Genomic DNA, 57,125 nt, shown 5'->3' with positions numbered 1-57,125 from the left:
GCCTCCCGCACTGTCGTTCTCATGCCGTCCAGGCTAGGCACGCCTGGTGCGGCTGCGCGGGAGAGCAGGCTCCAGACAGATGGTGTAGCCCGCTACACCACGGGTTCGGGAGACCACTCACTCGTGGCGGCGAGCTTCCGACGGGATCGTTGAATCCGGAAGCTCGCTCGGCCCAGCAGTCCGCCGTCACCCCGGCGCAGAACGACCCGGCCGCACAGGAACCGGCCCGCGTCTGACCGCCCCCGCGCGCCCGAGGGCCACCCATGCTCGGCACGGGCGGCCCTCGCCCCGTACCCCCGACAGGAACCGGTGATGATCGCCAACTGGCAGCGACACATACGAAGCAGTCCCCGCGCCCAGGACACGGCATCGGCCCTGCTGCTGTTCGCCGTCTCCTTCCCCGGCAGCCTGTACGTCGCCGCCGGCTCCCCCGGCCCGGCCGCCCCGTGGTGGACCGCCGCGCTCCTGTCCTGTGTCTCCTGCACCGCCCTGCTCTTCCACCGCGACCACCCGCGCACCGCGCTGGCCCTGACCACCGCCGCCGCCGTGACCTCGGCCGCGCAGGGCCGGCTGCTCACGGTGCTGTCGCTGGGCCCGCTCATGGTGGCGCTCTACTCGTTCGCCCTCCGCACCGAGCACAACACCCTGCGCAGGAGCTACGCCTTGGGTGTCGCCGCGCTCCTGATGACCACGGAGCTCATCGCCGGGCCCGCCGACCGCCCGATGGACCTCAAGACGGTCGGCCCCGCCGCCTGGGTGCTGATACCGACGGCTCTGGGCAGCGCGGTCCGGCTCCGGCGCGCCTACCTCGACGCCGTCCGGGCTCGCGCCGAGCACGCAGAGCGCACCCGCGAGGAGGAAGCCCGGCGCCGGGTCGCCGAGGAGCGGCTGCGCATCGCCCGCGAGCTGCACGACGTCACCGCCCAGCACCTCGCCCTGGCCAACGCCCAGGCCGGCACCCTCGCCCACCTTCTGCGCGGCCAGCCCGACCAGGTCCACAAGATCCTCGCCGGCCTCGCCACCACCACCTCCGCGGCGCTGCGCGAGCTCAAGGCCACCGTCGGCCTGCTGCGACACGAAGGCACTGAAGGGACTGAAGGCACCGTGGATACCCAGGGCACCGAGGGCGCATCCTCGCCGACCGCTCCGGGACTCGCCCGCCTGGCCGGCCTGACCGCCTCCTTCCGGTCCGCCGGTCTCGACGTCACCGTCAGCACCGAGGGGGAACCCCGGCAGCTCACCCCGGCGGCGGATCTCACCGCGTTCCGGATCGTGCAGGAAGCGCTCACCAACGTCACCAAACACGCAGCCGCCAAAACCGCCCGGGTCCGGCTCACCTACTCCCACGACCGGTTGACCCTCACGGTCGCCGACGACGGAGGCACCGTCCGATCGGCCCCGCCCACACCGCCGCTCCCGGGCGGGGGCTTCGGTCTCCTCGGCATGCGCGAACGCGCCCAGTCCGTGGGCGGCCGCCTCCGGGCCGGGCCCAGGCCCGGAGGCGGCTTCGAGGTCAGGGCCGAACTCCCGCTCGGCGAGACCGCCTTGGCGATCCACGAGACCGCCTTGGCGATCCAGGAGACTGCCTTGGCGATCCGCCCCTGCCCGGGCGCCAAGCCGCCGTCACCCGGGCGCTAAACCGCCATCAGCGGCGCGTCCTTCTTCCACTTGAGGATCTTGTCGAAGCTGACCACCGCGCCGCCCCGCCCCGGCTCGTTGCCGATCTGGACGTGATCGGCGAGTTCCCGGATCAGGCAGAGCCCCCGGCCGTGCTCCGCGTCGCCGCGGACCGGGCGGAGCGCGGGACGCGCACGGCCCGGGGCGAAGCCCGGGCCGGAGTCGGAGACTTCGATGCGGCACTTCTCGCCGTCGAGGTAGGCGGTGACCCGATAGGCCTCGGACGCGGTACCGGGAGCGGCGTCGCCGCCGTGCTCCACGGCGTTGGCGCAGGCCTCGGTGAGGGCCACGGAGAGGTCGTACGAGACGTCCGGATCGACGCCCGCCGTCTCCATCGTGCCGAGCAGCAGACGTCTGGCGAGCGGAACGCTCGCAGCCTCACGCCGCAAATGGAGTGACCACCAGATGCTCATGCTCCAGCCTCCCGGCCGCGGCTCGACATACCGTTACGTATTGCCGCAAGCACCTGTGCGCAATCGCCTGCATGACGTGATGCCGCCCATATGGCGGATGCGCACGCGACAACGATCGGTGTATGTGCGGGTGGTTCGGCCCAGATCGTGATCTTCCGGACCACGGCTTGCGGACCGTCATCTTGCGGACCTGCCGTAGGAAGCGGGTGGGCCGAGTGCGATGATGAGCCCGCCATGACTGCCCCCCACCAGCGCAGGGCGCGCTCCGGACACGAGCTCCGGATTCTGCGGGCCGCGGTGTTCGCCGCGGTCTGTGTCGTGCTGGCCGCGGCCGGTCATGGGCTCGCCTCCTGCGCCACCGTCCCGCTGTGGACGCTCGGCGCCGGATTCCTCGCGGTCTTCGCCGTCGCCGCCGCACTGGCGGGACGGGAGCGTTCACTGCCGGGCATCGCGGCGCTGCTCGCGGGCGGTCAGACCGCCCTGCACACGCTCTTCGGGCTCGCCGGGACCGCTACGGCGGGCTCGGGCTCCATGTCGATGGCCGACACCTCACTCGTGGAACGCGCCGCGCGCCTCGTGTGCGGCACGACAGCGGCGGCGATCAGCCCCGCTCAGGCCATGAAGATCCTCGCCGACGCACGGCTCGACACGGGCACGACCCCGTCCATGTCCATGCCCATGCCCCACTCCTCGGACGCGATGTCGGCCGCCACGGGATCCTCGATGTCCGTGTGGCCGTCCCTGCCGATGCTGCTCGGCCACGTCCTCGCGGCCGTCGCCGCAGGCTGGGTGCTCCGCCACGGTGATCTGGCGCTGCTGCGGCTGATGCGGCTGTCCGCGCACGGAGTCGCGGAAGGGGCGCTCGTACGGTCCCTGCGCGGGGCGCTCGCGCTCGTACGCGCCCTGCGGGCCGGACTTCCGGGCACGCCCGACGCGACACCGCGCGCCCGGCGCACCGCGCTTCTGACGCCGCCCAAGCTCCGTACCGCCGAGCTCCAGCACAGCGTCGTCCGCCGCGGACCGCCCCGCTCCACCGCTCTCGTCCTCGCCGCCTGACACGACGCGCCGCTCCGCCGGACCGATCCGAAGGATCCGTCCGGACCGATCCGAAGGATCCGAAGGGGATGCCGTCGTGCGGCACGCGCGCGTGCACGCGAAAACACCCCCAGGGGCCCGTCGCACCTTTCGCACGCGCACCCCCTTCTCTTCTCATCGGACTGAAAGTGGAGTGCTCTCTTCCATGAAGGCTTCCCGTATCGCCGCCGCCGGTGCCGTCGCCGCCTCGGCCGTCCTCGCCGTCTCCGCCCCCGCCTTCGCGCACGTCAGCGTGCAGCCGGAGGGCGAGGCCGCCAAGGGCGGTTACGCCGTCGTTGACTTCAAGGTCCCCAACGAGCGTGACAACGCCTCGACCAGCAAGGTCGAGGTGAACTTCCCGACCGACCACCCGCTCGCCTCCGTCATGCCGCAGCCCCTCGACGGCTGGTCCGTGAAGGTCACCAAGAGCAAGCTGGCCAAGCCGCTCACGATGCACGGCGAGAAGATCTCCGAGGCCGTCAGCAAGGTCACCTGGACCGCCACCGGCAAGGGCATCGAGCCGGGCTTCTTCCAGAAGTTCCCGCTCTCCGTCGGCGCGCTCCCCGAGGACACCGACGAGCTCGTCTTCAAGGCGATCCAGACGTACGACAACAAGGAGGTCGTGCGCTGGATCGAGCCGCAGCAGGAGGGCCAGGAGGAGCCCGAGAACCCGGCTCCGGTGCTCACGCTCTCCGACGCGTCCGCGGACGGCCACCACGGGTCCTCCGGCACCGCCAAGGACGCCTCCGACACCTCCACGGCGGCCCCCGCCGCGTCCACCTCCGCCTCCTCCGCGGACAGCAGTGACACCACCGCGCGGGTCCTCGGTGTCGTCGGCATCGTCGTCGGCGCGGCGGGCGTGGCGTACGGCGTTCTGGCCGGCCGTCGGCGCACCAAGGCCTGAGGCCCACCGCACCCCTCCTTTGTGCGCCGGTAGGTCGTACGCCCTCGTCAAAGAGGTCGTACGACCCCGGTGCACACCGGAGCCCTCACATCTGGGACATTTTTCTATGCGCAAGAAGACGTATGCCGCGGCCGCCCTGTTCGCCGCCGCCGCACTGACCCTTTCCGCCTGCGGCAGCGGCGACGACAGCAACAAGCCGATCGCCGACGTGTCCGCCGAGGCCGGCACGGGCAAGGCCGCCACGGTCCTCGACAAGGCGTTCGAGAAGCCCGACCTCGTCCTCACCGACACGAACGGCAAGAAGTACGACTTCCGGGCCGAGACCAAGGGCGTCCCGACGCTGATCTACTTCGGCTACACCCACTGCCCCGACGTCTGCCCGACGACGATGAGCAACCTCGCCGTCGCCAAGAAGCAGTTGCCCAAGACCGAACAGGACAAGCTCAGGGTCGTGTTCGTCACCACCGACCCGGCCCGCGACACCCCCGCAACGCTCGGCAAGTGGCTCAAGGGAATCGACCCCACCTTCGTCGGCCTCACCGGCGACTTCCCCACCATCCAGGCGGGCGCCCGCACCCTGGGCATCTCCATCGAGCCGACGGCTAAGGACAAGAACGGCAAGCTCGTCTCCGTGCACGGCACCCAGGTCATCGCGTTCTCGCCGAAGACCGACGGGGGCTATGTGATCTACGGCGAGGACGCCACCGTCGACGACTACACCAAGGACCTCCCCAAGCTCATCAAGGGAGAGAATCCGTGAGCCGACCCGGAGCCCCTTCGAGGCGTCTCGCGGGATGCGTGGCGCTGACGGCCACGGCGCTGGCGCTGGCGGGCTGCGGCTCCGACGACTCCTCCTCGAACAACGCGGGCAAGCCCGAACTGAAGATCACCGGCGCCTACATGCCCGCCCCGGTCATGGACACCATGGCGGCCGGCTTCTTCACCGTCACCAACTCCGGCGGCGCCGACACCCTGACCTCCGTCACCAGCGACCTCGCCCCCGACGTCACGCTGCACTCCACCAAGGGCGGCGCGATGGAGGAGCAGAAGTCGTTCGCCGTGCCCGCCGACGGGTCACTCGACTTCGCGAGCGGCGGCAACCACCTCATGTTCGAAAAGCTCACCCACAAGCCTCTGGAGGGCGAGAAGGTGTCGGTGACGCTGCACTTCGCCAAGGCGGGCACGGTGAAGGTCTCCATGCCGGTGAAGTCCGCGACGTACAACCCCAAGACCGGGCACTGAGGGAGGGATCACCGTGACACAGGCCATCGCTCCCCGTGCGGCTGCCACCACCACTGGAGGGGTCGCTTTTCGGGTACGGACACTGCTGTTGCTGCTCCTCGCCGTGATCGGCGCGGTCCTGGCCGGCGCGGCGCCCGCCTCCGCGCACGCCGCGCTGACCGGCAGCGACCCCCAGCAGGGAGCGGTGGTCAGCCGGGCACCCACCCAGGTCTCGCTGACGTTCTCCGAGAAGGTCGCGATGTCCGACGGCTCGGTGCGCGTGCTCGACCCCAAGGGCAAGCGCGTCGACACCGGCAAGGCGACCGACCTGGGCGGCACCACCTACGGCGTGAAGCTCCACTCGGGGCTGCCCGACGGCACGTTCACCGTCACCTACCAGGTGGTGTCGGCGGACAGCCATCCCGTCTCGGGTGCCTTCACCTTCTCCGTCGGCGCGCCCTCGCAGACCTCCGTCGCGCTCTCCGACCCGGCCGTGGGCGGCGGAGTCGTCGGCGCGCTCTATGGGTTCGGGCGTTATGTGTCGTACGCCGGATTCATCCTTCTGGTGGGTGGCGCGGCCTTCGTACTGGCCTGCTGGCAGCGCGGCGCCGGGGTCCGTCCCGTGCAACGGCTCGTGGTCTCCGGGTGGCTCGCGCTGACCGGCGCCACCCTCGCGCTGCTGCTCCTGCGCGGTTCCTACGTCGGCTCCGGCAAGGTCGGCGACATCTTCGACCTGACGCTGCTCGGGCAGGTGCTGCAGACCAAGGCGGGCGCGGCACTGGTCTCGCGGCTGCTGCTGCTCGCCGCGGGTGCGCTGTTCATCGCGGTGCTCTTCGGGGCGTACGCGCGGCGGGACGAGGCCGACGCGACCGACGAGGGCGACGCGTCCGGCAGGAGAGACGCGACCGGCAAGGACGACGGGTCCGACAAGGGCGGTGTCGATGCCGATGCCGAGAAGAGGGACCTCACCTTCGGGCTCGCGATCGGCGGCGCCGTCGTCGCGGCGGGCCTGGCGGCGAGCTGGGCGATGGCCGAGCACGCCTCCACCGGTATCCAGGCGGGCCTCGCGATGCCCGTCGACGTGCTGCATCTGCTGGCGGTCGCCGTCTGGCTGGGCGGCCTCTCGACGCTGCTCGTGGCGCTGTTCCGGGCGCCCGCCGAGACACCGATCGACGCGGTGGCCGTACGACGCTTCTCGCGCCTCGCGTTCGGCAGCGTGACCGTGCTGGCCGCGACCGGGATTTACCAGTCCTGGCGCCAGGTCGGCTCCTGGTCGGCGCTGACCGGAACGTGGTACGGACAGCTGCTGCTCATCAAGATCGGCCTGGTGGCCGTCCTCGTCGGCATCGCGTGGATCTCGCGGCGGTGGACGGCGCAGCTGTCCGAGGCGCCACAGGCGAAGGCCATGGCGACGGCCGGGGCCACAGTCGGGACCACAGCCGGGGCGACGGCTCTCGCCGAACTTCGGACGAAGCAGCCGACGAAGGTGCCCGCGAATTCCAGGGACTCCAGCTCTGGGGGCTCGAACTCTGAGGGCTCGAACTCTGAGGGCTCGAAATCCGGGGACTCCCGGCGCGCCGCTCAACTCGCCCGGCAGCAGACCGCCGTGGCCACCGCGCGTCAAAAGCGCCTCCGCGACGCCGACCCGGCCCGGGCCGGCTTGCGCCGCTCGGTGCTCGCCGAGGCCGGCGTCGCCGTCGTCCTGCTGGCCGTGACGACCGTGCTGACGTCCACCGAGCCGGGGCGCACGGAGGAGGCGGCCCAGCAGGCCACCTCGTCCTCCTCGCAGCGGTCCGGGCCGCTCTCCCTGAAGCTCCCGTTCGACACGGGCGGCCAGGACGGGAAGGGCACCGCGGAGGTCACCCTCGACCCGGCCCGCGTCGGTGGCAACGAGATGCACGTCTTCGTGGAGCGACCGAACGGCAAGGCCTTCGACGTCCCCGAGGTGAAGGTCGCCTTCACCCTGGCGGCCAAGAAGATCGGCCCGCTGCCCGTGACCCCCGACCGCATCGCCACCGGCCACTGGTCGGCGATCGGGGTGCAGATCCCCATGGCGGGCGACTGGGAGATCGCGGTGACCGTGCGCACCTCCGACATCGACCAGACGACCGTCACCAAGAACGCGAAGATCGGCTGAACCTCACCATGGCTGACCAGCCCACTCCGGAAGCCACCACGGAAAAGAACCCTCCAGGAGAGGCCGTTTCCCAGAAGCCCTCTTCTGGCGGGGTCTTTTCCCGGCGCCGACTGCTCGGCACCGCCGGTGCCACCGGTCTCGCCCTGGGCGCGGCCGGAGGTGCCGCCGGGTACGCGGCAGCGCCCGCCGCCGACAAGGCCGCGCCCCTGACCTCGCTCGGCACGGACACGGTGATGTTTCACGGGAAACATCAGCCCGGCATCACCACCGCGCTCCAGGCCCGTGGCCACCTCGTCGCATTCGACCTGGCCGCGGGCGCGGGCCGCAAGGAGGCCGCCGCACTGCTGCGCCGCTGGTCGACGACGGCTCAGCGGCTGATGGCGGGCGAGGCCGCCGCGCAGGACGACACGGACGTCGCCCGTGACGCCGGACCGTCGTCCCTGACGGTCACCTTCGGCTTCGGAAACAGCTTCTTCGCCCGGACGGGTCTGGAGAAGCAGCGCCCGGTCGCCCTCGACCCCCTGCCCGACTTCTCCTCCGACCACCTCGACAAGGCGCGCAGCAACGGCGACCTGTGGGTGCAGATCGGCGCCGACGACGCCCTGGTCGCCTTCCATGCCCTGCGCACGCTCCAGAAGGACGCGGGCAGCGCGGCCCGGGTGCGCTGGCAGATGAACGGCTTCAACCGCTCGCCCGGCGCCACGACCCAGCCGATGACGGCCCGCAACCTGATGGGCCAGATCGACGGCACCCGCAATCCGAAGCCGTCCGAGTCCGACTTCGACCGGCGTATCTTCGTGCCGGCCGCCGGCGACCCGGCCTGGATGGCGAACGGCTCCTACGCCGTCGTACGCCGCATCCGGATGCTCCTGGACGACTGGGAGAAGCTGTCGGTCAAGGCCCAGGAGGACGTCGTAGGGCGGAAGAAATCCACCGGGGCGCCGCTGACCGGTGGCACCGAGACGACCGCGATGAACCTCGACAAGACCGACGCCGACGGCAACCTGGTCGTCCCCCTCAACGCGCACGCCCGGATCACCCGGCCCGACCAGAACGGCGGCGCCGCGATGCTGCGCCGCCCGTTCTCCTTCCACGACGGCTTCGACACGGACGGGGTGCCGGACGCGGGCCTGCTCTTCGTCTGCTGGCAGGCGGATCCGCTGCGCGGCTTCGTTCCGGTGCAGCGCAAGCTCGACCGCGGCGACGCCCTGTCGACCTTCATCCGCCACGAGGCGAGCGGGCTGTTCGCGGTGCCGGGCGGAGCGGCGGAGGGGGAGTACGTGGGGCAGCGGCTGCTGGAAGGGTGATCCGTGCGGGACACGGCCCATTAGGGTGACGGGTATGTCGGCGACGCGCTACACCTATCTCGGCCCCGAGGGAACGTTCACCGAGGCCGCCCTCCGCACCCTCCCGGAAGCCGCGACACGGGAGCTGGTCCCCATGGTGTCCGTGCCGGCCGCGCTCGACGCGGTACGCGCGAGCGAGGCCGCGGGCGCGCTCGTCCCGATCGAGAACTCGGTCGAGGGCGGTGTCACCGCCACCCTCGACGAGCTCGCCAAGGGCGAGCCACTGATGATCTACCGCGAAGTCGTCCTGCCGATCGCCTTCGCCCTGCTGGTCAGGCCCGGTACGGCCCTGAAGGACATCAAGACGGTCACCGGCCACCCGGTCGCCCAGCCGCAGGTACGCAACTGGCTCGGCGCCCACCTGCCGAACACCGTGTGGGAGTCGGCGGCCTCGAACGCGGACGGTGCCCGGCTGGTCCAGGAGGGCCGGTACGACGCGGCCTTCGCGGGCGAGTTCGCGGCGGCGACCTACGGGCTCGAGCCGCTGGTCACCGAGATCCACGACGCGGCGAACGCCGAGACCCGCTTTGTGCTGGTCGGCCGTCCGGCCCGGCCCGCGGCCCCGACCGGCGCCGACAAGACGTCCGTGGTCATCTGGCTCGGCGACGACCACCCGGGTGCGCTGCTCGAACTGCTCCAGGAGTTCGCCGTGCGCGGCGTCAACCTGATGCGGATCGAATCACGGCCGACCGGCCAGGGCATCGGCAACTACTGCTTCTCCGTGGACGCCGAGGGCCACATCACCGACCGCCGTGTGGGCGAGGCGCTGATGGGCCTCAAGCGCATCAGCCCCCAGGTGCGCTTCCTGGGGTCCTATCCGCGGGCCGGGGTCGCCCTGGAGGACGTACGGCCGCTGCGGCCCGGGACGTCGGACAGTGCGTTCTCGGCGGCGTCGGACTGGCTGGCGCACTGCCAGGACGGACGGTTCTAGGCCGGTTCCAGGTCAGAGCCAGCTCCAGGCCGGATCCAGGGCCAGAACCAGAGCCGGCTTCAGGCCGGATCCAGGCCGGATCAGGCCCGTTCGGGTTCCCGCGTCGGCGGCTCGTCGGCGCGGCCTCTCCCACTGCCCTTCTCCGCATTTCATCAGTCCTACCTGCCGATTTTCGTCATCCACAGACGTTATCCACAGGTGTGCTTCTCGACCTGGGGACAAGTCGACAACGAAGCACTACATCGTCGACAAATCGGCCTACAGGGCCCAAGTTCGTCCACAGCCCGGCACGTCACCCCTCGTCCACTCTTTTCCCTTGATCAATCCTTTGGAGCTAAGTATTTCCACTCGAACGTGGGTGTACGGATGGTTTGACCCGGGAATTCTTCGTCCCACATGCGGCTTTCGGAACGATCACCTCCGGAGTCCACAGATCTTCCGCACAGCCTGTGGATAACTCTGCGGGGGTGTGGATCCCTGTGGACAACCCCTTCTCAAGTACCGCTCTCCACAAGGGAATCCAGTCAACCCCCTGATTACCGTCTGCCCCGTTTCAGGGAGTACCGTCCCTTTTATTGACGCGGACCGGCACTCATGAGTGATCATTGGCGATCAAGGAATGCCGATACGGCATTTCACTCATAACGTCACAGAAGTGACGGAGCGGAATATCGAGTCGATGGCCGGAAGCGCGCACCGGTAGCCTTGAGGGGTGATTGACCTTCGCCTGCTCCGTGAGGACCCCGACCGTGTTCGCGCCTCCCAGCGCGCCCGTGGAGAGGACGTCGCCCTCGTCGACTCCCTCCTCTCCGCCGACGAGCGGCGCAGGTCGTCCGGCGTCCGCTTCGACGAGCTCCGATCCGAGCAGAAGTCGCTCGGAAAGCTGATCCCCAAGGCATCCGGCGACGAGAAGGCCGAGCTGCTGAAGAAGGCCGGGGAGCTCGCCGCCGCCGTCAAGACCGCCGACGCCGAACAGCACGAGGCGGACGAGGAGACCAAGCGTCTGCTCCTCCAGCTCGGCAACCTGGTCCACCCGGACGTCCCTGTCGGCGGCGAGGAGGACTTCGTCGTCCTGGAGACGCACGGCACGATCCGTGACTTCGGTGCCGAGGGCTTCGAGCCCAAGGACCACCTGGAGCTCGGCGAGGCGCTCGGCGCCATCGACGTCGAGCGGGGCGCCAAGGTCTCCGGCTCGCGCTTCTACTACCTGACGGGTGTCGGCGCGCTCCTGGAGCTCGCCCTCGTCAACGCGGCGATCGCGCAGGCCACCGAGGCCGGTTTCACCCCGATGCTGACCCCGGCCCTGGTCCGCCCGCGCGCCATGGAGGGCACCGGCTTCCTCGGCCAGGCCTCGGAGAACGTGTACCACTTGGAGAAGGACGACTACTACCTGGTCGGCACCTCCGAGGTCCCGCTCGCGGCGTACCACATGGACGAGATCCTCGACGCCGACCAGCTCCCGATGCGCTACGCCGGTTTCTCTCCGTGCTTCCGCCGCGAGGCCGGCACCTACGGCAAGGACACCCGCGGCATCTTCCGTGTGCACCAGTTCGACAAGGTCGAGATGTTCTCGTACGTCGACCCCGCGGACGCGGAGAACGAGCACAAGCGGCTCCTGGACTGGGAGAAGCAGTGGCTGACCGGCCTCGAGCTGCCCTTCCAGGTCATCGACGTGGCCTCGGGCGACCTCGGTGCCTCCGCGTCCCGCAAGTTCGACTGCGAGGCGTGGATCCCGACCCAGGGCAAGTACCGCGAGCTGACCTCGGCCTCGAACTGTGACGGCTTCCAGGCGCGCCGCCTGTCCGTGCGCATGCGTGATGGCAAGAAGGTCCAGCCGCTCGCCACACTGAACGGCACGCTGTGCGCCGTCCCGCGCACGATCGTGGCGATCCTGGAGAACCACCAGCTGGCCGACGGCTCCGTGCGGGTGCCCGAGGTGCTGCGTCCGTACCTGGGCGGCCGTGAGGTTCTGGAGCCGATCTCCAAGTGACCGCCGCCGCCGGGTCGACCGGGCCGACCGGATCCACTGGTCCGGTCGGGTCCACGGGTCCGACCGGATCGTTCCCCTACAAGCTCGTCGCGACCGATCTCGACGGCACGCTGCTGCGTTCCGACGAGACGGTCTCGGAGCGCACACGTGAGGCCCTCGCCGCGGTGACCGCGGCGGGCGCCGCGCACATCGTCGTCACCGGGCGGGCGGTTCCCTGGACCCGGCACATCCTCGACGACCTCGGCTACGAGGGTCTCGCGGTGTGCGGCCAGGGCGCGCAGGTGTACGACGCGGGGGAGCACCGGCTGCTCACCTCGGTGACGCTGGACCGGCAGCTGGCGGGGCTCGCGCTCGCCAAGATCGAGGCGGAGGTCGGCCCGCTGCTGCTGGCCGCGAGCCGCGACGGGCTCGACGGCGAGGTGCTGGTCGGCCCCGGCTACCGCAGGCAGGACGGCTCGCTCCCGGTCGTCCCGATCAGGGACGCGACGGACCTGTGGTCGGCCCCTCTGAACAAGGTGTACGTGCAGCACCCCACGCTCTCCGACGACGAACTGGCCGCGGTGTCTGCCAAGGTCGCGGGCGGTCTGGTCGGCGTCACCATGGCGGGCGCGGGGATAGTGGAACTCCTCCCCCTCGGCCTCTCCAAGGCCACGGGGCTGTCCCTCGCCGCCCGCCGCCTCGGTGTGAAGGCCGCGGACACGATCGCCTTCGGTGACATGCCCAACGACATCCCGATGTTCGCCTGGGCGGCCCACGGCGTGGCGATGGCGAACGCCCACGACGAGCTCAAGGCTGTCGCGGACGAGGTGACGTCCTCGAACGAGGAGGACGGCATCGCGGTGGTGCTGGAGCGGTTGCTGCGTTAACGCTGGAGCGGTTGCCGGGTTGGTGGGTGAGGGCACAGCCTGTGGGCGCCGGATGCCCTGTCAGGCCCTGCCCCTGCCGAGTCCCTGTGACAACGTCTCGCGGAGGATGCGCGGATCGAACGCGCGCGGGGTTGACCCCGACCACGGCTTAGCAAGCCGGTGCCTTGCCTCTCGGCCAATCCTCCGGGTGGGCGGCCCGCGCGGCGTACGCGCGCTCGAAGCGGCCGCCCCGGGCAGCCCCCCGTGCGGGCGGGCTCCACGGAGGGGTAACTACTCCTGAGCCTGCCGCGGGCTGCCCTGTAGGGAGCTCGACGGACTGCTACTCATGGGCATCGTCGCGCTCCTCTCCCAGAACGTGGCGCCGACTCGATGCGGCGACGTGGACATAACTACTGTGCCCGTACGCCGACTTGGGCGCCACTGAATAAAGCCGCCCCTCAAAGGGGGGCATCGACGGCCCAAAGGGGGTTACCGGCGGCGCCACCTGCGCCGACGTGCCTTGCTGAAGAACCACCCCGCGGGCGGCTCGTCGGAGCGCCAGGGCTGCGGATCGGGTCCCCCCTCGCGCCAGCGGGCGGCGAGCATACGGGCGCGGGCGGACGGTTCAGTCGTCTCCGCCGACCGTATGAAGCTCTCGTCCAGTACGAGGCCGTCCCAGACGTCCTCGGTCTCCCTCTGTCCCTCACCTTGCGGTTCCGCCATCCCCGTTCCTCCTAGCCGCGCGTCCCCTCCGCCCAGTGTGCCGGGACAGAGGTGAAGCCACTGTCAAGAAAAAAAGGGGGTGCCACGCGCGCGTACCTGGCGACAACCGGCACACACGCGTGGAACCCCCGGCTCACTCCTCGCCGGCCAGCGTCAGCGACCGCAGCCGCTGCCCGGCGTACCAGGTGGCGAGCACGGTGACCACGACCAGGAGCACCGTCGCGGTGGGCAGGCCCACGTCCGAGGTGACGAGGTCGCCGCCGGTGACCTTGTGGCCCACGGCGAGCGCCCACTGCTGGACGCTGAGCGTGCGCGCGCCGGACACCAGCGACCCGAACAGGGCCTCCCAGACCAGCGCGTAGACGAGCCCGAACACCACCGCGTGCCGGGTGACCGTCCCGAGCAACAGGAACAGCGCGGCGTACGCGATCGAGGCGACCAGCGCCGCCACGGTGTAGGCGACGGCGACCTGCTGGCCGTTGCCGTTCAGGATCATGCCCGCGATGAACGTCGGCAGGGCGGAGAACGCCATGGTGACGGCGATCGCGACGATCAGCTTGGTGAAGATGATCGTCGGCCGCTTCACGGGCTTGGCCAGCAGATACACCACCGAGCCGTCGTCGATCTCGGGGCCGATCGCACCGGTGCCGGCGATGACGCCGATGATCGGCACCATCGTGGCGAGCGCGAAGCCGCCGAGCAGGTCCGATGCCACCTGGTCGTCGGCTCCGGCGAAGCTGCGTACGGCCGCGGAGATCACGATGAGCAGGACGGGCAGCGCGCAGAGGATGAGGGCCCGGCGGCGGCCGAGCAGGGCTCGATAGGTGAGCCGGGCGACTGTGGGGTCGTACATCTTGGCCTCCTACGCCGCGACGAGATACGAGAAGACGGACTCGAGGGACTCGTCGGACGGCGAGACCGTGAGCAGCCGGATGCCGTGCTCGCGCGCGACGCGCGGCAGCAGCGCCGTGAACCGGCCGAAGTCGACCGCCTGGATGCGCAACGCGCCCTCGGCCAGGTCCACTTCGATGCCGGAGGTCGACGGATCGGCGATCAGCGCGGCCGCCAGTACCCGGTCGTCGCTGGAGCGCACCAGGTAGCGGTGCGGGCGGTCGGTCATCAGGCGGCGGATACGGCGGAAGTCGCCGCTGGCCGCGTGCCGTCCGGCGACGATCACCTCGATGTGGGCGGCGAGCTGTTCGACCTCTTCGAGGATGTGGGACGAGAACAGCACCGTGCGGCCCTCGTCGCCCATGCGGCGCAGCAGGTCCATGAGTTGCATGCGCTGGCGCGGGTCCATGCCGTTGAAGGGCTCGTCGAGCAGCAGCAGGGACGGGTCGTGGACGAGCGCGGAGGCCATCTTCACGCGCTGCCGCATGCCCTTGGAGTACGTCGAGATCTTGCGGTCCTGCGCGTACTCCATCTCGACCGTGGCGAGCGCCCGCTGGGCGGCCTTCGCTCCGAGGCCGTGCAACTCGGCGTTGGCGACGACGAATTCCTGGCCCGTGAGGAAGTCGTACATCGCCTCGCGCTCCGGGACGATGCCGATGTGCTTGTAGATCTGTTCGTTGCGCCAGACCTGCCGGCCGTCGAGGGTGACGGTGCCGGTGGAGGGGGCGAGGAAGCCGCCCATCATGTTGATGAGGGTGGACTTCCCGGCGCCGTTCGGGCCGAGCAGGCCGGTGACGCCGGGGCCGATCGTCATCGTGATGTCGTTGACCGCCACCACGTTGCCGAACCAGCGCGAGACATGGTCGATGTTGAGCGTGGTCACAGCCCGACCTTTCGGTAGCGGCGCATCAGGAGGCCGTAGGAGCCCGCGATGAGCCCCAGGACGACGACGAGGTAGACGACTCCCTGCCCGGACGAGGGGCCCTCACCGCCGGGGAAGGCGGAGGTGGCGCCGAGGAAGGCCGTCTGCACCCCGTCGATGAGCGTGATGGGAGAGAAGAGGCCGAGCCAGGGCACGGCCGAGGAGCTGGACTGTTCGAAGGCGATGGCCTGGACGGTCGACACGGCTCCGTAGGAGATGGTCAGCGCCGCGATGACGGCCGCGATGCCGAAGCCGCGGCGCGGGGTGACCGACGAGATGACCAGGCCGATCCCGGCGAAGAGAAGCGACAGCAGCGCCACGGAGACCAGCCCCTGTCCGAAGCCCTTCGTCTGGTCGGCGAAGTCGAGCTTCGCCAGAAGCGCCCCTACGTAGAGCACGATCAGCGGCGCGGCCGTCAGGACGAACAGCGCCGAGGCCAGCGCCGCGTACTTGGCGCGTACGTAGTCGACGGTCTCGATGGGGCGTGAGAAGTACAGCGGCACGGTCTTGAAGCGCAGGTCGCGCGAGACGGACTGCGGTCCCTGGGAGGCGACGTACAGGCCGATCACGGCCTGCATGATGACCGCGTAGCGCGTGTAGTCGACCGGCAGGGCCTTCGCCTTGGTGGCGACCGCGACGGCCACCATGATGAGTGCGGGGACGCACATCACCACGAAGAGCAGCATCGGCAGCACCTTGGACTTGACCGAGCGGCCCAGGCCGTAGGAGCCGCGCAGGGACTGCGAGTACAGCGAGCGGCGGGCGTAGGCGCGGCCCAGGCGCGGGCCGTCGTAGTGGCGGTAGCCGATGTCGTGGATCCGGGTCTGCTCACCGCGGGGGGTGAGGGACTGCTCAACTGCCATGGCCCACTGCCTCCTTCCGTACGCCCTGCACGTCCGTCCCGTCCGTCTGTTCCTCGCGGAAGACCTCCGCGATGTGGTGCCGGCGCTGTTCCATCCGGATCAGGCCGAGGCCGAGGTCGGCGACGACGTCGCGGACGAGGTCGTAGGTCTCCTCGCCCTCGGCGGTCAGCAGCAGGATGTGACCGGCGCCCGGCAGCCCGCTGCCGTCGTGGGTCTCTACCCCGCGCGCGTGGAGCGCCTCGCGGACCGCGCTGGTGCCGTCCGGGTGCTCGTCGGTGTCGGTGACCTCGATGGCGAGGGTCGTCGTGGTCTGGGTGAAGTCCGTGGTGGAGCTGGACCGCAGCAGCTTGCCGCCGTCGACGACCACGACGTGGTCGCAGGTGCGCTCCAGCTCGCCCAGCAGGTGCGAGGTGACCAGGACCGAGATCCCGAACTCGGTGTGGATACGGCGGATCAGGCCGAGCATCTCGTCGCGGCCGACCGGGTCGAGGCCGTTGGTCGGCTCGTCGAGGAAGACCAGCTGGGGGTCGTGGACGAGGGCCTGCGCGAGCTTGACGCGCTGCTTCATGCCCGTCGAGTAGCCACCGATGGGGCGGTAGCGCTCCTCGTACAGTCCGACGTGGCGCAGGGTGTCCGCGGTGCGCTCGCGGGCCGCGGCCGGCGGGAGCCCGGACATGCGCGCCATGTGGACGACGAACTCGGTGGCCGAGACGTCGGGGGGCAGGCAGTCGTGCTCGGGCATGTACCCGACCCGCTCGCGGATGGCGCCGCCTTGGGTGGCGACATCGAGTCCGAGCACTTCGGCGCGGCCCTCGGTGGCGGGGGAGAGACCCAGCAGGATCTTGATCAGTGTGGACTTGCCGGCTCCGTTGGCTCCGACGAGTCCGGTCACACCGGGTCCGACGTCCACGGAGAGCCGGTCAAGAGCGGTCACCCGTGGGTACCGCTTGCTCAGGCTTTCGGTCGCGATCACAGTCACGTTGTCGAAGGTAGTGGCGTACGCCACAGCGGTCGTCAACCCACGGAGCTGGATCCGCGTCAGACTCCAGTCGTACGGGCCCGTAGGGGTCCCCCTGAAGTCGAACAACCGGCGGGGGTTTATCCACATCGGACCGGTTGTCCACAGGTGCCGCGCAGGTCTATTGACGCAGCCTCTAACAACTGTCACATTCGCCAGTGTCACGTTACGGACACGTACCGTGCGGCGCTGGACGAAGGAGAAGTGACTCTCGTGACTCTCGAAGGCGCGCGCGAGCGCCGGGTGCGGACGGGTGGGGTCGAGCTGTGCGTCGCCGAACTGGGTGATCGGGCGAGGCCCACGGTGGTGCTCGTGCACGGCTATCCGGACTCCAAGGAGGTGTGGTCCGAGGTCGCGGCACGCCTGGCGGAGCGTTTCCACGTGGTGCTGTACGACGTCCGTGGCCACGGCGCATCGACGGCCCCGCGGCCACTGCGGGGCGGGTTCACCCTGGAGAAGCTGACGGACGACTTCCTGGCCGTCGTCGACGCGGTGAGCCCCGACCGCCCCGTGCACCTCGTGGGGCACGACTGGGGTTCGGTGCAGTCCTGGGAGTTCGTCACGGTCGCGCGCACCCAGGGCCGGATCGCCTCCTTCACCTCCATGTCCGGGCCGTCCCTCGACCACTTCGGTCACTGGATCAAGCGGCGTGTGCGGCGGCCCACCCCGCGCAGGGTCGGTCAGCTCCTCGGCCAGGGCGCCAAGTCCTGGTACGTGTACCTGCTGCACACGCCCGTGCTGCCGGAGCTCGCCTGGCGGGGCCCCCTCGGCAGGCAGTGGCCGAAGATCCTGCGGCGGGTCGAGAAGGTGCCCGCGGGCGACTATCCGACCCCCTCGCTGCCGACGGACGCGGCGCACGGCGCATGGCTGTACCGCGACAACGTACGGGCCCGGCTGAGCAGGCCACGCCCGGACGCCTACGCGCACGCGCCCGTGCAGCTCATCACGCCCCTGGGGGACGGTTTCCTCTCCGAGCGGCTCTACGACGACCTGGAGGAGTGGGCCCCGCAGCTGGTGCGGCGCACCCTCCCGGACAAGCACTGGATCCCGCGTACGCGGCCCGACCAACTGGCGTCCTGGATCACGGACTTCGTGCACGCCAACGAGGACGGCGTGCCGGTGCGGGACACCATCGCCTCGGGCAGGTACGCCGACCGGTTCGGCGGGCAGCTCGTGCTGGTCACCGGGGCGGGCAGCGGCATCGGGCGGGCCACCGCGCTGGCGTTCGCCGAGGCCGGCGCGCGCGTGGTGGCCGTCGACCGGGACGCGGAGGGCGCGGCGCGCACGGCGGAGATGTCCCGGCTGATCGGTTCCCCCGAAGCGTGGGCCGAGACGGTCGACGTCTCCGACGAGCAGGCCATGGAGAAGCTCGCCGAAAGGGTCGCCGGCGAGTACGGCGTGGTGGACGTGCTGGTGAACAACGCCGGGATCGGACTGTCCGGATCCTTCTTCGACACGACTCCGGAGGACTGGAAGAAGGTTCTCGACGTCAACCTGTGGGGCGTGATTCACGGCTGCCGGCTCTTCGGCAGGCAGATGGCCGAGCGTGGACAGGGCGGCCACATCGTCAACACCGCGTCGGCGGCGGCGTACCTGCCCTCGAAGGCGCTGCCCGCCTACAGCACCTCGAAGGCGGCCGTGCTGATGCTCAGCGAGTGCCTGCGCGCGGAGTTGGCCGGGAAGGGCATCGGCGTCTCGGCGATCTGCCCGGGTTTCGTGAACACGAACATCACCTCGACCGCGCACTTCGCCGGGGTGGACGCGAGCGAGGAGAAACGCCGCCAGAAAAAGTCGGCGCGGTTGTACGGGCTGCGCAACTACCCGCCGGAGAAGGTGGCCGACGCGATCCTGCGCGCGGTCGTCCGCAACCAGGCGGTCGTGCCCGTCACCCCAGAGGCGCGCGGCGGCCGCCTGATGTCCCGGCTCGCACCGAGGGCGCTGCGCGCGATCGCACGGTTGGAGCCACCGCTGTGAGGTTCGTGGCCGCCCGCAACAGGGCTGTACGCAAGGGCCTGTTGCCCACCCTGAAGGAGCTCGGCACGGCCATGTCCCGCTGTCCGCGGCGGTCGTACCATCCCTCGCAGGAGGGCTCGCCGCGCAGGGCCGTCGCGTAGTACCCAGGGGGTCGGGAGGAAGGCAGCGTGAACGACGAGCCGGTCCGGGTCGCGTACCGCATCGAGGATCTGTCGCATCACAGCGGCGCCACGGTCCGGACGATCCGCGCCTACCAGGACCGCGGGCTGCTCCCCCGTCCCGAGCGGCGTGGTCGCGCCAACGTGTACGCGGACGCGCATCTGGCCAGGCTGCGGCAGATCGCCGACCTCCTGGACCGCGGCTACACCTTGGCCTCCATCAAGGAACTCCTGGAGGCCTGGGACGCGGGACGGGGGCTGGGCGGGATCCTCGGGCTGGTCGCGGAGGTCGACGGACCGTGGACCGACGAGGAGGCCGTACGCATGTCGCGGGCCGAGCTGGACGAGCGGTTCGGTGGCAGTCCGGACGACGCGGCGGTGGCGGAGGCGGTGGAGCTCGGAGTGCTGGAGCGCGTCCCCGGCGAAGAGGAGGTATATCTGGTCCCGAGCCCCCAAGAGCTCGCTGTGGCGGTGGAGTTGTACGCGGCGGGCGTTCCGCTGTCCGCGATCTCTGGCCATCTGCGGGAGTTGAGGGGCAAGGTCGAGCACATCGCCGCGCGTTTCCTGGAGTTCACGACCGAGCACGTCTTCGCGCGCTATCTCGGTGAGCATCCGCCGAGCGACGCCGAAGCGGACGAGGCGGCCTCCCTGGTACGCCGTCTGCGACCGCTCGCGCAGCAGACGGTGGACGCGGAACTGGCCCGCGCCATGCGGCTGTTCGCGACCCGGTACCTGCGTGAACGTCTTGGGGCGGGACCGCTCCAAGACACTACGGACGAGACGCGTTCCGTTCAGCTCCCCGTCGCCACAATGCGGGCCGTGGAGACCCTGGTTGGTTCCGGGCAGGTGGCGGCCTTCGTCACGGCGGCCGTCGAACGGGAGGTCCACGCCAGGACGTTGGATCATCTCACCTCAAATTACAACAATCACAATGCTGTTGACGAAACACCCTAAATCTCCAGCGCGTTGTCCACAGAGTCGTCAATTCGCCTGTGGATAACCGGACTTGCTTGTGGATCAAACCTCCGAACCAAAATCAAATGCGTGATCCGCCTCTCGCCAGGCACTCTGGCCGGATGAATGAACCGATGGACGAAAGACGCACCGTGAAGGTGTCGAAGTACCTCTCGAAGCATCTGCGGCATCAGCCCGAGCGGATCGGGCTCACGCTCGGCGAGGGAGGTTGGGTCGAGATCGACACGCTGATCGCGGCAGCGGCGGAGCACGGCTTCCGGATCACCCGCGAGGAGCTCGACCATGTGGTGGCCACGAACGACAAGCGGCGCTTCGCCGTGGAGGGCACCCGCATCCGCGCCAGCCAGGGCCACTCCGTCGAGGTCGACCTCGGACTGCCCCCGGCGACTCCGCCGGAGTACCTCTACCACGGGACCGTGGCCCGCAATCTGGACGCGATCCGGGCCGAGGGCCTGCGGCCCATGAACCGGCACGACGTGCATCTCTCGCCCGACCGCGAGACCGCCACCCGCGTCGGCGCCCGCCGCGGCCGGCCCGTGGTGCTCGGCGTGGACGCCGCCGCCATGCACCGCGACGGCCATGTCTTCCGGGTCAGCGCGAACGGGGTGTGGCTCACCGAGGCCGTACCGCCGAAGTACCTGCGCTTCCCCGGCCCGCACTGATCGTCCGCCGACCGGCCGGCCGAGGGGCACCGGTGGAGCGATCACCCGGTGGCCACGACCATCCCGCGGCTCCGCTTACGCTCGATGCATGAGTCTGCGTCTGAGCACTGTGATCCTGCCGTACCTCCGCTGGCACGAGGGCGGGCGTGCGGCCTGGCAGCGTGCGGAGCAGCTCGGCTTCCACACCGCGTTCACGTACGACCACCTGTCGTGGCGGACCTTCCGGGACGGCCCCTGGTTCGGTGCCGTGCCCACGCTCACCGCCGCGGCCGCCGCCACCGACCGGCTCCGCCTGGGCACGCTCGTGACCTCGCCGAACTTCCGGCACCCGGTGACCCTCGCCAAGGAACTGATCTCCCTCGACGACATCTCGAACGGCCGGATCACCCTGGGCATCGGCGCGGGCGGCAACGGATTCGACGCCACGACGCTTCTGAAGAGCGGCCAGGAGCCCTGGACCCCGCGCGAGCGCGCCGACCGCTTCGGCGAGTTCGTACCGCTGCTCGACCGCCTCCTCACCGAGGACTCGGTCTCCTACGACGGCGACCACTACTCGGCCCAAGAGGCGCGCAACATCCCGGGCTGTGTCCAGCGGCCCCGACTGCCCTTCGCGGTGGCCGCCACCGGCCCGCGCGGCATGAAGCTCGCCGCCCGCCACGGACAGGCCTGGGTGACGACCGGCGACCCCAAGCTGTACGAAACGGGCACCCCTGAACAGTCGGTTCAGGCCATTCACGGACAGGTGGAGAAGCTGGCCGCCGCCTGCGCCACGGTCGGCCGTGACGTGTCCGAACTCGACAAGATCCTGCTCACCGGCTTCACCCCGGACCGTGGCCGTCCGCTGGAGTCCCTCGATGCGTTCGTCGACTTCGCGGGCCGGCACGCGGAGCTGGGCTTCACCGACATCGTGATCCACTGGCCCATCCCCGACTCGGACTTCGCCGCGGACGAGAAGGTCTTCGAGCGCATCGCCATGGAGGCCCCGGCCCAGCTGGCCTGACGGCCAGAGCCACCGCGGATGGCGGCAACGGGGTGTAACGGTGCTGGTGAGAGCGGTAACCACTCACATGTGCGGGCTCCCGCACGGCCGTGCGGGCATATGCGCGAGAATGGCCCGGTGACCTCAGCGACCCGACAGCCAGAGACCCCGGCAGCCGCCCTTCCGCCGCGCCTGATCGCCACGGACCTCGACGGCACCCTCCTGCGCGACGACAAGTCCGTGTCCGAGCGCACGGTCGCCGCCCTCGCCGCCGCCGAGGAGGCCGGCATCGAGGTCTTCTTCGTGACCGGCCGCCCGGCCCGCTGGATGGACGTCGTCAGCGATCACGTCCATGGCCACGGCCTGGCGATCTGCGGCAACGGCGCCGCCGTGGTCGACCTGCACGGCGGCCCCGGCGCCCACCGGTTCGTCAAGGTCCGGGAGCTGGCGCGGGAGAACGCGCTCGACGCCGTACGCCTGCTGCGGGAGGCCGCGCCGGGCACGGTGTTCGCCGTCGAGCAGACGTACGGCTTCTACCAGGAGCCCGCGTACCCCAAGCTGCACATGGAGACCCCCGACACCCTCGCGCCCGCCGAGCAGCTCCTGGCCCCGGACGCCCCCGGCGCTGGCGAACCGGTGCTCAAGATCCTCGCCTTCCACCACGAGCTCGACCCCGACGCCTTCCTCACCGTGGCCCGTCGCGCCGTCGGCGACCGCGCCACCATCACCCGCTCCAGCCCCAGCGCCCTGCTGGAGATCAGCGGCCCCGGCGTCTCCAAGGCCAGCACGCTCGAACTGTGCTGCGCCGAGCGCGGTATCTCCCCCGAGGAGGTCGTCGCCTTCGGAGACATGCCGAACGACGTCGAGATGCTGACCTGGGCGGGCACGTCGTACGCGATGGGCAACGCGCACCCCGCCGTGATCGCCGCGGCCTCCGGTCGCACGGTCGCCAACAACGAGGACGGCGTGGCGGTCGTCATCGAGAAGATCCTCGCCGAGCGGTTGTAGGAGCGGCTGGGCATGTAGGAGCGGCCGGGCAGGACCGGCGGTTCCACAACGGCCCGGGGTTCCGAACCGGTTCCGCACCACGGGGTTCCAACCCGGTTCCGCGCCCGCGTTCGAACCGGTCCCGTGCCCAGGGTTCTAAAGCGGCTCCGCCTGCGGAACGTGCGGCGCTTGCCACACCACCGTCGTACCGGCGCCGTCGGCTCCGGGTCCCGGTCCGTACCAGCTGTCGCCGCCCAGTGACTCGGCGCGCCGCCCGAGATTGCGCAGGCCGCTGCGCCGGCCGCCCTCGGGGATGCCGACGCCGTTGTCCTCGACGGTCAGCCGGACACCCTGCCGACCGTCCGGCAGGACGACCGTCGCGTCGACGACGACGTCGATGCGGGAGGCCCCGGCATGCCGGAAGGCGTTGGAGAGCGCCTCGCGCAGGGCCGCGATGAGGTTCTTGCCCGTGAGTTCACCGACCGCCGTGTCGACGGGCCCGACAAAGCGGTGCGTGGGCTTGAAGCCGAGCGGCACGGCGGCCATGTTGATCTCCCGCAGCACCCGGGCGCACAGCCCGGACGGCACTTCGGCAGGTCCCTGTTGGAGCGCGAAGACGGCGGTGCGGATCTCCTGAATGGTGACGTCGAGTTCGTCGACCGCCTTTTCGACGCCCTGCCGCACCTCGGGCACGGCCGAGTTCCGCTGGGCGCTCTCCAACATCATGCCGGTGGCGAACAGCCGCTGGATGACGAGGTCGTGCAGGTCACGGGCGATCCGGTCACGGTCCTCGTAGACCGCGAGCCGCTCCCGGTCGCGCTGTGCCTCGGCCATCATCAGCGCGAGCGCGGCCTGCGAGGCGAAGTGCCCGGCGAGGGTGCGCTCGGTCTCGGTGAAAGGACGCCCGCCCCGTTCCCGGGGAGTGACGAGGGCCCCCAGGAGACGGCCGTCGCTCTGCAGGGGAAGCATCATCGTCGGCCCGTACTCGCGGGCGAAGTCGGTGACCATGCGCGGGTCGGTGGCCGCGTCGTCGAGGAACACGGGCTCTCCGCCGAGGAGTTCGGCGACCAGTTCGCTCTCCGGCGGGACGACGGCTCCCAGCACCTTCGACGGGCGGTCCTTGGCGACCGCGCTGATCTCCAGACCGCCCTCCGCGGCGGGCAGCAGCACGATCCCGGCCACCGATCCGGAGAGCCTGCGGGCCTGTTCCGCGACGACCTGGAGCGCGTCCTCGGCGTCGTCGGCCGACAGGAGTGCCCGGGTCACGGCCACCGAGCCGTCGATCCACCGTTCGCGCTGCTGGGCGGCCTCGTACAGCCGGGCGTTGCCGATCGCGATACCCGCCTCCGCGGCCAGCACGCGGACCATCTTGAGGTCGTCGTCGGTGAACGGGCCGTCGCCGCGTTTCTCGGCCAGGTACAGATTCCCGAAGATCTCCCCCTGCACCCGGATCGGGACCCCCAGGAAGCTGCGCATCGCCGGATGGTGCTCGGGGAACCCGCAGGCGCGCACGTCCTCGTCCAGCCGCGCGAGCCGTACCGGCGCCGGGTCGTGGATGAGCGCTCCGAGCAGCCCCTTGTGTCCGTCGGGCAGCCGCCCGATCCGCCGGGCGGTCTCCTCGTCGACGCCGTGGAAGACGAAGTCCGCGAGTCCCTCACCGTCTGCCGCCACGACCCCGATGGCGGCGTAGCGCGCGTCCGCCAGCTCGGCCGCCTTCTCGCAGATCCGGTCCAGCGTCGAATGCAGCTCCAGCCCCGACCCGATCGACCGCACCGCCTCCAGCAGCCGCGGCACGTCCGGGCCGCCGTCCGGACGGGGGGAGGCGGGAACCACTGACATGCCTCGAGAGTAGTTAGTCCCCTTTGGACCGGAAAGTCGGACCGTTTGGGCCGGAAAGTCGGACCGTTGCCCGGGGAGTCGCTAGCGCGCCGCCGCCCCGACCAGCAGATCCCCCGCCGCCTCCCGCTCCAGCATCTCCCGCAAAGGCCCCTCCACCACCGACAGCTCCGCGTACGCACCCCGCTGCGCCACCCGTCCCGCCGCCAGCACGATCACCTCGTCCACCGCCGCGAGACCGGCCAGCCGATGGGTGATCAGCAGCGTCGTACGGCCCTCGGTCGCGGCCAGCAGGTCCGCGGTGAGCGCGTCGGCCGTCGGCAGGTCGAGGTGTTCCGCGGGCTCGTCGAGGACGAGCACGGGGAAGTCGGCCAGCAGCGCACGAGCGAGCGCCAGCCGCTGGCGCTGACCACCGGACAGCCGCGCCCCGTGCTCGCCGATCAGTGTGTCGAGTCCGGCGGGCAGTCCGTCCGCCCACTCCAGGAGCCGGGCCCGCGCGAGCGCGTCGCGCAGCTCGGCCTCGGTGGCGTTCTTCCGGGCCAGCAGGAGGTTCTCGCGCACCGTGCTGTCGAAGAGGTGCGCGTCCTGAGCGCAGAGCCCGACCAGTCGGCGCACGTCGTCCCCGTCCATCCCGTACGCGTCCGCGCCGCCCAGCGTGTAGGTCCCCGCCTCCGCGTCCAGGAACCGCAGCAGCACCTGTGCGAGTGTGGTCTTGCCGGAGCCGGAGGGGCCCACGACGGCGACCCTGCGGCCCTGTTCGAGGGTCAGGTCGAGGCCGGCGAGCGCGTCCCGGTCCTGTCCGACATGGCGCGCCCTGAGCCCCTGTACGCCCAACGGGAACGGTGACGCGGGCGCCGGCTGCGGAAGCTCCGGTTCGCGTACGGGATCGGGGGCGTCCAGCACCTCGTACACACGCTCCGCGCTCCTGCGCACCCGCTGCCGGTACTGGACGGCGAGCGGCAGCCCCAGGACGGCCTCGAACGCCGCCAGCGGGGTGAGGACGACCACGGCCATCGCCACGCCGCCCAGTCGCCCGCCGGCGACCGCCTGGGCGCCCACGAGGGCGGTCGCCGCGACGGTCAGTCCGGTCGCCAGCGCGGTGAGCCCGTCGCCGAGCGCGGTCGCGGTGGCGGCCCGGGAAGCGATGCGGGTCAGCACGGTGTCGGCCCGTCGCGCCTCGGCCGTACGGGTGGGCAGCGCGCCCGCGACCGTCAACTCGGCCGTCCCGGTGAGGAGGTCGGCCACCCTGGTCGCCAGGACGCCGCGAGCGGGGGACAGCCGGTGCTCGGCGCGGCGCGCCACGGCGCCGGTCAGAAGCGGGACACCGACACCGGCCGCCAGCAACCCGGCGGCGAGGGCGGCCCCGGCCTCGGGGAGCAGCCAGGCGGTGAAGCCGACGGAGGCGGCGGACACGAGGAGCGCCGCCCCGGCCGGCAACAGCCACCGCAGCCAGTAGTCCTGCAGGGCGTCCACGTCGGCCACGAGCCGCGACAGCAGGTCGCCCCGCCGGGCCGAGCGCAGTCCGGCGGGGGCCAGGCGCTCAAGGCGTCGGTAGACGGCGACCCGGGTGTCGGCCAGCATCCGCAGCACCGCGTCGTGCGACACGAGCCGCTCCGCGTACCGGAAGACGGCCCGGCCGATCCCGAACGCCCGCGTGGCGGTCACGGCCAGCATCAGATACATCACCGGCGGCTGCTGCGACGCCCGCGAGATCAGCCACCCGGAGGTGGCCATCAGCCCGACGGCACTTCCGAGGGCGAGGCTCCCGAGGAGAAGGGCGAGCGCGAAACGACCGCTCCGGGGGCCGGCCGTCGCGCGGACCCGGGCGAGCACGCCTCGGCGTCCCGGAAGGGCCGCGTGGGCCTCTTCGGTAGCGGCCGCGGGCACGCCCTCCGGCTCGACCGGCCTGAGCCCCTTCGCGCCCTCGCCGGGGACGGAACCGGTCGCGACGACCGACGCCACGGCCTCGAGTCGCACCACCCGGTCGGCCACCTCCAGCAGCGCGGGTCGGTGCACCACCAGCAGTACCGTCCGGCCGACGGCGAGCCTGCGCACCGCCGCCACGACCTCCGCCTCCGTCGCCCCGTCCAGCGAAGCCGTCGGCTCGTCGAGCAGCAGCACGGGCCGGTCCGCGAGAAACGCCCGGGCCAGTGCGAGACGTTGACGCTGCCCGGCGGAGAGTCCGCTGCCGTCCTCGCCGAGGACCGTCCCGACCCCGTCGGGCAGGGCGTCCACGAACTCCAGCGCCCCCGCGTCGGCCAGCGCCCGCCGCACCGCCGCGTCGTCGGCGTCCGGCCGGGCGAGCCGTACGTTCTCGGCGATCGAGCCGGCGTAGAGGTGCGGCCGCTGGGGCACCCACGCCACCCGGGACCGCCATTCCTCCACATCGGCCTCGGTGAGATCGACTCCTCCGATCCGCACCCGCCCCGCGACGGGCTCCACGAACCCCAGCAGCACGTTCAGCAGCGTGGACTTGCCCACACCGCTCGGGCCGACGAGGGCCACCGTCTCACCGGGTCCGACGACGAAGGAGGCATCGGAGACCGCGTCCCCGGAGCGCCCCGGATACCGGACCGTCACTCCCTCGAAGCCGATCTCCCCCTCCGGCGCGACGAGCGAACCGGTGGCCGGCACCGGGGTCTCCAGCACCGAGAAGATCTCCTCCGCCGCCGCGAGCCCCTCTGCGGCGGCGTGGTACTGCGCCCCCACCTGCCTCAGCGGCAGATACGCCTCGGGAGCGAGGACGAGGATGACGAGCCCGACGTACAGATCCATGTCGCCGTGGACGAGCCGCATCCCGATGGTCACCGCGACCAGGGCGACCGAGATCGTGGCGAGCAGTTCCAGCGCGAAGGACGACAGGAAGGCGATCCGCAGCGTCCGCATGGTCGCCTGGCGGTACTCACCGGTGATCCGCCGGATCGACTCGGCCTGCGCCTTGGCCCGCCCGAAGACCTTGAGTGTGGGCAGACCGGCGACCACATCCAGGAAGTGCCCCGAGAGCCGGGACAGCAGTCGCCACTGACGGTCCATCTGGGCCCGGGTGGCCCAGCCGATCAGCGCCATGAAGACGGGGATGAGCGGCAGGGTGACGACGATGATCGCCGCCGACACCCAGTCCTCGGTGACGATCCGCGCGAGCACGGCCACGGGCACCACGAACGCGAGTCCCAACTGGGGGAGGTAGCGCGAGAAGTAGTCGTCGAGCGCGTCCACTCCCCGTGTGGCGAGGGCGACCAGCGACCCGGTCCGCTGCCCGCTCAGCCACCCGGGGCCGAGCGCGGCCGCCCGCTCCAGCAACCGCCCCCGCAACTCCGACTTGACTGCCGCGCTCGCCCGGTGCGCGGCAAGTTCGGTGAGCCAGGAGACAACCGCTCGCCCGATGGCGACCGCGACCAGCAGGACCAGGGGCGTCCGGAGTTCGGAAGCCGAGTGACCGTGCTGGAAAGCGCCGACGACCACTTCGGCGATGAGCATCGCTTGGGCAATGACCAGAGCCGCCCCGGCCGCGCCCAGCCCCACGACCGCCATGAGGAAGAAGCGGGTGGCGCGGGCGTACCGCAGCAGACGTGGATCGATCGGTTTCACGTGAAACACACCCTCGGCTCATCCGGCATGTTTCACGTGAAACATGCCCTTGGGTCGGACTTGGTCCATGAGGTCGGATTCAGCCCATGAGGCCAGACTCAGTGCGCAACATCCGCGGCGATGTGATGCGTACCGATCCTCTTGCGGAACACCCAGTACGTCCACGACTGGTAGAGCAGGACCATCGGTGTGGCGATTCCCGCGCACCAGGTCATGATCCTCAGGGTGTAGGGAGACGACGAGGCGTTGCTGACCGTCAGGCTCCAGTCCGGGTTGAGGGAGGACGGCATGACGTTCGGGAAGAGCGTCAGGAAGAGCATCGCGACGGCCGCCACGATGGTGAGCCCCGACAGCGCGAACGCCCAGCCCTCGCGCCCCGTCTGGGCCACCGCGATCGCGGCGACGAGGGCGGCCACGGCCACGATCAACGCTGCCAGGGACTTCGCGTCGCCGTTGTCGGCCTGGGTCCAGATCAGGAAGACGAGTGCCACCACGGCCGCCACCAGCCCGACCCCGAGCGAAAGCTTGCGCGCCCGCTCCCGGATGTCCCCGACGGTCTTGAGCCCCACGAACACGGTCCCGTGGAAGGTGAACAGCGTCAGGGTGACCAGACCGCCCAGGAGCGCGTACGGGTTGAGCAGGTCACCGAAGTTGCCCACGTACTCGAAGTTCTTGTCGATCTTCACTCCGTGCACGATGTTGCCGAAGGCCACGCCCCACATGAACGCGGGGACGAGCGAGGTCCAGAAGATCGCTGCCTCCCAGTTGCGCTGCCAGTTCTCCTCAGGCCGCTTCACCCGGTACTCGAAGGCGACTCCGCGCACGATCAGGCAGACCAGGATGAGCAGCAGCGGCAGATAGAAGCCGGAGAAGAGCGTGGCGTACCACTCCGGGAAGGCGGCGAAGGTCGCGCCGCCCGCCGAGAGCAGCCACACCTCGTTGCCGTCCCAGACGGGTCCGATGGTGTTGATGAGGACCCGCTTCTCGGTGCGGTCGCGGGCCAGCAGCTTGGTGAGGACGCCGACCCCGAAGTCGAAACCCTCCAGGAAGAAGTAGCCGGTCCACAGGACCGCGATGATGACGAACCAGACGTCGTGGAGTTCCATGACTCAGCAGCTCCCTGGGCCTAGTAGGAGAAGGCCATCGGCTTGTCGGCGTCATGGGGGTCGCCGCCGATCTTGGTGGGCGGGTTGAGGTCGGCCTCGGTGAGCTCCGGCGGACCCTGCTTCACGTACTTGAGCATCAGCTTCACCTCGATGACGGCGAGGATCGCGTAGATGAGGGTGAACACGATCAGCGAGGTCAGCACCTCCGCCTGGGAAACCCCGGGCGAGACCGCGTCCCTGGTCCTCAACAGGCCGTACACCACCCAGGGCTGACGCCCCGTCTCGGTGAAGATCCAGCCCCAGGAGATGCCGATGAGCGGGAAGATCAACGTCCACTGGGACAGCCGCCACCACCAGATGCCGAGCTTCGGCGTCAGCTCCATGTTCTTGGTGAGCATGAGCTTCGGGACGTCCTCGTCCCCGGTGCGGTGTTCCGGCGCCAGCCAGAACTTCCGCCTGGTCAGCCAGAGGCCGGCGGTGCACAGGGCCATCGAGACCCCGCCGAAGCCGATCATCCAGCGGTACGCCCAGTAGGCGGTGGGGATGTTGGGCCGGTAGTCACCGGGCCCGAACTTCTCCTGTTCGGACTTGTTGATGTCGTTGATGCCGGGGATCTTGGCGTTGAAGTCGTTCTTGGCGAGGAAGGAAAGTATCCCCGGGATCTCGATGGCGACGGTGTTGTGGCCCTTGGCCACATCGCCGTACGCGAAGAGCGAGAAGGGCGCGGGCTGCTGCGAGTCCCACAGGGCTTCGGCGGCCGACATCTTCATCGGCTGCTGCTCGTACATCACCTTGCCGAGGGTGTCGGCGCTGACGACGGTGAGGAGCGTTCCGACCAGCGCGGTGACCAGGCCGAGCCGCAGCGACATCCGCATGGTGCGGACGTGCCGCTTCTTGCGCAGGTGGAAGACGGCGATCCCGGTCATGAAGGCGCCGCCGACCAGGATGGACGCGCTGATCACATGCCAGAAGTTGACGAGCGCCGTCTCCTGGAAGAGCACCTTGGGGAAGTCGGTCAGCTCGGCGCGCATCGTGCCGTCCGCCTTCTTCACCAGCCGGTAGCCGACCGGATGCTGCATGAAGGAGTTGGCCGCCATGATGAAGTACGCCGACAGGATCGTGCCGATGGAGACCACCCAGATACAGGCGAGGTGCACCTTCTTCGGCAGCTTGTCCCAGCCGAAGATCCACAGCCCGATGAAGGTGGACTCGAAGAAGAAGGCGATCAGGGCCTCGAAGGCAAGCGGGGCACCGAACACGTCACCGACGAAGCGCGAGTAGTCGGACCAGTTCATGCCGAACTGGAACTCCTGCACAATGCCGGTCACGACACCCATGGCGATGTTGATCAGGAACAGCTTTCCCCAGAACTTGGTCGCCCTGAGGTAGTGCTCCTTGCCCGTCCGCACCCAGGCGGTCTCCAGAATCGCCGTGAGAGCGGCGAGCGAGATCGTCAGAGGGACGAAGAGGAAGTGGTAGACGGTGGTGATGCCGAACTGCCACCGAGCCAGAGTCTCCGGTGCCAAAGCCAGTTCCACGTCGTCAGTCTCCTTACGCCGCCGTGGTTACAGCGGCAGTTTGCCCCTTTTGCTACATACATCACGGGACAACCGGGACACGCTTGTGAACGCGTTCACATTCACAAGCAATTATGACGCACCCGCATTCGACCCTCGAAGGGGGGTCCCCCTTTGCGTCAACCCCTCGGAAGGTCTCGAACACACCAAGGTGTCCTCCGGACCGGACCACGGCGTCCTGCGGACCGACGAAGACAACCCCGCTGTTACGGCGCCGCGAGGCACCGGAACAGCGGGGTTGTCAGTGGGGATGTGACGTCAGAGCTCCTTGCGGAACCCCTCGGTCGCCTTGAGGAAGATGTCGTTCGCCTCGGTCTCGCCGATCGTCACGCGCACCCCTTCCCCGGCGAAGGGCCGCACGACGACCCCGGCCTGCTCGCAGTGGGCGGCGAATTCGAGCGTGCGCTCCCCCAGCCTGAGCCACACGAAGTTGGCCTGCGTCTCGGGCACCGTCCAGCCCTGACCGCGCAACGTCTCGACCACGCGGTTGCGCTCACACACCAGGGCGCCGACCCGGCCGAGCAGCTCGTCCTCGGCGCGCAACGAGGCGACCGCCGCGTCCTGCGCGAGCTGGCTCACCCCGAAGGGCACCGCCGTCTTGCGCAGCGCCGCGGCCACCGGCTCGTGCGCGATCGCGAAACCGACCCTCAGACCCGCGAGCCCGTACGCCTTGGAGAAGGTGCGCAGCACACAGACGTTGGGACGGTCGCGGTAGATCGAAACGCCGTCCGGCACCTCGACGTCCCGGATGAACTCGCGGTACGCCTCGTCCAGGACCACCAGGACATCGCCAGGTACCCGGTCGAGGAATCGCTCCAGCTCGGCCCGGCGCACCACGGTGCCGGTCGGGTTGTTCGGGTTGCAGACGAAAATCAGCCGCGTTCTGTCGGTGATCGCGTCAGCCATGGCGTCCAGGTCGTGCACCTCGTCCGAGGTCAGCGGCACCCTTACCGAGGTCGCCCCGCTGATCTGCGTGATGATCGGGTACGCCTCGAAGGACCGCCAGGCGTAGATCACCTCGTCGCCCGGTCCACTGGTCGCCTGCAGCAGCTGCTGGGCCACCCCGACCGAACCGGTGCCGGTCGCCAGGTGCGAGAGGGGGACCCCGAAGCGGTCCGACAGCTCGCTCATCAGTCCGGTGCACGCCATGTCCGGGTAGCGGTTGAACGTACCGGCCGCGGCGGTCACGCTCTCCATCACCCCGGGCAGCGGCGGGTAGGGGTTCTCGTTGGAGGACAGCTTGTACGCCACCGCGCCGGCCGCGGCGGGCTTGCCCGGCTTGTAGGTGGGGATACCCTCCAGCTCGGCACGCAGCTTGGGGCTCGTCTCGCTCACCGCAGTCCTCCTCGCGACCACCGCTGGCTCATGACCACCACCGGCTACCAATGCTTCTCACCTTATGAGGATTCGGCGCCGCTGCGAATGGGCCGGGGACAACCACGCGACGTCCCTGGCCCGGGCCGACGCCCCGCCGCGTACGCCTTGGTGATCATCGTCATACTCCCCGGCAACCGTCGCCGTGCGGACTCCGCGGTCATCCTCGTACGAAGGCGTATGAATCGGGGGGCGCGTTGTCTTCAAGGCTGTGCGCTGGTGGCTCACGCCGTAGCGCGCATCACCCGTGCAGGTGAGTTGAGACCTCTTCGAAACATGACCCACTTGGCAGGCCCATGCGCGCCGACGCGTCACGTACTGCCATTGGATCGTTTAACTGACTTGGTTTCAAAGGGAGTAGGGCCTTGTTGATCATGCAGAAACGTGCCTGTCAACGCGTGCATATGCGTCCGCACTACCCCACCGCATGAGCCCTACTATCGGCCTGCCATGACAGCAGCAGGGAAGCACCAGGTGAGCCGGGCGGAGACTACCCGCCGAGGCGGTCGACCAGGCCGGGCGGGAATCAGAGACGTCGCCGCGGCCGCAGGCGTCTCCATCACAACCGTCTCCGACGCCCTCAACGGCAAGGGCCGGCTCCCGGACGCCACCCGACGCCACGTCCGTGAAGTCGCCGACCGGCTGGGCTATCGCCCGTCGGCCGCCGCCCGCACCCTCCGTACCGGCAAGTCCGGCCTCATCGGCCTGACCGTGACCACCTACGGGGATGAACCTTTCACCTTCACCGAATTCGCCTACTTCGCCGAGATGGCCAGAGCCGCCACCTCCGCCGCACTCGCCCGCGGCTACGCCCTGGTCATCCTCCCCGCCACCTCACGCCACGACGTCTGGTCCAACGTCGCCCTCGACGGAACCGTCGTCATCGACCCCTCCGACCAGGACCCCGTGGTCAGCGAACTCGTCCGTCAGGGCTTACCCGTCGTCTCCGACGGCCGCCCCGCCGGCACGCTGCCCGTCACCGCCTGGGTCGACAACGACCACGAAGCCGCCGTCCTGGACATCCTCGACCACCTCGCCGACGCCGGCGCCCGCCGCATCGGCCTCCTCACCGGCACCTCCACCGACACCTATACCCACCTGTCCACCACCGCGTATCTGCACTGGTGCGAGCGGGTAGGACAGGATCCGGTGTACGAGGCCTACCCGGCCCACGACCCCTGTGCGGGCGCCGTCGCCGCGGACCGGCTGCTGGCCCGGCCCGACCGCCCCGACGCGGTCTACGGCCTCTTCGACCCCAACGGCACCGATCTGCTGGCCGCGGCCCGGCGCTACGGACTGCGCGTCCCGGACGACCTGCTGCTGGTCTGCTGCAGCGAGTCCACCGTCTACGCCAGCACCGAGCCGCCCATCACCACCCTCTCGCTCAAACCACGCCGCATCGGCACCGCCGTCGTCCAGCTCCTCATCGACGCCATCGAGGGTGCGGAAACCGACCAACCCGTCGAACAGGTCATACCGACGGAGCTGATCGTGCGGACCTCCTCCGAGCGGCGTCCACCCCGTACGACGGTCAGCCCGCCCCGGTCACCCGAGAAGGGGTAGTCCGGGTCACCCGGGGAGGAGTGGCCCGGCGTACGCTGAGGTTGACGTCCGTCATGTCGGCGGCGGGGCATCCACCAGGGAAAGCCCCGCCCAATTCGGGCGAAAACCGTGGCGAACAGGGCTCCTGCTCCGATTCACCACCCCTGGGTCATCACATGGCGCGATCCGCATTCCTATGATGGGCCCACGACACCGCGGGCCGCTGCGACCAGGCAGTCCGATCCGGTGCAGATGCGGCGCGATGGTGGTGGAGGGGTCGATGACTCAGGGGGCCGGTCAGGGACCCGAGGCGGTGCGGACGGAGACGTTGCGCGACTTCCGGGTGCCCGCGTACATCCACGAGACCGGTCCGTACCCGCCGAGCGCAGCTCCCGGCGAGACGGCCGGAGTCGGCGAGGAGCCCGAGGGCTACACGCCCACCCGGCGGGACCTGCCCGTCATCAACCGGGGCGACACCGTGCAGGTCGTCGTGGACCCCGCCGCAGTGGCGGCCCCCCAGCCCGCCGACGGGCCGGGTCCGCTGTACGTGGTGGGCGACGTGCACGGCTACCTCGACCAGCTGGTCGCCGCGCTCCAGGAGCAGGGCCTCCTCGACGCCGCGGGCAACTGGTCCGCCGGGACCGCGCGCCTGTGGTTCCTCGGCGACTTCACCGACCGCGGCCCCGACGGCATCGGCGTGATCGACCTCGTGATGCGGCTGTCCGCCGAGGCGGCCGCGGTCGGCGGCTACTGCAAGGCGCTCATGGGCAACCACGAGCTGCTGCTGCTCGGCGCCAAGCGGTTCGGCGACACCCCCGTCAACTCCGGCGCGGGCACCGCCACCTTCCAGGCCGCGTGGCTGCTCAACGGCGGCCAGAAGACCGACATGGACCGCCTCCAGGACCACCACCTGCAGTGGATGGCCCGCCTGGACGCCATGGAGCAGGTCGACGGGCACCTCCTCGTGCACTCCGACACCACCGCCTACCTCGACTACGGCGACTCGATCGAAGCGGTCAACGACACCATCCGCGAAACCCTCACACGCAACGACGCGGACGAGTGCTGGGACCTCTTCCGGAAGTTCACCAGACGCTTCGCCTTCCGCGACGACGGCGGCGCCGAGGCGGCGCTGTCCCTGCTGGACACCTACGGCGGCACCCGCGTCGTCCATGGCCACAGCCCCATCCCGTACCTCCTGGGCGAGGTCGGCTCGGAGGACGGCGAGGACACCGCTGGCCCCGTGGTCGAGGGACCACATCTTTACGCCGACGGACTGGCCATCGCGATGGACGGCGGAGTGACCATGGCCGGAAAACTGCTGGTCCAGCAACTGCCCCTGGATAGCTGAGGGTTCTTCGGGCAGACGTCCCTCACGAAGGACGGCGCTGGCCAGGGGGCAATTTCTGGAAACCCCCTGTCACGGCGTGCCGTCACCGCTCTACCATCGGCTTATCCGTAGCAGGCTCCCCTCCGTTTCTGCCCGACGGCTCGTCAGCGTGCGAGCCACCAGCCCTACGGAGCATCGGGGGATGCACATGAACAGCGTTCCGCAGCACCTGCTGAGCGAGGACCGCCAGGAATACGAGCGGATCCTCGATGAGGCGCTGCGCTCCGCCCCACACCGCCCGGAACTCGCCGCTGTCGGCCAGCGGCTCAACGCCGAACAGCTGCGCACCATGGCGCTCAACGCCACCGCACTCATCACGGCGGCCGCGGCGACCGAGTACGCGCACTACGTGAAGGTCCGCGAGGAACTGCGCCGCCCGGCGCCGTCCACCCCAACCGTGAGCGAAGGAGCGGGCTCCGCGGAGCCCGGCGCGACCGCGATGGGGCTCGCCGCCACCATGGGCGAGGTCACCGAGACCGCCGGAGCCGGCGCGATCGCCGTCGTCGCGGTGCTCGCCCCCGTCCTCGCCGGAACAGCCGCGGTGATCTTCCTGCTCGTGGGATTCATCCTGAAGGTCCTCACTCCCGAGCTGGCGTTCGCCCAGACCCTGCTGACCACCGGGTGGGTCTTCGGCGCGGTCACGGCGGCCGCCATCCTGGTCGCCGCGGTCGGGCTGCTGCTCACCGCTCTGCGCAACGGCTCGTCCTCGCTCCAGGCCGGAGCACCCGGCGAGCTCAACGCGGAGGTGGCCCGGGCCAGGGAAGCCTGGCGCGAGGCCCTGCTGGAGCGCGGCATCATGCCGTTCCTCCGGGAGGCCCTCGCCGATCCGGGCACGGCGGCACTGACCCGTCCGTCACCGACACCGACCACCGGCCGCATGCCGCACCTCGGCTACAACCGGCCGGGGTTCAGCAGCCCCGACGGCGGACCCGCCGCGGGTCCGCGCCCGAGCTTCACCAGCCCGGACTTCACCAGCCCGGACTTCGGGGGGCCCGAGCACCAGCCGGAGTGACACCCGGCGGGCCGACACCGGGGTGACGGGAACGAGGGGCCTGCGTCGATACGGCGCGGGCCCTTTTGCCGCTGCCCGCCCCTTCACCGGCGCCCGCCTCACTCGTCCCACTCGTACGGTGCCGGCGCGCCCCGTCAGATGATGCCGAGCCCCCGGGCCGCCGTCATCCAGGCCGGGAACTGGGATAGCAGCCGGTCGTACAACTCCGGGTCCGGTACGACGCTGATGTCGTCCACCGCGAAGAACCCCACGTTGTCGACGCGCCGACCGGGCAGCGTGTCGAACCGCTCCAGTACGCCGTAGTTCGACCGTCCCAGGCCCACGAACTGCCAGAAGATCGGCTCCTCCACCGCGTCCCTCAGCTCCTGCTCGATCGCCTTGTTCCGATAGACACCGCCGTCGGAGAAGAACAACACCAGCGTGGGATCGACAGCCGGGTGCTCTCGTACATACGTGCGCACCTCGGCGATCGCCTTCTGCTCCTCGTTCTGGATGCCGACCGACCGCATGTCCACCTGCCCCGGCAGCAGGCCCTTCCGCGGTTTGTTGCTCCGCCGGAACAGGCTCAGCTCACCGACCCGGACATGGAGCTCCAGCCACTCGGGCAGCTCGCCCAGACTGAGGTCCGGCAGCCGGGCGGCATGGGAGGCGAACGTCCACGCCTGCATCACCCCGTCGTCATCCAGTTGCGCCGCCACCGCGGCCATCCGCTCCACCACGTCGGCCACGACACCCTTCGAGTACAGGAACGACATGGAGCCGGAGGCGTCGAGGATCAACACGACGCGCGCCGTGACCCCCTCCGCACCGTGCTTCCGCAGGCTGACCGCCACCTGCTCCTTACGCAACGAGAGCCGCTTGCGCATGTCCACCGGCAACCGTTCCTCGCCCTTGCTGAGACGCGGGGAGGAAGCCGGGGGTGCCGGGGGTGCCGGGGGTGCCGGGGGTGCCGGCGGGGCGCCCGCAGCGGTGGGAGCGGCCGTCCGCGAGCCCGTCGGCGGGAGCGCGGGCGAGACCGCCGCTGTGCCCCTGGGCGAAACCGACGGCTCCGGCCCGGACGTACCGGCCCCGTCGGACTCCACGCTGATACCGAAGTCGGTGGCGAGACCGGCCAGCCCGGACGCGTACCCCTGCCCGACCGCCCGGAACTTCCACTGACCTCCCCGCAGATACAGCTCGCCCCCGATGAATGCCGTCTCCGTCGTGGCCTCCATCTCGAAGCGCGCGATCTCCTGCTGGGTCCCGGCATCGAGCATCCGCAGCGTCAGTCCGGACAGCCCGCCGAAGGTGCCGCCATCGGCCGAGGCGCACAGGACGACCCGCTCGATCTCCGGTTCCAGGGCACGCAGGTCCACCTCGACGGTGTCCGTCGTGGCAGCACCGTCCCGCTGCTTCCCGAGATGCCGTACGGCGCCGGAGGCGTGCTGCGGCTGGTTGTAGAAGACGAAGTCCCCGTCGTCCCGCACGCGTCCGCCCGGGCCGAGCAGCAGCGCCGAGGCATCCGCGTCCGGCGCACCGGCCCCTCCTCTCCAGCCGAGCACGGCCCGCACCGCCCCGGCGGCGACGGGAAGGTTGGCGCCCTTGCTCATGGATGTCGATGTCATGGGCCCAGTCTGCCGAGAGAACCCGGCCCGGGAGCCGTTCGTTGCGCCTGATGTACGCCGCGAACGGCCCCGGGCACGACTGCGCGTGCGTGCGGCTCAGTCCGCGAGCGCCTCAGTCCGCGAGTGGCAGATAGACCCGGTTGCCCGCGGCGGCGAACTCCCTGGACTTCTGCAGCATCCCCTCGGCGACCTCTTCAGCCGACGCCCCCGCGGCCGCCGTACCGCCGAACTGCTCCGTGATGCTCTGGCTGATCTTCATCGAGCAGAACTTCGGGCCGCACATGGAGCAGAAGTGCGCCGTCTTGGCGGGTTCGGCGGGCAGGGTCTCGTCGTGGAACTCCCGTGCCGTGTCCGGGTCGAGGGCGAGGTTGAACTGGTCCTCCCACCGGAACTCGAAGCGGGCGTCGGACAGTGCGTCGTCCCATTCCTGCGCACCTGGGTGCCCCTTGGCGAGGTCGGCTGCGTGGGCGGCGATCTTGTAGGTGATGACGCCGGTCTTGACGTCGTCACGATTGGGCAGGCCCAAGTGCTCCTTGGGCGTGACGTAGCAGAGCATGGCCGTGCCCCACCAGGCGATCATCGCGGCACCGATGCCGGAGGTGATGTGGTCGTACGCCGGCGCGACGTCCGTCGTCAGCGGGCCGAGCGTATAGAACGGAGCTTCATCACAGATCTCCTGCTGAAGGTCGATGTTCTCCTTGATCTTGTGCATCGGGACGTGTCCCGGGCCCTCGATCATCGTCTGTACATGAAAACGCTTCGCGATCGTGTTGAGTTCCCCGAGCGTCCTCAACTCCGCGAACTGAGCCGCGTCGTTGGCGTCCGCGATCGACCCGGGCCGCAGCCCGTCGCCGAGCGAGTACGTGACGTCGTACGCCGCGAGGATCTCGCAGAGTTCCTCGAAGTTCTCGTAGAGGAACGATTCCTTGTGGTGCGCGAGGCACCAGGCCGCCATGATCGAGCCGCCGCGCGAGACGATGCCGGTCTTGCGGTTCGCGGTGAGCGGCACGTACGGCAGCCGCACGCCCGCGTGGACCGTCATGTAGTCCACACCCTGCTCGGCCTGCTCGATGACCGTGTCCTTGTAGATCTCCCAGGTCAGCTCCTCGGCGCGGCCGTCCACCTTCTCCAGAGCCTGGTAGAGCGGCACCGTGCCGATGGGGACGGGGGAGTTGCGCAGGACCCATTCCCGCGTGGTGTGGATATTGCGACCGGTGGACAGGTCCATGACCGTGTCCGCGCCCCAGCGCGTCGCCCAGGTCATCTTCTCGACCTCCTCCTCGATGGAGGAGGTGACGGCGGAGTTGCCGATGTTGGCGTTGACCTTCACCAGGAACCGCTTGCCGATGATCATCGGCTCGATCTCCGGGTGATTGACGTTCGCGGGCAGCACCGCGCGACCGGCGGCGATCTCCTCGCGTACGACCTCGGGGTCGACGTTCTCGCGGACCGCCACGAACTCCATCTCGGGCGTGATCTCGCCCCGCCGGGCGTACGCGAGCTGCGTGACCGCCTCTCCGGGACGACCTCGACGCGGCTGGCGCGGCCGCCCCGGGAAGACCGCGTCGAGGTTGCGCAGACCCCCGCGCGGCGAGGTGTGCTTGATTCCGTCGTCCTCGGGACGGACGGGACGGCCCGCATACTCCTCGGTGTCACCGCGGGCGATGATCCAGTTCTCGCGCAGCGGCGCGAGGCCCCTGCGTACGTCGGTGTCGACGATCGGATCGGTGTACGGGCCGGAGGTGTCGTACAGCGTGACGGACTGCCCGTTGGTGAGGTGCACTTGACGGACCGGCACCCGCAGATCGGGGCGCGAACCCCCGACGTATCCCTTGTGCCAGCCGATGGACTTCCCGGCCTCCCGCTGCTGTTCGCCCTCGGGCGCGGCAGGCACCCCGCCCATCTGGCTGGAGGCAGGCGTGCGTACGTCCTTGTTGGTCATGAGACCTACTCCCTACGCCGGCATTACCCGGTAACAGGTTCGGCGGTCGACGCAGCGGATTCCGTCTGCCGACGTTCCTTGTGGAACATCACTCGTTCCACGTGAAACATCGCTAAGACGGAGGTCAGCGCCCTCTCAGCCCGGTGCTCCGAGCTCCCGCGTGTGCAAAGGTGACTCCACGCTAGCGTCATATCTGGCGCGGTGAACAGAGGGCCCTCGCCGTTCTTGCGATGATCGGTCGGTGACCACAACGCAGCAGCCCCCGTTCCCGCCGTCCGAGCCGCCGCGCCGACGCGGTCCCGGAGACGGCTATGGACCCGGCTCCGGAGACGGCCGCGGACACGGGCCGGGCGGTGGCCCCGGCCCCGGTCCAGGAGTCGGGCATGGGCACGGACCGGGTGAGGGACACGGGCACGGCCCCGGTGGCGGACATGGGTCTGGGTCGGGGGACGGGCCTGGGAATGGACCTGGACCGGGGAATGGGCACGGCCCTGGGGACGGACACGGTCCTGGGAACGGGCACGGGTCCGGGCACTCGCACAGTCACAGCCATGGGCCCGCCACGCCCGTCTCCAAGCATCTGCGCAAGGTCATCGCGGCCATCCTGATCCCCTTCGCCGCCGCGGTCGTTGTGGGTCTCGCGGTGCTCTGGCCCGGTGGCGCCCCTTCCCATGAACGCACCGGCGTCGGCTTCGACCGGCAGACCCAGCAGGCCACGGTCACCAAGGTCGACAAGGTCAGCTGCAAGTCCGTGAACGCGTCGGGGGAGACTCCGACCGGCGACACATCCACCGCCGAGGGCTCCTCCGCGCAACAAGAGGCGACGGGCGACTGCAAAAAGGCGACGATCCGGATCGACACCGGCAAGGACAAGGGCCGTACGTTCACGGAGATCATCCAGCCTGACCAGTCACGGCAGTTGCACGAGGGCGAGAAGGTCGTGGCCGCGTACGAGCCCTCCGCGCCCAGGGACCTGCAGTACTCGGTCACCGATGTGAACCGGAAGTTCCCGATGGCGCTGCTCGCCGGGATCTTCGCGCTGGCCGTCGTGGTGGTGGGCCGGATGCGCGGGGTCATGGCACTGGTCGCACTGGCCATCAGCTTCGTGATCCTGACCTTCTTCATCCTGCCCGCGATCCTGCAGGGCTCGAATCCGCTGGTCGTGGCCGTGGTCGGGGCGAGCGCCATCATGCTGATCGCGCTCTACATGTGCCACGGCCTCTCGGCCCGTACGTCGGTGGCGGTGCTCGGCACCCTGCTCTCCCTGGTGCTGATCGGCATCCTCGGCTCGGAGTTCATCGGCTGGGCGGCGCTGACCGGCAACACGGACGACAACACCGGTCTGATCCACGGCCTGTATCCGTCCATCGACATGAGCGGTCTGCTGCTCGCGGGCGTCATCATCGGCTCGCTCGGTGTGCTCGACGATGTGACGGTGACGCAGACCTCGGCGGTCTGGGAGCTGCACGAGGCCAGCCCGACGATGGGCTGGCGCGATCTGTACCGTGCGGGCATCCGGATCGGCCGTGACCACATCGCATCGGTCGTCAACACACTCGTCCTGGCGTACGCGGGTGCCGCGCTTCCCCTGCTGCTGCTCTTCTCGATCGCGCAGAGCAGTGTGGGCACCGTCGCCAACAGCGAACTGGTCGCCGAAGAGATCGTGCGCACCCTGGTCGGCTCGATCGGCCTGGTCGCCTCGGTGCCGGTGACCACGCTGCTGGCCGCCCTGGTGGTCTCCGCGGACCGTCCGGCAGTCCCGGCCGCCGCCACGGAGCCTGTCGAGAGCAGGGCGCCGGCACGCGGCGGGAAGGGCCGTCGCCGCAAGCACTGAAGCCTCCCCCGCGCCCGCGTCACCGGTGAGGAAGCGTTACTCCGCTTGGAGGGTGCTGGGGCTTCAGCCCGCGCTCTGCTCCTCCGCCAGGATGCGGTCCAGCGCCTCGTCGAGATGGGCGTCGAAGTCCGCGAGGGAACGCTCCTGCCCCAGCGGCACCAGCTTGTCCGTGCGGTCGAGGAAGGCGACGAGCGGCGCCGCCCCGGACCGGAACAGCGCGTGATCGCCACCCACCTGGAGCCGGATCAGCACCTCACCGAACGCCTCCGGGTCGGCGGGCGCGATGTGCACATCCCCGTCACCGCACGGCCGTCCCACGCCGTCGATCAGCAACTCCCGCCCGAACGCCCAGGTCACGGGCGCGTCGCCGGGCAAGTGGAAGGTCAGCCGCACGGCATAGGGATCACAGGTCTCGTATCGCAGCTCCACCGGAATGCGGAAAGAGAGCTCCTCCGAAACGAGGAAGCTCATCATGACCTCTGCCTGGACCGACTCGCGCATCGCCTACCCCGTCGTTTGCCGTCGACTGGCCAGGAATCATCCCCCTGACTCTGCTGAAATATTGCTCAACGTACACAAGAGATCACAAGGAGTGAGTTTTCAGATGCTGATAGAGATCGAGAGTGTCCCCAGTAGTCTGCCGATCTCACCTTGCAATTGTCGTGCCGCAGGCAGCAGTCGATCGGCCTGGTGAAGAGGGAGAGAAATGGCCATTGCGGCGGCAGTTGTGCCGACCGTGATGGGAAGGGCCGCGCAGACCGTGCCCAGCGCGTACTCCTGGCGCTCGACGACGGGCTCCATCCGTCCCGTCCGCTCCAGCCGCCGCAGCAGACTGACGTTGTCACGCACCGTATAGGGAGTGATCGACTGCACGGGGTAGCGGTCGAGATGATCCCGACGGGCCTTCTCGTCGAGCTGGGACAGCAGACACTGGCCGATCGCATGGGCGTGTCCGGTCTCCCGGAAGTCCGCCCACTCCTCCACGGCCGGATTCCCTGGGGTGTCGGCGACGCACATGACCTCGATCTCGCCGTCACGGTAGACCGCGTAGTACACGGGCGCACCGACCGAATCGCGCCACTGGGCGAGCGTCTCGCTCACCGTGCTGCGACGTTTCTGCTGCGCTCCGCTGCTGCCCAACCGCTCGGCGGCCTCACCGAGGAAGAACAGCCCCTTGTCACGGCAGAGATAGCCCTCGTGGACCAGGGTCCGCAGCAGGTGGTAGGCCGTCGGCAGCGCGAGCCCGGCCTCCCTGGCGAGCTGCTTCGCGGGCGCCCCGTGCTCGCGCGCGGCAACGGCCTCCAGCAGGCGCATCGCCCGCTGCACGGAGCCGATCAGGGTCGTGGGATGCGGCTCCGGCGAGACGGCTTCCAGGGGAGGAGTGCGTGCCTCCGGCAGGGGGGTACGCGCCTCGGCGGGCGAGGTGCGCGGTTGGGTGGGCGGGAGACATGTCCCCGCGGAAGCGCTGGACCGCTGGAGGGGTGGGGCGGGTGATTGTGCGGGTGCGGTGTCAACCGTGGCCAAGGGGCACTCCCGAAGCGCGAGGGGAACCGCCCGTGCGGGGGGACACGGGAGGGGGCTGTGCGCTGCCCGCGGGGGTCGGCCCCGCGTGGAATTCCGGACTGTAACCGCCCATCACCGCACGCAGACGGCCTCGCCGGAAAACTTCCCTCGGCCGAGGGAACCTTGAGTTCCCTTTCCTGACCTGCCCGTTACCCGTTACTCACCCGGTTGTGTCTCACCAGCCGCTGCGCGACGACGAACTCGACATGAACTTCCGTACTACGTAGATCAATCCGCCGACGAGGGCGACGAAGATCAGGACCTTGAAAAGCAGGCCGATCAACACACTGAGCACGCTGACTATCACCGTGCCGAACACGACCAGAGCGATGACCGGCACCGCGATCCACTTCACCCACCACGGCATCCCGCCGAAGATCTCTCGCATCGCCCTTGTCCTTAGCCTCTCTACGCCCGTGGCCCCAAGTCCGGGACTCTGATTCCGGGTTCTGTGATGTCCTGCATTCGATGCTAGGGCCGCGAAGGGGCCGACGGGGGCCCCGCACCCCTTGTCCTCCCCTGACCGTTCCCCTAGGGAACCCTGAGGCCCCCGTCAGCTCTCGGGCGGAGAGAACACCACCAGAACGCGCAGGTCCTCGGTGACGTGGTGGAACTTGTGGGCGACCCCCGCGGGTACGTAGACGACGCTGCCGCGTGCGACCTGGGTGGTCTCCAGGCCGACCGTGATCGAAGCGCGGCCGCTCACGACGAAGTACACCTCGTCCTGCTGGTGCGGCTTCTGCGGGTCGGGCTCGCCCGCGTCGAGCGCATACAGGCCGACCGACATGTTCCGTTCGCGCAGAAACTGTAGGTAGGCGCCGTCGTTGGCGGCCCGTTCCGCCTCCAGTTCGTCCAGCCGGAATGCCTTCATCGCCCTCGTCCACTCCCGTGCTCCGAAAGCTGTGTCCACAGCCTTGCTCGCCAGTCGATCTCTTCTGCCACGATCAGACACATGAAGAATTTCGTAGTCAAGACGATCGCCAACGCGGGGGCCCTGGCCGTCGCGGTGTGGCTGCTCGACAAGATCACCCTGACAGGGACCAGCACCGGCAAGAAGGTCGGCACGCTGCTGGTGGTCGCCCTGGTCTTCGGTCTGGTGAACTTCCTGGTCAAGCCGGTGGTGAAGGTGCTGACCTTCCCGCTCTTCATTCTGACGCTCGGCCTGATCACCCTCGTGGTCAACGCCCTGATGCTGCTCCTCACCTCGTGGCTGGCCGGCAAGCTCGACCTCAGTTTCCATGTGGAGGGCTTCTGGACCGCCGTAGTGGGCGGCCTGATCATCTCGGTCGTGTCCTGGGCGCTCAATGTCGTGCTGCCCGACGGCGAGGACTGAGAGCGTCCGATGTCCTATCGCGTCTGTTTCGTCTGTACCGGCAACATCTGCCGCTCGCCGATGGCCGAGTCCGCCTTCCGTGCCCGCATAGAAGAAGCCGGACTCGACGGCCTGGTAGAGGTCGACAGCGCGGGCACGGGCGGCTGGCACGAGGGCGACGGTGCGGACTCGCGCACCGTCGCCGTCCTGGAGGCGGCCGGCTACGAGAGCGGCCATGCGGCCCGCCAGTTCCACGCCTCGTGGTTCTCCCGCCTCGACCTCGTGATCGCCCTCGACTCCGGCCACCTCACAGCCCTGCGTCAGCTCGCGCCCACTCCCGAGGACGCGGCGAAGGTCCGGCTGCTGCGGTCGTACGACCCCGACGCGGGCGACTACCTGGACGTTCCGGATCCGTATTACGGACCCATGGACGGCTTCGAGGAATGTCTTGAGATGGTGGAGGCGGCGAGCCCCGGACTGCTCGCCGCTGTACAGCAAGAACTGGAGGGACGGGCAGCATGACGTCAGGGGATTTCGTCACGGGAAGCGGCGACGGCACACGAGCGGTACGGGCGGGGCTGCCCGACCCCGTCAAATACGAGCCGACGCTTCCGGGCCCGGTCTTCGCCGCGCACTTCCATCTGCCGGGCGATCCGACCGGCCCGTACACCTACGGTCGTGACGAGAACCCGACCTGGACGCTCCTGGAGCGCGCCATCGGCGAGTTGGAGGCGCCCGGGCAGGACGGTGTCACGACGCTCGCCTTCCCCTCCGGGATGGCCGCCGTCTCGGCGGTGCTCTTCTCCCAGCTGAAGGCCGGAGACGTGGTGGTCCTGCCCGTCGACGGCTATCAGGTGCTGCCACTGGTGCGCGAGCAGCTCACCGCGTACGGCATCGAGGTACGCACCGCCCCGACCGGCGGCGACGCCCAGCTCGAGGTGCTCGACGGCGCGAAGCTGCTGTGGATCGAGACCCCGTCGAACCCGGGGCTCGACGTCTGCGACGTACGACGGCTTGTCGCGGCGGCCCACGCGCAGGGCACGCTCGTCGCGGTCGACAACACGCTGGCGACCCCGCTCGGGCAGCGCCCGCTGGAGCTGGGTGCCGACTTCTCGGTCGCCAGCGGCACCAAGATGCTCACCGGGCACGGCGACATCCTCCTCGGATACGTCACCGCGCTCGACGCCGACCTGATGGCGCCCGTGCGGCGCTGGCGGAAGATCGTCGGAGCGATTCCCGGCCCCATGGAGGCCTGGCTGGCCCATCGCTCCCTCGCCACCCTCCAGCTGCGTGCCGACCGGCAGAACGGCAACGCCCTGGTGATCGCCGAGGCGCTGCACGGCCGGCCCGAGGTGACCGGGCTGCGTTATCCGGGACTGCCCGACGACCCCTCGCACAAGATCGCCTCGCAGCAGATGCGGCGCTTCGGATGCGTGGTGTCCTTCACGCTGCCCACGCGCGCGCGTGCCGACCGTTTCCTCGACTCGCTGCGTCTGGTGGACGACGCGACGAGTTTCGGCGGGGTGCGGTCCACCGCCGAGCGGCGCGGCCGATGGGGCGGCGACGCGGTGCCGGAGGGCTTCATCCGTTTCTCGGCCGGCGCCGAGGACCCCGAGGACCTGGTAGCGGACGTACTGCGCGCGCTCGACGAATCCGCGGAGTGACCCCTCCCTGAACGACCGGTGAGTATCCTGCGGCATACATCCAGGCTGTCCGCTTGGTACCTCGCTACGCACGACGGACGGTCCGAGCCTCCCCCCTCGTGGCTCGGACCGTCCCGGTTCTGTGCGCGAAGAACCGCGCGAACAAGGCTAGTTGACTCTGTGTCAGTGTCCAATCACAGTAGCGACAGAGACCTATCGACTTATTTATAGTTGGGGCTCGGTCGGGGGTGCTGGGAGGGGAGGGGCACCATGGATTTGGCCCTGCTGCGCACATTTGTGACCGTGCATCGGGCCGGTTCCTTCACTCGCGCCGCCGCGCTGCTCGGTCTCTCTCAGCCTGCCGTCACCTCACAGATCCGCACGTTGGAGCGCCAGCTGGGGCGGCCGCTCTTTCTTCGTCAGGCCCGTGGGGTGACCCCCACGACGATCGGTGACGAGCTCGCCCACAAGGCCGCGCCGCATCTCGACGCCCTGATAGAGATCGCCGAGACCGGACTCGACGAGGACTCGTCACTGCGCACCCTGCATCTGGCCGGGCCACCGGAGTTCACCGCCGAGCGGGCGCTGCCCGCGCTCACGGAGCTGACGGGCGAGGACGGCCAGGGTTTCGCGCTGCGTGCCTCCTTCGGCAACGCCGAGGAGACACTGGAAGGGCTCGCCGCCGGACATCATGATCTGGCCATCACCACGGCCCGTCCCCGGGGCACCCTGCTCACCGCGACTCCGCTCTGCGACGAGGAGCACGTGCTGGTCGCCGCCCCGCGCTGGGCCGCCCGTGTAGGTGCCGGAAAGCTCCGCCGAAAGGGCTCGCCGGCCCTGGAGAACTTCCCCGTGGTCGAAGTGCACGAGTCGCTGCCGCTCGTCGCCCGCTACTGGGCATCCGTCTTCGACTCCCACCCGGCCACATCGGGCACCGTCGTCGTCCCCGATCTGCGCGCCGTGCTCGCCTGCGCCGCCACGGGCGCGGGCCTCGCGGTGCTGCCCCGGTATCTGTGCGCCGGAGCCCTGGAACGAGGTGAGGTGGTCGCGCTTCTCGACCCGGCGGTGCCTCCGCTGCGTACGTACTTCCTGGTGGTCCGCACCGGCACGCTGGCCATGCCGCACATCGCACGGGCGCACGACCGGCTGCTCCACGCCGCGGCCGACTGGTCCTGATGCCCCCGCGGGCCTCCCGTGACTCCCTAGGCCTCCCGGAGGGCTCCCTGAGCCTCCCAGGGGGCTTTCTGGGCCCTTCCTGAGTGCCTCGGGGCTCCGCGATGTTTCACGTGGAACCAGCCGGGCCACATTTCTCCCATGACCGTCCGACCCGTGGTCAAGCGCACCGCCCGCGCCGTCCTGCTCGATGGCAACGACCTGATCTTGATCAAGCGCACCAAACCCGGCGTCGATCCCTACTGGCTGACACCGGGTGGCGGGGTCGAACCGGAAGACACGACTGTCGTCGACGCACTCCATCGCGAGGTGCACGAGGAACTCGGCGCCAAGATCACCGATGTGGTGCCCTGCTTCGTCGACACCGTCGAGCACATCGGTGATGACGGCGGCGCCACCGGCGTGAAGGTGCAGCACTTCTTCGTCTGCCGACTGGAGTCCATGGATCCGTCCCAGCGGCACGGCCCCGAGGTGGACGAGCCCTGCGGCGAGTACGAGATCGTGCGGGTGCCGTTCACCCGGGTCGGCATCGCCTCCGTCCACCTCGTACCGCTGTCCCTGCGGCACTATCTCGACGGGAACATCGAAGGCGTGCGGGCGATGCACGCACCGGACCTGGGCTGAGGCTCTTCGGGCCGGGGTCGTGGCCCCGCCTGCCGGATGGGCCCGGTCAGTCCCCGGCCGCGACGAGTTCCTCGACCGAGTCGTGGCGTATGCGGTCCGACGGGATGCCCGCTTCCCTCAGAGCGTCCACCCCGCTGCGGATCATGCCGGGTGGCCCCGAGAGATAGGCGTCGTACTCGTTCCACGGGCCGTACTCGCGTACGGCGTCGGGCAGATGGAGATGCGCCCGCTGGTCGACGACCGGGCGCACGGCAAGCCAGGGGTGGCTCTGCTGCAGCCGCAGCATCGTGTCGATGTCGTACAGGTCGTGATCGGTGCGGGCACCGTAGAAGACCTCGACCGGCCGCCGCTCCCCATGCTCGGCTACGTCCTCGACCAGCGCCTTGATGGGCGCGATGCCGGTGCCGCCGCCGAGGCAGAGCAGTCCGCTGTCGGTGGTGTGGTCGACGGTCATCGATCCGGCCGGCGGCCCGAGCCGGATGATGTCACCGGGACGGGCACGGTGTACCAGCGCGTTGGAGACCCAGCCCGCCGGCACCGCCTTCACATGGAACGACAGCAGTCCGTCGGACCGGGGCGCCGAGGCGAAGGAGTAGTGCCGCCAGATACGCGGCCACCACGGCGTCTCCAGGCTTGTGTACTGCCCGGCGAGGAAGGGGTACGGCTGGTCGGGGCGGACCGTGATGACGGCGATGTCCGGCGTCCTGAGGTCGTGCGCGACGACTTCGGCGTACCACCAGGCGGGGGCGCGCAACTCGTCCACGGCCGCCGCGTCGATCATCACCTGGGAGATCGTCGTGTACGCGCGCACCCAGGCCGCCTCGGTCTCGGCGTCCCAGATCGCCGAGGCGAACCGGCTGAGCGAGCCGATGAGGCACTCACCGACGGCCGGGTAGTGCTCGGGCCGGGTGCCGTACTTACGGTGGCCACGGCCGAGGTTCTGCAGGTAATCGACGAGAACCGGGGTGTTGTCGATGTGTTCGGCGGCGGTCAGCAGCGCCTTGAGCAGTCGGTCTCGCTGGGTGTCCATCGCCGCGGGGAACAGCGACCGCAGATCCGGGTGGCGCACGAAGAGGAGTGCGTAGAAGTAAGAAGTGACCTTGTCGGCGACGGGGCCGACCTCGGTCATGGTCCGGCGGATGAGCACGGCGTCCGGAGACGGCTGCGGAGTGGGGGCGGACCTCTGGGCGGGCATCCGCGGCTCCGGGCCGGAGGGTCCCGGCTCGGGCAGCGGGGGCGCCTGAAGGGATACGGGAGGCTCGGGCGACCGCGGCCTGTCAAAGGGAGCGGGAGGTTCAGACAACCGCGGCCCGTCGAAGGGCACAGGAGGCTCGCGGAACCCCTGCTCCTGGACCGGGACGCGAGGCTCGGCAAGGCGCTGCCCCTGGGCGGGTACACGCGGCTGCGGGCCAGGGCCGGACTGCTCACGCCCGGGATCCGTCCACTCCCGTCCGAACACGGACTGCTCCGGGCCGGCATCGGACTGCGCAGGCCCGTGGTCGGGCCCGGCCGGACCTGACAACGGCCGAGCGGATGTGTGGGCGGGCTCCGGCTCTGGGCGTGGGACCTCAGTGGGTGCGGCCTGCTGGGAAGTCGGCTCTGCCTCCACGGCGGAGGATATTCGTTCCTGCTGTGTCGTCCCCCGACCCGCGGCGGGTCGGCCGACCGGGCGCATCGCTGCCAGACGGCGGCCGTCGGCGGGCTCTCTCTCCCCATCGGACGGCAGTGGTTCCTTGCGCGGCGTGAACCAGCCGCCCCCGCCATTGCCTCCGGAAGTGCCGTTGTCGGCCGACGTGGTGGTCGGAGCGTCCATGGTGTGCCTCGCCTCGAACATCTTTCGGTCGGTCTGCGCACTTCCGCGGTCGGAAGATGCCTACTTTCCCCCGTAGACGACTTGCTTTCCTGCCCCGTTCAGTCCCCACCGGCCAATGCGGCCACATTCAACCCGGATTCCCACTCTGTACGGACAAGTAAGGCGAGAATGTGACATTGGCCGCACTACTCTCACAGCAGCATCCCACTCCGAGTCAACACCCGGCCGCATAACGGAAAATACGGGTCTTCGATCTCTCCGTCCCGTTACGCTGCATTGGCCTGCGTTCGTGCCCCGCGAGACGTGCGTACATCACGATGGACGCGAACCGGAGTCGACCATACCGGCAGCCGCCCCACAAACAAGTACCCCCCGCCTTCCGCCCGAAGGGGCGGCGCCCCACTCTCAACTGCCTTAATTACAAGGCGCGTCGGACCAATTCATAGGCATCCCACAGGTCCCGCCCCACGTAGGAGTGCGTGGCGAGGCCTGCCAGATGCCGATCCGCATTGACCGCGACGGAGACCGGCACCGTCTCGAACAGGTCCTTGTCGGACAGCGAGTCGCCATAGGCGACACAATCGGCCCACGTCACCCCGAACTCTTCACAGAGCCGGTCCGCGATCTGCACCTTCGCCGCAGCGCTGAGAATGCCCGCGAGATCAACGGGCTCGCTGAACGGCAGAGCGGGAAAGCGAGAACCGTATGCCGCGTGCGCACCCCACGCCGTCAGTCGCTCGACGAAGAACGAGGGCGAGAGGGAGATGACGGCGCAGTAGTCGCCATTGCCTCTGATCTCCGCCCAGACGTCCTCGATGCCGGACAGCCACGGCGCGCCCTCGAAGGCCGCCGCCACATGTTCCTCCCTGAGATCCGCCCACAAGGCGTGCACCTGTGCGGCGTACTCCGGCGGACCGATCCGTCCTGCCGAGATCGCTTGGTCAAGCGCAACAGTCTCGGCCTCCAGACCGATCTGCCGTGAGATCTCCTGGGGCGCGGAACTCCCGTACATCAACGTTCCGTCAAGGTCGAAGAGATGAAGTCGTGGCATGGAAGCCGAGGCTAGCGGCCCAGGCACGCTTCGCTGTTTCACGTGAAACATCTGTCCGTGCGCTGTGGGAGGCGACGCTTCCTCCATGCCCGCACCTGACGCTTCCTCCATGCCCGCACCTAGGGCATGACATGACCAAAAGCGCATAGGTCCCTGGGCAAACAGGTGGACGTCAGGGGTGTATGTCAGACAGCCTGACCTGCGTGTCGACATCTTCCCCCGCCGCTTTGCCCATCCGCCGACTGACGCCTCGCGATCTCACCGCCTGCGCCGATTTGTCAGAGAACCGGGGGTGGCCCCGTGAGGAACACAAGTGGGGTCTGCTCCTCACCGCCGGGACGGGCTACGGCATCGACGACCCCGACGGCGGTCTCGTCACCGCCTGCGTCGTGACCGCGTACGGAACGCCGGAGAGGCTTGAACTGGGAGCGATCGGAATGGTGCTGGTCGCCGAGCGGCATGCCCGCCAGGGTGTCGGCCGACGCCTGATGCGGCATGTCGTGGCAGAGATGGGCACCACCCCGCTGACCCTGCACGCGACTCCTCTTGGCCGACCGCTCTACGAGGAGCTGGGCTTCAAGGTCACGGGCCGCGCCGAGTCGGTCCGTGGACACTTCGTCCCTGGCGGGCCGAACCCGAAGGTGGCCACGCGCCCGGCCACCGCCGAGGATCTCGCCACGATTCTTCGGCTCGACGCGGAGGTCTTCGGCTCCGACCGCACCCATGTGATCACGCGACTGCCCGCCTTCTCCGACCAGTTGCGTGTCGCCGTGGAGAACGGCCGGATCATCGGCTACGCGGCGGCCTGGCCCAACATGGCCACCCATGTGGTGGGTCCACTGATCGCCCGTGACACCGAAACGGCGAAGGCACTCATCGCCTCGCTCGCCGCCCACACCGACCGCCCTCTGCGCACGGACATCGACGTACGGCACGAAGATCTGCTGTCCTGGGCGAAGGACCACGGCCTGGAGTCCACGAGCTTCAACGCGGTGATGACGTACGGGATCTCGGAGTTGCCCGGGGACTGGACGCGACGCTTCGCTCCGCTCACGGTGGCAGCGGGCTGAGAGCCGCCGGGGTGCAGTCGCATCCACCGCCCGGAGAATCGCTCACCGCGTAGACAAGCGCCGGTCCCCGTCGTCTGTGGGGGACCGGCGCTTGTCTACGGGGGTGCGGTCAGACGAGCGTCTCCACCGCCGCGACGGCGAAGTCGTGGTCCTGGTCGGGCGCTCCGCCACCGACCCCGATCGCCCCGATCAGACGACCGTCGCGACGGACCGGAACACCGCCCGCGATGAACAGGAGCGGACGGTCGAGCGCGGTGGGCAGGGTGTGGAAGAGGCCGCCGGGCTGGACCGCATCGACCAGTTCCCTGGTGGCGGAGTCCAGCTGGAGGGCCGTGTAGGCCTTGCGCGTGCTGGTCTCGCCGGAAATCAGCACGGCGCGGTCGTCGCGCCGGAAGGCGAGCAGATGGCCGCCCGCGTCGAGAACGGTGACGCTGACCGTGACTCCGGCGGCCTCGGCGGCACGGCGGGCCGCAGAGACGAGAACCTCGGCGTCCTGGATGGTCAGCGGAGCAACGGCGACGGTGGTGGTGGTCATGAGGGACTTTCTCCTTGAGGTGCTGTTCGGGCGTGGCCGATCAGGGGGGTGGGCTCAGCCGTGAGGGGCCGGCTGCTACTCGGTGGCTCAGTGGTGGACGGCGGTCCGCTGCTCGAGGGACGCGCTTGAGGCGGCGACGGTGCCGGCGGCATCGGCTCGGCGCTCCAGGGCTGCCGAGACGACGGCAAGGACCAGAGCTCCCGCGGCGAGCGCCGCGCCGACCCAGTTGGGGGCGGTGTATCCGAGGCCGGCTGCGATGACGAGGCCACCGAGCCAGGCCGAAAGGGCGTTGCCGAGGTTGAAGGCACCGATGTTCACGGCCGAGGCCAGGGTGGGGGCACCGTGCGCCTGGTCGAGGACGCGCTTCTGCAGTGGCGGCACGGTCGCGAACCCGAGGGCGCCGATCAGCGCGATCGTGAGGGCCGCCAGGATCTTGTTGTGCACGGTCACCGTGAACAGGGCGAGCACGATGGCGAGGCCGCCCAGGGACACGTACAGCATCGGCATCAGGGCGCGGTCGGCGAACCTGCCTCCGATGAGGTTTCCGGCGACCATGCCGAGGCCGAAGAGGACCAGCAGCCAGGTGACGGAGGTGTCGGCGAAGCCGCCGACGTGGGTCATCATCGGCGCGATGTAAGTGATGGCCGCGAAGACACCTCCGAAGCCGAGCACGGTCATCGCCATGGCCAGCAGGACCTGGACGTTCTTGAAGGCGGCGAGTTCGTGGCGGAGATGTACGCCCTCGGGCTTCGGCATCTCGGGGACCAGCTTGGCGATACCGAGCAGACCGATCACTCCGAGCGCGGCGACTCCGGCGAAGGTGACCCGCCAGCCCGCGGACTGCCCGATCAACGTACCGAGGGGGACACCGACCACGTTGGCGATGGTGAGACCGCTGAACATCATGGCGATCGCACCGGCCTTCTTCTCCGGCGCGACAAGCTCGGCGGCGACGACCGATCCGATGCCGAAGAACGCGCCGTGGGCGAGAGAGGCGACGACTCGGCCCGCCAGCATCAGCCCGAAGGCCGGGGCGACGGCGGAGAGCAGGTTGCCGACGACGAACAACCCCATCAGCAGCATCAGCATCCGCTTGCGGGACACCTTCGTGCCGAGCGCGGTCATGATCGGGGCGCCGATCACCACGCCGAGGGCATAGCCGGTCACCAGCAGTCCGGCCGTGGGGATGGAGACACCGAAGTCACCGGCGACCTCAGGCAGCACACCCATGATCACGAACTCGGTGGTTCCGATTCCGAAGGCCCCGATCGCGAGGGCCAGAAGCGCGAGAGGCATGGTGGGGACACCTTCCCAAACGATTGCAGGAGCGCTTTGCGTGCGTTCACAATAGTTGCACACGCGGGCTAAGTGCAAGAGCGGACTATTGCGCTCGTGCTCTACCCTGGTGTCAGCTGCTCCGGGACGGAGGAACACGCCATGACAGCCACGGACCCCGCGCTCACCGCCCTTGCTCAGGGGTGGTGCGCCCTCTCCCTGCTGCACGGGAGGATCGAGGCCCACATCGAGCGCGCCCTGCAGGCCAAGCACGACCTCAGCGTGAGGGAGTACTCCCTGCTCGACGTGCTCAGCCGACAGCACGACGGCGAGGGTGGTCACTTGCAGATGAAGCAGGTCGCGGACGCGGTCGTGCTCAGTCAGAGCGCCACCACACGGCTCGTCACCCGGCTCGAGGACCGTGGTCTGCTTGCCCGCTATCTGTGCCCGACCGACCGCCGCGGCATCTACACGAATGTCAGCGAGGCCGGCCTCAAGCTCCTCGAAGAGGCACGGCCCACCAATGACACCGCCCTGCGCGAGGCGCTCGACGAAGCGGCCAAGTCCCCGGAACTGGCCCCACTGGTCCGCGTAGTGGAGTCGGCGAGCGTGTCCGCCTAGGCAGGGGACGCCCTCCTGCCCCCTCCCGGGCACCCACACAGCCCGTACAGGTGCCTGGATACGCTGTGGCCATGGGAGATCTTGAGATTCGACCGGCCGCTTCGGACGATGTCCCCGCCATCGTCGCGATGCTCGCCGATGACCCGCTCGGCGCCCAGCGGGAGTCCCCCGACGACCTGACCCCCTACCTGGCCGCGCTCGAGCGGCTGAGCGCCGACCCGAATCAGCACCTGGTGGTCGCGGTGCGCGAGGGACACGTCGTCGGCACCCTGCAGCTCACGGTCCTTCCCGGGCTGTCCCGCAAGGGGGCGACCCGCTCCCTCATCGAGGGCGTGCGCGTCCACTCCGACGAGCGGGGCAGTGGTCTCGGTACGCGGTTCATCGAGTGGGCGATCGAGGAATCCCGGCGCCAGGGGTGCCAGTTGGTCGAGCTGACCTCCGACGCCACCCGCACTGACGCCCACCGCTTCTACGAGCGGCTCGGCTTCACGGCCTCACACGTGGGCTTCAAGCTGGCGCTCTGAGCCCACCTGCGTACGCCGGGGGTCTGTTTCACGTGAAACAGACCCCCGTATGACAGCGGCTACCGAATCCCTCGCCAGCCCTCGGGGTCCACTCCACCCGGCACAGGAGCACCCTCGTCGTACGGCTGACGCGTGAAGACGAACGAACCGAGGTCGAGGTGGCTCAGGGACCCGTCCGGGCGCCGTACGGCCCGTAGCGGCTCCCCCGTGTAGTAGCCGTCGAGTCCCGTCCAGGTCCCGTCACCGTTCGCCCGGAAGCGCGACCCGCGGCCACCCCCTGCCAGCGGGCCCAGCTCGACCATGCCGTCGGCCCTCAGCCGAAGGGCGCACGCCTGGGTGCCCCAGTACCAGGGGCCGGCCAAGTCCAGGACGGACTGATCGACTTCGGCGGCCGGACGCCATGGCTCGGGAATGCGCGGCTCGGCCTCGGCGACGATCCGTACGAGATCGGTCGCCACGGTCAGCGCCCGCGGGCCGGAGGTGCAGTTGGACAGCACCACCGCCGCCACATCGTCCTCCACACCGATCACGAGCGCCGCAAGGAAGCCGGGCAGAGACCCCGAGTGACCCACCAGGATCCGGCCCGACCGATGCAGCACCTGCAGTCCCAGCCCGTAAGAGTCTCCCGAGGCGAGCTGGTCGGCTTCCAAGGGGGCCGCGGGCGTACGCATCTCCCGCAGGGACTCCGCGCTGAGCACCGCCGCGTGCCCCGTGGCCAGGAAGACGGCGAAGCGCGCCAAGTCCCCCGTGGTGGACCACAGTTGCCCGGCCGGAGCCATCCGGCCGAGGTCCTCGGCGGGCTCCGGCATCATGACGTCCGCCCACGGATGCACGGCCCAACCACCCGCATGGGGTGCCTGCGGCTGCCCACTCGTGCGGTCCAGGCCCAGCGGGTCGAGCACCTCGCGCCGCAGGGCCTCTTCCCAGGGGACTCCCCGCAGTTTCTCGATCAGTGCGCCCAGCAGGGTGTAGCCGGGGTTCGAGTAGTGATGCAGCCGCCCGGCCGGATGCAGGAAGGGCTGCTCACCGAGCACGTCGGAGAGCTCGGGGCGCAGTGAACCGGGTGTGCGTTCCCACCAGGGGCCGGGCGTCTCGGCCGCCAGCCCGGCGGTGTGCGCGAGGAGTTGGGCGATGGTGGCCTCCCCCGCGCCGGTGCCTGGAAGATGCTTCTCCAGCGGGTCGCCCAGGTCGAGCAGTCCCTCGTCGCGCAGCCGCAGCACCAGCACGGCCGTGAAGGTCTTGGTGATCGAACCGATCCGGTACTGCACGTTCTCGTCCGGTCCGTGCCCGTCCACCGAGGTGCGCGACCCGTGCCACACCGGCTCCCCGCCCCGGACGACCGCCGCGACCAGCGACGGTGCCCGCCCCTCGGCCTGAGCGGCGGCGATGCGGTGCAACAGAGCCCGGCGCGTGCCGGGAAGGAGCTTTTCCTGGGGTGTCGTCATGCCCTCAGTCCACCCGGCCCGGCACTGCACGTCGAGTGCATTTCCCCGAAGACCGGGCGCATGTCTTCCGTACCGCGCCCAGAGGGAGTGGATCAGGTCTGTGCCATATCCACGAAGCGCGAGTAGTGGCCCTGGAAGGCCACGGTGATCGTGGCCGTCGGGCCGTTACGGTGCTTGCCGACGATGATGTCCGCCTCGCCCGCGCGCGGTGACTCCTTCTCGTAGGCATCCTCGCGGTGCAGCAGGATCACCATGTCCGCGTCCTGCTCGATCGATCCGGATTCACGCAGGTCGGAGACCATGGGCTTCTTGTCGGTGCGCTGTTCGGGACCACGGTTGAGCTGCGACAGCGCGATCACCGGCAGCTCCAGCTCCTTGGCCAGCAGCTTCAGGTTTCGCGACATGTCGGAGACCTCCTGCTGTCGGCTCTCGGACCGCTTGCCGCCCGACTGCATCAGTTGCAGATAGTCGATGACGACGAGCTTCAGATCGGCGCGCTGCTTGAGGCGCCGGCACTTGGCGCGGATCTCCATCATGGACAGGTTCGGGGAGTCGTCGATGTAGAGCGGTGCGGCCGAGACGTCGGGCATCCGGCGCGCGAGCCGTGTCCAGTCCTCGTCGGTCATGGTGCCGGATCGCATGTGGTGCAGGGCCACGCGGGCTTCGGCTGACAGCAGGCGCATCGCGATCTCGTTGCGCCCCATTTCGAGCGAGAAGATCACGCTGGGCATGTTGTGCTTGATCGAACAGGCCCGCGCGAAGTCCAGCGCCAGCGTCGACTTACCCATGGCGGGACGAGCCGCGATGATGATCATCTGGCCCGGGTGCAGACCGTTCGTGAGCGAGTCGAGGTCGGTGAAGCCGGTCGGCACACCGGTCATCTCCCCCGACCGTGAACCGATCGCCTCGATCTCGTCGAGCGCGCCCTCCATGATGTCGCCCAGCGGCAGGTAGTCCTCGGTGGTGCGCTGCTCGGTGACC

The 57,125-nt window shown here is 69.7% G+C and carries 51 protein-coding genes, 1 tRNA gene and 1 pseudogene (1 of these 53 running past the window's edge); 28 read left to right on the top strand and 25 right to left on the bottom strand.

Annotated features, from left to right (window positions below; all coding sequences use genetic code 11):
• Window positions 1-23: the beginning of a sensor histidine kinase gene (locus AQJ27_RS33640; protein ID WP_067376862.1), read on the bottom strand. It extends 1,141 nt beyond the left edge of the window; only the first 23 of its 1,164 coding nucleotides appear in the window; its start codon is at window positions 21-23; its stop codon lies beyond the left edge, outside the window.
• A gap of 289 nt (window positions 24-312) precedes the next feature.
• Here AQJ27_RS33640 and AQJ27_RS33635 point away from each other — a divergent pair, with 289 nt between their 5' ends.
• Window positions 313-1,638, top strand: a complete 1,326-nt coding sequence (locus AQJ27_RS33635) for a sensor histidine kinase (RefSeq protein WP_067376858.1) — start codon at window positions 313-315, stop codon at window positions 1,636-1,638.
• Here AQJ27_RS33635 and AQJ27_RS33630 read toward each other — a convergent pair.
• A complete protein-coding gene (locus AQJ27_RS33630) occupies window positions 1,635-2,090 on the bottom strand; it encodes an ATP-binding protein (RefSeq protein ID WP_054236932.1) in 456 nt (151 codons plus the stop codon). The two genes, AQJ27_RS33635 and AQJ27_RS33630, sit on opposite strands and share 4 nt — an antisense overlap.
• 234 nt (window positions 2,091-2,324) lie before the next feature.
• Here AQJ27_RS33630 and AQJ27_RS33625 point away from each other — a divergent pair, with 234 nt between their 5' ends.
• From AQJ27_RS33625 to AQJ27_RS33585, 9 genes are all read left to right on the top strand, one after another.
• Complete coding sequence (locus AQJ27_RS33625) at window positions 2,325-3,146, top strand: hypothetical protein (protein WP_067376855.1); 822 nt, start codon at window positions 2,325-2,327, stop codon at window positions 3,144-3,146.
• 184 nt (window positions 3,147-3,330) lie between these two features.
• Entirely contained in the window at window positions 3,331-4,068 is a 738-nt protein-coding gene (locus AQJ27_RS33620) for a YcnI family copper-binding membrane protein (protein ID WP_067376852.1), read from the top strand.
• A 106-nt stretch (window positions 4,069-4,174) separates the two neighbouring features.
• On the top strand, window positions 4,175-4,828 hold the full coding sequence (locus AQJ27_RS33615; RefSeq protein ID WP_067376847.1) for an SCO family protein: 654 nt from the start codon (window positions 4,175-4,177) through the stop codon (window positions 4,826-4,828).
• Window positions 4,825-5,310 carry a copper chaperone PCu(A)C gene (locus AQJ27_RS33610; protein ID WP_067376844.1) on the top strand — a complete coding sequence of 162 codons (486 nt, stop codon included), beginning with the start codon at window positions 4,825-4,827 and terminating at the stop codon, window positions 5,308-5,310. The genes AQJ27_RS33615 and AQJ27_RS33610 overlap by 4 nt, the downstream gene beginning before the upstream one ends.
• Before the next feature lie 13 nt (window positions 5,311-5,323).
• Entirely contained in the window at window positions 5,324-7,426 is a 2,103-nt protein-coding gene (locus tag AQJ27_RS33605; protein ID WP_425275243.1) for a copper resistance CopC/CopD family protein, read from the top strand.
• Window positions 7,427-7,434: 8 nt separating this feature from the next.
• Window positions 7,435-8,733 (top strand): iron uptake transporter deferrochelatase/peroxidase subunit, encoded by a 1,299-nt coding sequence (gene efeB, locus AQJ27_RS33600; RefSeq protein ID WP_067376841.1) that lies wholly within the window; start codon window positions 7,435-7,437, stop codon window positions 8,731-8,733.
• A gap of 34 nt (window positions 8,734-8,767) precedes the next feature.
• On the top strand, window positions 8,768-9,703 hold the full coding sequence (pheA, locus tag AQJ27_RS33595) for a prephenate dehydratase (RefSeq protein ID WP_067376839.1): 936 nt from the start codon (window positions 8,768-8,770) through the stop codon (window positions 9,701-9,703).
• A 712-nt stretch (window positions 9,704-10,415) separates the two neighbouring features.
• Window positions 10,416-11,693 (top strand): serine--tRNA ligase, encoded by a 1,278-nt coding sequence (gene serS, locus AQJ27_RS33590; RefSeq protein WP_067376836.1) that lies wholly within the window; start codon window positions 10,416-10,418, stop codon window positions 11,691-11,693.
• Window positions 11,690-12,559, top strand: coding sequence for an HAD family hydrolase (locus tag AQJ27_RS33585; RefSeq protein WP_067376833.1), 870 nt, complete (start codon window positions 11,690-11,692; stop codon window positions 12,557-12,559). Before serS ends, AQJ27_RS33585 begins: the two co-directional genes overlap by 4 nt.
• A 100-nt stretch (window positions 12,560-12,659) precedes the next feature.
• Here AQJ27_RS33585 and AQJ27_RS33580 read toward each other — a convergent pair.
• The 6 genes from AQJ27_RS33580 to AQJ27_RS33555 all read right to left on the bottom strand — a co-directional run bounded on the left by AQJ27_RS33580 (window position 12,660) and on the right by AQJ27_RS33555 (window position 16,910).
• A tRNA-Ser gene (locus AQJ27_RS33580) sits at window positions 12,660-12,744 on the bottom strand.
• A 283-nt stretch (window positions 12,745-13,027) separates the two neighbouring features.
• Window positions 13,028-13,261: an SGM_3592 family protein gene (locus AQJ27_RS33575; protein ID WP_054236924.1), complete on the bottom strand. Its 234-nt coding sequence runs from the start codon at window positions 13,259-13,261 to the stop codon at window positions 13,028-13,030.
• A 133-nt stretch (window positions 13,262-13,394) separates the two neighbouring features.
• On the bottom strand, window positions 13,395-14,114 hold the full coding sequence (locus AQJ27_RS33570; RefSeq protein ID WP_067376830.1) for an ABC transporter permease: 720 nt from the start codon (window positions 14,112-14,114) through the stop codon (window positions 13,395-13,397).
• A gap of 9 nt (window positions 14,115-14,123) precedes the next feature.
• Window positions 14,124-15,035 (bottom strand): ABC transporter ATP-binding protein, encoded by a 912-nt coding sequence (locus AQJ27_RS33565; RefSeq protein ID WP_054236923.1) that lies wholly within the window; start codon window positions 15,033-15,035, stop codon window positions 14,124-14,126.
• The gene (locus tag AQJ27_RS33560) at window positions 15,032-15,937 is read right to left on the bottom strand and encodes an ABC transporter permease subunit (RefSeq protein ID WP_067376827.1); all 906 of its coding nucleotides are present in this window, start codon (window positions 15,935-15,937) and stop codon (window positions 15,032-15,034) included. The genes AQJ27_RS33565 and AQJ27_RS33560 overlap by 4 nt, the downstream gene beginning before the upstream one ends.
• Window positions 15,927-16,910 carry an ABC transporter ATP-binding protein gene (locus tag AQJ27_RS33555; protein WP_067377206.1) on the bottom strand — a complete coding sequence of 328 codons (984 nt, stop codon included), beginning with the start codon at window positions 16,908-16,910 and terminating at the stop codon, window positions 15,927-15,929. The genes AQJ27_RS33560 and AQJ27_RS33555 overlap by 11 nt, the downstream gene beginning before the upstream one ends.
• Window positions 16,911-17,168: 258 nt before the next feature.
• Here AQJ27_RS33555 and AQJ27_RS33550 point away from each other — a divergent pair, with 258 nt between their 5' ends.
• From AQJ27_RS33550 to AQJ27_RS33530, 6 genes and pseudogenes are all read left to right on the top strand, one after another.
• Window positions 17,169-18,929 carry an SDR family oxidoreductase gene (locus tag AQJ27_RS33550; RefSeq protein WP_067376823.1) on the top strand — a complete coding sequence of 587 codons (1,761 nt, stop codon included), beginning with the start codon at window positions 17,169-17,171 and terminating at the stop codon, window positions 18,927-18,929.
• A 14-nt stretch (window positions 18,930-18,943) separates the two neighbouring features.
• Window positions 18,944-19,069, top strand: a pseudogene (locus AQJ27_RS58965) (metal-dependent hydrolase); the annotation flags it as partial.
• Between the two features lie 27 nt (window positions 19,070-19,096).
• The gene (locus AQJ27_RS33545) at window positions 19,097-20,041 is read left to right on the top strand and encodes a MerR family transcriptional regulator (protein WP_067376819.1); all 945 of its coding nucleotides are present in this window, start codon (window positions 19,097-19,099) and stop codon (window positions 20,039-20,041) included.
• A gap of 134 nt (window positions 20,042-20,175) precedes the next feature.
• Window positions 20,176-20,724, top strand: a complete 549-nt coding sequence (locus AQJ27_RS33540; RefSeq protein ID WP_060901684.1) for an RNA 2'-phosphotransferase — start codon at window positions 20,176-20,178, stop codon at window positions 20,722-20,724.
• Between the two features lie 88 nt (window positions 20,725-20,812).
• The gene (locus AQJ27_RS33535; RefSeq protein ID WP_067376816.1) at window positions 20,813-21,724 is read left to right on the top strand and encodes an LLM class flavin-dependent oxidoreductase; all 912 of its coding nucleotides are present in this window, start codon (window positions 20,813-20,815) and stop codon (window positions 21,722-21,724) included.
• A 99-nt stretch (window positions 21,725-21,823) separates the two neighbouring features.
• A complete protein-coding gene (locus AQJ27_RS33530; protein WP_201264378.1) occupies window positions 21,824-22,711 on the top strand; it encodes a Cof-type HAD-IIB family hydrolase in 888 nt (295 codons plus the stop codon).
• 135 nt (window positions 22,712-22,846) lie between these two features.
• On the opposite strand, the gene AQJ27_RS33525 is transcribed toward AQJ27_RS33530, so the two are convergent.
• The 5 genes from AQJ27_RS33525 to hisC form a co-directional block, all read right to left on the bottom strand.
• On the bottom strand, window positions 22,847-24,529 hold the full coding sequence (locus AQJ27_RS33525; protein WP_067376813.1) for a GAF domain-containing sensor histidine kinase: 1,683 nt from the start codon (window positions 24,527-24,529) through the stop codon (window positions 22,847-22,849).
• Window positions 24,530-24,610: 81 nt separating this feature from the next.
• Window positions 24,611-28,114, bottom strand: a complete 3,504-nt coding sequence (cydD, locus tag AQJ27_RS33520; RefSeq protein ID WP_067377201.1) for a thiol reductant ABC exporter subunit CydD — start codon at window positions 28,112-28,114, stop codon at window positions 24,611-24,613.
• A 98-nt stretch (window positions 28,115-28,212) separates the two neighbouring features.
• Window positions 28,213-29,220 (bottom strand): cytochrome d ubiquinol oxidase subunit II, encoded by a 1,008-nt coding sequence (cydB, locus tag AQJ27_RS33515; RefSeq protein WP_067376810.1) that lies wholly within the window; start codon window positions 29,218-29,220, stop codon window positions 28,213-28,215.
• Window positions 29,221-29,240: 20 nt separating this feature from the next.
• Entirely contained in the window at window positions 29,241-30,758 is a 1,518-nt protein-coding gene (locus tag AQJ27_RS33510; protein WP_054236914.1) for a cytochrome ubiquinol oxidase subunit I, read from the bottom strand.
• A 297-nt stretch (window positions 30,759-31,055) separates the two neighbouring features.
• Complete coding sequence (gene hisC, locus AQJ27_RS33505) at window positions 31,056-32,132, bottom strand: histidinol-phosphate transaminase (RefSeq protein ID WP_067376807.1); 1,077 nt, start codon at window positions 32,130-32,132, stop codon at window positions 31,056-31,058.
• 489 nt (window positions 32,133-32,621) lie between these two features.
• On the opposite strand from hisC, the gene AQJ27_RS33500 reads away from it, so the two are divergent.
• From AQJ27_RS33500 to AQJ27_RS33490, 3 genes are all read left to right on the top strand, one after another.
• Window positions 32,622-33,734 carry a LacI family DNA-binding transcriptional regulator gene (locus AQJ27_RS33500; RefSeq protein ID WP_067376804.1) on the top strand — a complete coding sequence of 371 codons (1,113 nt, stop codon included), beginning with the start codon at window positions 32,622-32,624 and terminating at the stop codon, window positions 33,732-33,734.
• A 259-nt stretch (window positions 33,735-33,993) separates the two neighbouring features.
• On the top strand, window positions 33,994-35,064 hold the full coding sequence (locus tag AQJ27_RS33495) for a metallophosphoesterase (protein WP_067376797.1): 1,071 nt from the start codon (window positions 33,994-33,996) through the stop codon (window positions 35,062-35,064).
• 181 nt (window positions 35,065-35,245) lie between these two features.
• Window positions 35,246-36,115 carry a hypothetical protein gene (locus AQJ27_RS33490; RefSeq protein ID WP_067376794.1) on the top strand — a complete coding sequence of 290 codons (870 nt, stop codon included), beginning with the start codon at window positions 35,246-35,248 and terminating at the stop codon, window positions 36,113-36,115.
• Between the two features lie 134 nt (window positions 36,116-36,249).
• Here AQJ27_RS33490 and AQJ27_RS33485 read toward each other — a convergent pair whose 3' ends face one another.
• Window positions 36,250-37,719: a VWA domain-containing protein gene (locus AQJ27_RS33485; RefSeq protein WP_067376791.1), complete on the bottom strand. Its 1,470-nt coding sequence runs from the start codon at window positions 37,717-37,719 to the stop codon at window positions 36,250-36,252.
• Window positions 37,720-37,831: 112 nt separating this feature from the next.
• Complete coding sequence (gene thiC, locus AQJ27_RS33480; protein WP_067376788.1) at window positions 37,832-39,661, bottom strand: phosphomethylpyrimidine synthase ThiC; 1,830 nt, start codon at window positions 39,659-39,661, stop codon at window positions 37,832-37,834.
• 241 nt (window positions 39,662-39,902) lie between these two features.
• Between thiC and AQJ27_RS33470 the strand changes: the two genes are divergently transcribed.
• Window positions 39,903-41,495 (top strand): YibE/F family protein, encoded by a 1,593-nt coding sequence (locus AQJ27_RS33470; RefSeq protein WP_079065433.1) that lies wholly within the window; start codon window positions 39,903-39,905, stop codon window positions 41,493-41,495.
• 63 nt (window positions 41,496-41,558) lie between these two features.
• Here AQJ27_RS33470 and AQJ27_RS33465 read toward each other — a convergent pair whose 3' ends face one another.
• The 4 genes from AQJ27_RS33465 to AQJ27_RS33450 all read right to left on the bottom strand — a co-directional run bounded on the left by AQJ27_RS33465 (window position 41,559) and on the right by AQJ27_RS33450 (window position 43,929).
• Window positions 41,559-41,996: an SsgA family sporulation/cell division regulator gene (locus AQJ27_RS33465; protein ID WP_067376783.1), complete on the bottom strand. Its 438-nt coding sequence runs from the start codon at window positions 41,994-41,996 to the stop codon at window positions 41,559-41,561.
• Between the two features lie 99 nt (window positions 41,997-42,095).
• Window positions 42,096-42,893 carry an IclR family transcriptional regulator gene (locus AQJ27_RS33460; protein ID WP_079065449.1) on the bottom strand — a complete coding sequence of 266 codons (798 nt, stop codon included), beginning with the start codon at window positions 42,891-42,893 and terminating at the stop codon, window positions 42,096-42,098.
• Between the two features lie 340 nt (window positions 42,894-43,233).
• Window positions 43,234-43,446, bottom strand: a complete 213-nt coding sequence (locus AQJ27_RS33455; RefSeq protein WP_067376778.1) for a DUF5326 family protein — start codon at window positions 43,444-43,446, stop codon at window positions 43,234-43,236.
• Window positions 43,447-43,611: 165 nt separating this feature from the next.
• Window positions 43,612-43,929, bottom strand: coding sequence for a cupin domain-containing protein (locus tag AQJ27_RS33450; RefSeq protein ID WP_067376775.1), 318 nt, complete (start codon window positions 43,927-43,929; stop codon window positions 43,612-43,614).
• Between the two features lie 81 nt (window positions 43,930-44,010).
• Here AQJ27_RS33450 and AQJ27_RS33445 point away from each other — a divergent pair, with 81 nt between their 5' ends.
• The 5 genes from AQJ27_RS33445 (at window position 44,011) to AQJ27_RS33425 (ending at window position 47,810) form a co-directional block, all read left to right on the top strand.
• Window positions 44,011-44,391: a phage holin family protein gene (locus AQJ27_RS33445; protein WP_054236467.1), complete on the top strand. Its 381-nt coding sequence runs from the start codon at window positions 44,011-44,013 to the stop codon at window positions 44,389-44,391.
• Between the two features lie 9 nt (window positions 44,392-44,400).
• Window positions 44,401-44,892 (top strand): low molecular weight protein-tyrosine-phosphatase, encoded by a 492-nt coding sequence (locus AQJ27_RS33440; protein ID WP_067376773.1) that lies wholly within the window; start codon window positions 44,401-44,403, stop codon window positions 44,890-44,892.
• Entirely contained in the window at window positions 44,889-46,034 is a 1,146-nt protein-coding gene (locus AQJ27_RS33435; RefSeq protein ID WP_067376770.1) for a cystathionine gamma-lyase, read from the top strand. Before AQJ27_RS33440 ends, AQJ27_RS33435 begins: the two co-directional genes overlap by 4 nt.
• A gap of 249 nt (window positions 46,035-46,283) precedes the next feature.
• Complete coding sequence (locus tag AQJ27_RS33430) at window positions 46,284-47,189, top strand: LysR family transcriptional regulator (protein ID WP_067376767.1); 906 nt, start codon at window positions 46,284-46,286, stop codon at window positions 47,187-47,189.
• Between the two features lie 138 nt (window positions 47,190-47,327).
• Entirely contained in the window at window positions 47,328-47,810 is a 483-nt protein-coding gene (locus AQJ27_RS33425) for an NUDIX domain-containing protein (protein WP_067376764.1), read from the top strand.
• A 46-nt stretch (window positions 47,811-47,856) separates the two neighbouring features.
• Here AQJ27_RS33425 and AQJ27_RS33420 read toward each other — a convergent pair whose 3' ends face one another.
• Window positions 47,857-49,644: a globin domain-containing protein gene (locus AQJ27_RS33420; protein ID WP_096240139.1), complete on the bottom strand. Its 1,788-nt coding sequence runs from the start codon at window positions 49,642-49,644 to the stop codon at window positions 47,857-47,859.
• Between the two features lie 397 nt (window positions 49,645-50,041).
• Window positions 50,042-50,674, bottom strand: a complete 633-nt coding sequence (locus AQJ27_RS33415) for an HAD family hydrolase (protein ID WP_067377195.1) — start codon at window positions 50,672-50,674, stop codon at window positions 50,042-50,044.
• A gap of 182 nt (window positions 50,675-50,856) precedes the next feature.
• Between AQJ27_RS33415 and AQJ27_RS33410 the strand changes: the two genes are divergently transcribed.
• A complete protein-coding gene (locus AQJ27_RS33410; protein WP_079065431.1) occupies window positions 50,857-51,744 on the top strand; it encodes a GNAT family N-acetyltransferase in 888 nt (295 codons plus the stop codon).
• A gap of 109 nt (window positions 51,745-51,853) precedes the next feature.
• Here the strand turns inward: AQJ27_RS33410 and AQJ27_RS33405 are convergent, their stop codons facing one another.
• Both AQJ27_RS33405 and AQJ27_RS33400 read right to left on the bottom strand, forming a co-directional pair.
• Window positions 51,854-52,279 carry a GlcG/HbpS family heme-binding protein gene (locus tag AQJ27_RS33405; RefSeq protein ID WP_067376756.1) on the bottom strand — a complete coding sequence of 142 codons (426 nt, stop codon included), beginning with the start codon at window positions 52,277-52,279 and terminating at the stop codon, window positions 51,854-51,856.
• Window positions 52,280-52,366: 87 nt separating this feature from the next.
• Entirely contained in the window at window positions 52,367-53,575 is a 1,209-nt protein-coding gene (locus AQJ27_RS33400) for an MFS transporter (protein ID WP_067376753.1), read from the bottom strand.
• A gap of 141 nt (window positions 53,576-53,716) precedes the next feature.
• Between AQJ27_RS33400 and AQJ27_RS33395 the strand changes: the two genes are divergently transcribed.
• Both AQJ27_RS33395 and AQJ27_RS33390 read left to right on the top strand, forming a co-directional pair.
• Window positions 53,717-54,175 (top strand): MarR family winged helix-turn-helix transcriptional regulator, encoded by a 459-nt coding sequence (locus AQJ27_RS33395; protein WP_067376750.1) that lies wholly within the window; start codon window positions 53,717-53,719, stop codon window positions 54,173-54,175.
• A 71-nt stretch (window positions 54,176-54,246) separates the two neighbouring features.
• Window positions 54,247-54,699 (top strand): GNAT family N-acetyltransferase, encoded by a 453-nt coding sequence (locus AQJ27_RS33390; RefSeq protein ID WP_067376748.1) that lies wholly within the window; start codon window positions 54,247-54,249, stop codon window positions 54,697-54,699.
• Window positions 54,700-54,758: 59 nt separating this feature from the next.
• Here the strand turns inward: AQJ27_RS33390 and AQJ27_RS33385 are convergent, their stop codons facing one another.
• Both AQJ27_RS33385 and dnaB read right to left on the bottom strand, forming a co-directional pair.
• On the bottom strand, window positions 54,759-56,144 hold the full coding sequence (locus AQJ27_RS33385) for a serine hydrolase domain-containing protein (protein WP_067376745.1): 1,386 nt from the start codon (window positions 56,142-56,144) through the stop codon (window positions 54,759-54,761).
• 92 nt (window positions 56,145-56,236) lie between these two features.
• On the bottom strand, window positions 56,237-57,125 hold an 889-nt coding region (gene dnaB / locus AQJ27_RS33380), incomplete at its 5' end, for a replicative DNA helicase (protein ID WP_067376741.1).

This window comes from Streptomyces olivochromogenes (assembly GCF_001514115.1).
In the GTDB taxonomy this organism is placed as follows: domain Bacteria; phylum Actinomycetota; class Actinomycetes; order Streptomycetales; family Streptomycetaceae; genus Streptomyces; species Streptomyces olivochromogenes.
Note: the sequence above shows the minus strand (reverse complement) of the source record. Positions and strands in the feature narration are given on the sequence as shown.

Coding starts and splice junctions, on each gene's coding strand:
- AQJ27_RS33635 (WP_067376858.1), top strand. CDS start 313: ATGATCGCCAACTGGCAGCGACACATACGAAGCAGTCCCCGCGCCCAG.
- AQJ27_RS33630 (WP_054236932.1), bottom strand. CDS start 2,090: ATGAGCATCTGGTGGTCACTCCATTTGCGGCGTGAGGCTGCGAGCGTT.
- AQJ27_RS33625 (WP_067376855.1), top strand. CDS start 2,325: ATGACTGCCCCCCACCAGCGCAGGGCGCGCTCCGGACACGAGCTCCGG.
- AQJ27_RS33620 (WP_067376852.1), top strand. CDS start 3,331: ATGAAGGCTTCCCGTATCGCCGCCGCCGGTGCCGTCGCCGCCTCGGCC.
- AQJ27_RS33615 (WP_067376847.1), top strand. CDS start 4,175: ATGCGCAAGAAGACGTATGCCGCGGCCGCCCTGTTCGCCGCCGCCGCA.
- efeB (WP_067376841.1), top strand. CDS start 7,435: ATGGCTGACCAGCCCACTCCGGAAGCCACCACGGAAAAGAACCCTCCA.
- pheA (WP_067376839.1), top strand. CDS start 8,768: ATGTCGGCGACGCGCTACACCTATCTCGGCCCCGAGGGAACGTTCACC.
- AQJ27_RS33575 (WP_054236924.1), bottom strand. CDS start 13,261: ATGGCGGAACCGCAAGGTGAGGGACAGAGGGAGACCGAGGACGTCTGG.
- AQJ27_RS33570 (WP_067376830.1), bottom strand. CDS start 14,114: ATGTACGACCCCACAGTCGCCCGGCTCACCTATCGAGCCCTGCTCGGC.
- AQJ27_RS33560 (WP_067376827.1), bottom strand. CDS start 15,937: ATGGCAGTTGAGCAGTCCCTCACCCCCCGCGGTGAGCAGACCCGGATC.
- AQJ27_RS33540 (WP_060901684.1), top strand. CDS start 20,176: ATGGACGAAAGACGCACCGTGAAGGTGTCGAAGTACCTCTCGAAGCAT.
- AQJ27_RS33535 (WP_067376816.1), top strand. CDS start 20,813: ATGAGTCTGCGTCTGAGCACTGTGATCCTGCCGTACCTCCGCTGGCAC.
- AQJ27_RS33530 (WP_201264378.1), top strand. CDS start 21,824: ATGCGCGAGAATGGCCCGGTGACCTCAGCGACCCGACAGCCAGAGACC.
- AQJ27_RS33525 (WP_067376813.1), bottom strand. CDS start 24,529: ATGTCAGTGGTTCCCGCCTCCCCCCGTCCGGACGGCGGCCCGGACGTG.
- cydB (WP_067376810.1), bottom strand. CDS start 29,220: ATGGAACTCCACGACGTCTGGTTCGTCATCATCGCGGTCCTGTGGACC.
- AQJ27_RS33500 (WP_067376804.1), top strand. CDS start 32,622: ATGACAGCAGCAGGGAAGCACCAGGTGAGCCGGGCGGAGACTACCCGC.
- AQJ27_RS33495 (WP_067376797.1), top strand. CDS start 33,994: ATGACTCAGGGGGCCGGTCAGGGACCCGAGGCGGTGCGGACGGAGACG.
- AQJ27_RS33490 (WP_067376794.1), top strand. CDS start 35,246: ATGCACATGAACAGCGTTCCGCAGCACCTGCTGAGCGAGGACCGCCAG.
- AQJ27_RS33485 (WP_067376791.1), bottom strand. CDS start 37,719: ATGACATCGACATCCATGAGCAAGGGCGCCAACCTTCCCGTCGCCGCC.
- thiC (WP_067376788.1), bottom strand. CDS start 39,661: ATGACCAACAAGGACGTACGCACGCCTGCCTCCAGCCAGATGGGCGGG.
- AQJ27_RS33465 (WP_067376783.1), bottom strand. CDS start 41,996: ATGCGCGAGTCGGTCCAGGCAGAGGTCATGATGAGCTTCCTCGTTTCG.
- AQJ27_RS33455 (WP_067376778.1), bottom strand. CDS start 43,446: ATGCGAGAGATCTTCGGCGGGATGCCGTGGTGGGTGAAGTGGATCGCG.
- AQJ27_RS33450 (WP_067376775.1), bottom strand. CDS start 43,929: ATGAAGGCATTCCGGCTGGACGAACTGGAGGCGGAACGGGCCGCCAAC.
- AQJ27_RS33445 (WP_054236467.1), top strand. CDS start 44,011: ATGAAGAATTTCGTAGTCAAGACGATCGCCAACGCGGGGGCCCTGGCC.
- AQJ27_RS33440 (WP_067376773.1), top strand. CDS start 44,401: ATGTCCTATCGCGTCTGTTTCGTCTGTACCGGCAACATCTGCCGCTCG.
- AQJ27_RS33435 (WP_067376770.1), top strand. CDS start 44,889: ATGACGTCAGGGGATTTCGTCACGGGAAGCGGCGACGGCACACGAGCG.
- AQJ27_RS33430 (WP_067376767.1), top strand. CDS start 46,284: ATGGATTTGGCCCTGCTGCGCACATTTGTGACCGTGCATCGGGCCGGT.
- AQJ27_RS33425 (WP_067376764.1), top strand. CDS start 47,328: ATGACCGTCCGACCCGTGGTCAAGCGCACCGCCCGCGCCGTCCTGCTC.
- AQJ27_RS33420 (WP_096240139.1), bottom strand. CDS start 49,644: ATGTTCGAGGCGAGGCACACCATGGACGCTCCGACCACCACGTCGGCC.
- AQJ27_RS33415 (WP_067377195.1), bottom strand. CDS start 50,674: ATGCCACGACTTCATCTCTTCGACCTTGACGGAACGTTGATGTACGGG.
- AQJ27_RS33410 (WP_079065431.1), top strand. CDS start 50,857: ATGTCAGACAGCCTGACCTGCGTGTCGACATCTTCCCCCGCCGCTTTG.
- AQJ27_RS33405 (WP_067376756.1), bottom strand. CDS start 52,279: ATGACCACCACCACCGTCGCCGTTGCTCCGCTGACCATCCAGGACGCC.
- AQJ27_RS33400 (WP_067376753.1), bottom strand. CDS start 53,575: ATGCCTCTCGCGCTTCTGGCCCTCGCGATCGGGGCCTTCGGAATCGGA.
- AQJ27_RS33395 (WP_067376750.1), top strand. CDS start 53,717: ATGACAGCCACGGACCCCGCGCTCACCGCCCTTGCTCAGGGGTGGTGC.
- AQJ27_RS33390 (WP_067376748.1), top strand. CDS start 54,247: ATGGGAGATCTTGAGATTCGACCGGCCGCTTCGGACGATGTCCCCGCC.
- AQJ27_RS33385 (WP_067376745.1), bottom strand. CDS start 56,144: ATGACGACACCCCAGGAAAAGCTCCTTCCCGGCACGCGCCGGGCTCTG.